Origin of the sequence: Pseudomonas sp. PA-1-6B, assembly GCF_021609545.1 — a bacterium.
In the GTDB taxonomy this organism is placed as follows: Bacteria; Pseudomonadota; Gammaproteobacteria; order Pseudomonadales; family Pseudomonadaceae; genus Aquipseudomonas; species Aquipseudomonas fluorescens_BV.
Genome location: NZ_WJZM01000002.1, coordinates 1 through 56,679, shown reverse-complemented (window position 1 = coordinate 56,679; position 56,679 = coordinate 1). Strand labels below are relative to the sequence as shown.

Here is a 56,679-nt window from a genome sequence, read left to right as displayed (position 1 = left end):
CGGATCGCTTACGAATACATGGATTTCCAATTGGCCAAGCAGGTGAGTTAGAGCCCTTATAAATGCTCAACCCCTGAACGTCCGCCGCTCAGTGTTGCCACACCCCCATGGCCCACTGTTCGGCGGGTAACGCCAACCACTTATGCACTTGCGAGGACTTTATGGCCCGTTTCGACCTGCAAAAACTCTACATTGACGGCGGCTACAGCGACGCTGGCAGCGATGCCACCTTCGAAGCCATCAACCCGGCTAACGGTGAAGTTCTCGCCCAAGTGCAACGCGCCACCAAAGACGACGTTGAACGTGCCGTGGTCAGCGCTGAAAAAGGCCAGAAAATCTGGGCCGCCATGACCGCCATGGAGCGTTCGCGCATCCTGCGCCGCGCCGTGGACATCCTGCGCGAGCGCAACGATGAACTGGCCGCCCTGGAAACCCTGGACACCGGTAAAGCCTTCTCCGAAACCAAGTACGTCGACATCGTCACCGGCGCTGACGTGCTGGAATACTACGCCGGCCTGGTACCTGCCATCGAAGGCGAGCAGATCCCACTGCGCGACACCTCGTTTGTCTACACCCGCCGCGAGCCGCTGGGCGTGGTTGCCGGTATCGGCGCGTGGAACTACCCGATCCAGATCGCCCTGTGGAAATCCGCACCGGCCCTGGCTGCCGGTAACGCGATGATCTTCAAGCCAAGCGAAGTCACCTCGCTGACCACCCTGAAACTGGCCGAAATCTACACCGAGGCTGGCGTTCCAGCGGGCGTGTTCAACGTACTGACCGGCAGCGGCCGTGAAGTCGGCACCTGGCTGACCGAGCACCCGCGCATTGAGAAAGTCTCGTTCACCGGCGGCACCGACACCGGCAAGAAAGTCATGGCCAGCGCATCGAGCTCCTCGCTCAAGGACGTGACCATGGAGCTGGGCGGCAAGTCCCCGCTGATCATTTTCGACGACGCCGACCTCGACCGCGCCGCCGACACCGCCATGATGGCCAACTTCTACAGCTCCGGTCAGGTCTGCACCAACGGCACCCGCGTGTTCGTGCCCAAGCACCTGCAAGCCGCGTTCGAAGCCAAGATCGTCGAGCGTGTGGCGCGTATTCGCATCGGCAACCCGGAAGACGAAAACACCAACTTCGGCCCGCTGGTCAGCTTCGCCCACATGGAAAGCGTGCTGGGCTACATCGCCAAAGGCAAAGAGCAAGGCGCCCGCCTGCTGTGCGGCGGCGACCGTCTGACCGACGGCGACTTCGCCAAAGGCGCCTTCGTGGCCCCGACCGTGTTCACCGACTGCACCGATGACATGGTGATCGTGCGTGAAGAAATCTTTGGCCCGGTGATGAGCATCCTCACCTACGAAACCGAAGAAGAAGTGATCCGCCGCGCCAACGACACCGACTTCGGCCTGGCCGCTGGCCTGGTGACCAAGGACCTGAACCGCGCCCACCGCGTGATTCACCAGTTGGAAGCCGGTATCTGCTGGATCAACGCCTGGGGCGAGTCCGACGCGAAGATGCCGGTTGGCGGCTACAAGCAGTCGGGTGTGGGCCGTGAGAACGGGATCAGCTCGCTGAACAACTTCACGCGCATCAAATCGGTACAGGTTGAGTTGGGCGATTACGCCTCGGTGTTCTAACACCTGCGAGTCTTGTATTGCCCGTGAGGCCATCGCGGGCAAGACCGGCTCCCACATTTGTTCTGTGTGAACCCGATCAAATGTGGGAGCTGGCTTGCCTGCGATCGAGTGCGAAGCACTCGCCAGACCTGACCACACTTCAAAGAGGGTACATTCATGTCCCAAGAATACGATTACATCATTGTGGGTGCCGGCTCTGCCGGTAACACCCTGGCGACCCGTCTGACCGAAGACGAAGGCGTCACTGTTTTGCTGCTGGAGGCCGGTGGCCCGGACTACCGCCTCGACTTCCGCACCCAGATGCCAGCCGCCCTGGCTTTCCCGCTGCAAGGCCGCCGCTACAACTGGGCCTACGAAACCGATCCAGAGCCACACATGGACGGCCGCCGGATGGAATGCGGGCGCGGCAAGGGCCTGGGTGGCTCTTCCCTGATCAACGGCATGTGCTACATCCGCGGCAACGCCATGGACTATGACAACTGGTCGAAGCTGCCGGGCCTGGAAGACTGGACCTACCTGGACTGCCTGCCGTATTTCCGCAAAGCCGAAACCCGCGACATCGGCCCCAACGATTGGCACGGTGGTGACGGCCCGGTCAGCGTGACCACGCCGAAAGCGGGCAACAACCCGCTGTTCCACGCCATGGTTGAAGCGGGCGTACAGGCCGGTTACCCACGTACCGAAGACTTGAACGGCTACCAGCAAGAAGGCTTCGGCCCGATGGACCGCACCGTCACGCCGAACGGCCGTCGCGCCAGCACCGCACGCGGTTACCTGGACACGGCTAAAAAGCGTTCGACCCTGACCATCGTCACCCATGCCCTCACCGACAAAGTGCTGTTCGAAGGCAAGCGTGCAGTGGGCGTGCGTTACCTGATCGGCGCCGCCGAAGAGCGCGTTGAAGCCCGTGCGCGCAAAGAAGTACTGGTGTGCAGCGGCGCAATCGCTTCGCCGCAACTGCTGCAACGCTCCGGTGTCGGCCCGGCCAAACTGCTGGAAAGCCTCGACATCCCGGTGGTCCACGACCTGCCGGGCGTGGGTGAAAACCTGCAGGACCACCTTGAGCTGTACCTGCAATACGCGTGCACCCAGCCGGTGTCGCTGTACCCTTCGCTGCTCTGGTACAACCAGCCGGCAATTGGTGCCGAATGGCTGTTCAACGGCACCGGCATCGGCGCCAGCAACCAGTTCGAAGCGGGCGGTTTTATCCGTACCCGTGAAGAGTTCGAGTGGCCAAACATCCAGTACCACTTCCTGCCGGTGGCGATTAACTACAACGGCAGCAACGGTGTGAAAGAGCACGGTTTCCAGGCGCACATGGGGTCCATGCGTTCGCCAAGCCGTGGCCGTATCCAGCTGAAGTCGAAGAACCCACGGGACTACCCGAGCATCCTCTTCAACTACATGGCCACCGAGCAGGACTGGCAGGAGTTCCGCGATGGCATCCGCCTGACCCGTGAAATCATGCAGCAGCCGGCACTGGACCCGTACCGTGGCCGCGAAATCAGCCCCGGCATTGAAGTGCAAACCGATGAACAGTTGGACAAGTTCATCCGCGAGCACGCCGAGACCGCGTTCCACCCGTCCTGCTCGTGCAAGATGGGCACCGACGAGATGGCCGTAGTCGATGGCGAAGGCCGCGTGCATGGCATGCAGGGCTTGCGTGTGGTCGATGCCTCGATCATGCCGATCATCACCACCGGCAACCTGAACGCGCCAACGATCATGATCGCCGAGAAAATCGCCGACAAGATCCGTGGCCGCAAGCCACTGCCGCGCAGTACCGCTGGCTACTACGTAGCAGGCGATGCGCCGGTGCGTGGCAAGCCGTTGCGTGAAGTGGGGCCATTGGCACAGTAACTCAAGCACCGCGGCGCCTGTATCGCAGGCAAGCCAGCTCCCACAGTTGACCGAGTTCGCCTGAACGACTCGATCAACTGTGGGAGCCGGGCTTGCCCGCGATGAGGCCCGACCAGACACCGCAAAACCACCCGCCGACACTTTCCTTGATCAGCTCCCCGCCCAGGCCTACTCTGTTCGCCTGCCCGCGCCGAGCCGCCCACAAGGAAGGCCCCATGTTCGAACACCACGCCACGCTCAAGAAACACTTCGGTGCCCTGCGCACCACCGCCGAATTTTTCTCCCTGCGCTACGTGCGCGAATCCGGTCAGTACCTGTCGGTACGCAAGAACGTCGCCGAGCCGCCTCACCTGGGCCATGACGAAGGCGCCATGCTTACCGTGCGTCTCAACGGCGTGGAAGCCTACGCCGCGACCAACGACATTTCCCTTGCCGGCCTGCAAGCCGCCCTTGAGCGCGCTGAACAGCAAGCCCGGTTGATCAAGCCCCACGCCCTGCTCGACCTGCACCAGCAGCCAGTGTCCAGCGACGTCGCCGACTACCTGTCACCCGACCTCGACCAGCCCTTCCCATCCCTGAGCGACTGCTACCAATTGCTCGGCGATGAGTCCGCCGCCGTGCCCAAGGATGAGCGCCTGGTGAGCTGGGAAGTCAGTTTGGGGACCACGCGGGTTGAACAGATCTATCTCAACAGCGCCGGTGCGCAATTGCGTCAGGCCCAGCGCTTCGTGTTCCCCGGCCTGAGTGTGACCGCCTTCGACGGCAACGACAGCCAGACCCGTACCCTGGGCGGTACCAACTTCGGCCAGCAAGGCAGTGCCGGGGTGATCCAGCGTTTTGGCCTGGTGGGCGCCGCCCGCAAGGTGGCCGACGAAGCCCTGCAATTGCTGCTCGCACCGAATACGCCCCACGGCCCGCGTGACCTGCTGCTGATGCCCGACCAGATGATCCTGCAGATCCACGAGTCGATCGGCCATCCGCTGGAGCTGGATCGCATCCTTGGTGACGAGCGCAATTACGCCGGCACCAGTTTTGTGAAAGCCAGCGACTTCGGCCACCTGCAATATGGCTCACCGCTGCTCAACGTCACCTTCGACCCGGACATCCCCGAACAGCTTGCCAGCTACGCTCATGACGATGACGGCACACCTGCCAGCAAGCAATTTCTGATTCGCGAGGGCCTGCTGCTCAGGCCCTTGGGCGGGGCCTTATCGCAATTTCGCGCCAACCTGCCAGGCGTCGCCAACAGCCGCGCTTGCGGCTGGAACCGTGCGCCCATCGACCGCATGGCCAACCTGAATATCGAGCCTGGGGATAAAAGCCTCGCGCAATTGGTGGGCGGCATTGAGAGCGGCATCCTGATGTCGACCAACCGTTCGTGGTCCATCGACGATGCGCGCAACAAGTTCCAGTTCGGCTGCGAGTGGGGCCAGTTGATCGAAAACGGCGAACTCAAGGGCGTGGTGAAGAACCCCAACTACCGCGCGATTTCCGCGCAGTTCTGGCGCAAGCTCAGCGCGGTGGGCGACGCCAGCACCTTCAAGGTCTTGGGCACGCCCAACTGCGGCAAGGGCGAACCCAACCAGGTGATCCGTGTCGGCCATGCGTCGCCGGCCTGTGTATTCAGCAATGTCGATGTGTTTGGGGGAGATGCCTGATGAACCACTTCAAGGCTCTGGTGGATTGGCTCAAGCAGGCGGTCACCGATCAAGAACACTTTCAACTCGGCTACGCGGATGAGGCGTCCGAGTTCGTGCGCTTCAACCACGCGCAGGTACGCCAGGCGGGCCAGGTACAGCAGGCCAGCCTGAACCTCAAGCTGATCAACGATGGGCGCCACGCCGACCTGGGTATCACCCTGTCCGGCGAGGCGCAGCTGGATCGCCAGCGCCTGGCCGACGGCCTGCAACAACTGCGTGAGACCTTGCCGCTGTTGCCGCCTGACCCGTACCTGCTGCTGAACCCCGACGCCTGGCACAGCCATAACGAACAGCTGCGCCCGCTGCCGGAACTGGCCCAGGTGCTGGACGATATCAGCCAGGCCGCCGATGGCGTGGACCTTGTTGGCTTCTACGCCGCCGGCCCGATCAGTCGTGGTTTCGCCAGCTCATCGGGGGCGTTCGGCTGGCACCGGGCTAACAGCTTCAATTTCGACTTCAGCCTGTTCCACGCCAATGGCGAAGCGGTAAAAGCCAGCTACGCCGGGCACACCTGGAACAGCGCCGAATTCGCCGCCCGTTTCCAACAGGCCCGTGAGCAACTGGCGTTTCTCGGTCGCCCGCTCCACACCCTGGCGCCCGGCCAGTACCGCGCCTACCTGGCGCCGGCAGCGCTGGAAGAAATCATCAGCATCATCACCTGGGGTGGTTTTTCAGCCCAGGCCATTGCGAGCAAAGGCAGTTCGTTGCAACGCCTTTACGCGGGTGATCAGTCATTGAGCCCGCTGGTGACGGTAGATGAGCAGATCAGCGGCTCCCTGAGCCAGGCGTTTTCCACTGAAGGCTACCCGCGTGAGGATGTCACCCTGATCAACGCAGGCAAGGCCGAGGGCCAGTTGGTCAACTCGCGCAGCGCCGCCGAATACGGCTTGAACACCAACGGCGCCAGCAGCGACGAGTCGCCCAGCGCCCTGCAAATGGCGGCCGGCAGCCTGGCCCAGGCCGATATTCTCAAGCAGTTGGGCACCGGTCTGTATATCAGCAACCTCTGGTACCTGAACTACTCCGACCTGCCGGCAGCGCGCCTGACCGGCATGACGCGCTTTGCGACCTTCTGGGTGGAAAACGGCGAGATCAAGGCGCCAGTCAGCACCATGCGCTTTGATGACAGTGTCTATCAGTTGCTCGGTTCGCAATTGGAAGCGCTGACCGCTGATCGGGAACTGCTGTTGTCGGCCAGTACCTATGACCAGCGCAACACCGCTTCCAACCTGTTGCCAGGCGCTTTGGTAAAACGCCTGACGCTGACCCTCTAAACATCCAAAACACCTGTGGGAAGGGCTGATTTCAGACGGCTCGGCTTCGGTCCTTCCTACCGTAAATTCTCTTCCTCCCCGTTTGCACGGGCAACCTGTTGTCGCCCGCAAAAAACCTCGCTATAACAGCTAGTGGCATACCGCCACACACTGGAAGTACTGCGATGAACCATGGAAGTTTCGTCATTGAGAAGTTGTACAAGCACTACAACGTTCACGTAGAGCAACTGGGTAACGACCCGCATAGAAAAACCGTACTGATGGTCAATGGCGCGTTGTCCACCACGCGCTCCTTTGCCCGCACCAGCAAATGCCTGGCCGAGCACTTCAATGTGCTGCTGTTCGACTTGCCCTTCTCTGGCTTGTCACGCGAGCACAACACCGAACTCGACCTGGTCACCAAGGACGACGAGGTGCAAATCCTGCGTGCCTTGGTAGCGCGCTTTGCGGTCAACCATCTGGTTTCGGCCTCCTGGGGCGGCATCTCCACGCTGTTGACCCTGGCGCACAACCCGCCCTCCATCGAAAGCTCGGTGGTGATGGCCCTGGCGCCCAACCTCAACCAGGCGATGCTGGAATATGTCGAGCGTGTGCGTGTGCTGATCGAGGCCGATGACAAGTCGGCGGTCGGCCATCTGCTCAACGAAACGGTTGGCAAATACCTGTCGCCGCGCCTCAAGCGCAATAACCATCGACACCTGTCGACCATGGCCACCACCGAATACCGCCAAGCGCGCTTTCATATCCATCAGGTGCTGGGCTTGGGCGATGGCAACTACTTGCCGGCACTGCGGCAGATTGAAACACCGGTGCACTTTCTCAACGGCGCGCTGGACGAATACACGCCGGCCGACGAAGCCCAACTGTTCAAACACTACGTAGGCCGCAGCAGCTTTGCGGTGGCCGAACACACCGGCCATCTGCTGGACCTGGAGTCCCGCGAAGCCGCGCTGGCAGTGCATCGGGCGTTGCTGGATTTCCTGGTGGGCGAGCATGTGACATTGTCAGATATAGACGAACCGCCAGTGGGAAAAGCGGCGACGGATGGCGCATAATCGCCAACACATAGCCTGCTAATTAAAAGGGATCCCATGCCAAATCGTGCCCCTCTCGATGCCAAGACCGCCCGCTGGCTCCCCTGGGTGGTAGCGATTGCCTTCTTCATGCAGTCGCTGGACGGGACGATTCTCAACACCGCGCTGCCAGCCATGGCGCAGGACCTCGCGGAAAACCCGCTGCGCATGCAAGGCGTGGTGATCGCCTACATGCTCACCGTCGCCTTGCTGATTCCGGCGTCGGGCTGGATCGCTGACCGCTTTGGCACCAAGAAGATTTTCTTTGGCGCGATCATGCTGTTCAGCATCGGGTCGCTGCTGTGTGCGCTGTCCAGTAGCTTGAGCATGCTGGTGGGTGCACGGGTGATCCAGGGCCTGGGCGGTGCGCTGATGCTGCCGGTCGGACGGCTGGTGGTACTGCGGGCTTATCCGCGCTCCGAGTTGGTGCGAATCATGGGCTTCATCACCATTCCCGGCCTGCTTGGCCCCTTGCTTGGCCCGACAATGGGCGGCTGGATGGTGCAATACCTGACCTGGCACTGGATCTTCCTGATCAACCTGCCGGTGGGCATGATCGGCTGCTACGCCGTGTGGAAATTCATCCCCGACCTGCGCGGCAGCGAGCGCACGCGCTTCGACGGCCTCGGCTTTCTGCTGTTCGGCGCGGCGATGGTGCTGATCACCATCGCCATGGAAGGCCTAGGCGAACTGCACCTGCCGCATCTGCGCGTGATATTGCTGCTGTTCGGCGGGTTCGCCTGCCTGGCGGCGTACTGGCTGCGCGCCGGGCATATCGATAACCCGCTGTTCTCGCCGGTGCTGTTCAAGACGCGCACCTTTGCCGTGGGGATTCTGGGCAATCTGTTTGCGCGCCTGGGCAGCGGCGCATTGCCGTTCCTGGTACCGCTGCTGCTGCAGGTGGCGCTGGGCTATTCGCCGTCGGAAGCCGGCATGAGCATGTTGCCGCTGGCGGCGGCGGCGATGTTCGCCAAGTCCATCGCACGCCCGCTTATCGAGCGCCTCGGCTACCGCATCGTCCTGACCGGCAACACCCTGGCCCTGGGCCTGATGCTGGCGAGCATGGGCCTGGTCAGCGAACAAACGCCCTACCCGCTGCTGTTGGCCATGCTGGCGGTACTGGGGGCCATCAACTCCCTGCAATTTACCGCCATGAACACCGTCACCCTGATCGACCTCGACGACGCCCAGGCCAGCAGCGGCAACAGCTTGCTGTCGGTAGTGGCGCAGTTGTCCCTGAGCCTGGGCGTGGCCTGTGCCGGTGCATTGCTCGGCGGCTTTACCGCCGAAGCCGGCAATGACGGGGTCAATACCGTGCTGGGCGCCTTCCAACTGACCTTCCTCACCGTGGGCCTCATGGCGATGCTGGCGGCGGCGATCTTCCTGCAACTGTCGCCCAAGGACGGCAAAAGGGTGGTCAGCCGCGAGCACGATATCGAGCACTAACGGGCGTCTCGTCGAGAACTTGCGGGGAAAATCCCACGAGACTGGTACACTGCGCGACATTTTGTTTTGCAGAGCCAGTCCCGTGACTACCATCGCCACCGCTTTTAATACTTTGCCCCTGTCCGCCGCCATGCTGGCTAACCTCGACTCGCTGGGTTACGTCGAGATGACGCAGATCCAGGCGCAAAGCTTGCCGGTGATCCTCAAAGGGCTGGACCTCATTGCCCAGGCCAAGACCGGCAGCGGCAAGACTGCCGCATTCGGCATCGGCCTGCTGAACCCGATCAACCCGCGCTACTTCGGGTGCCAGGCGCTGGTGATGTGCCCGACCCGCGAACTGGCCGACCAGGTCGCCAAGGAAATCCGTCGCCTGGCCCGTGCCGAAGACAACATCAAGGTACTGACCCTGTGCGGCGGCGTGTCCCTCGGCCCACAGATCGCCTCCCTGGAGCACGGCGCCCACGTCATCGTCGGCACCCCGGGCCGCATCCAGCAGCACCTGCGTAAAGGTTCGCTGGTGCTGGACGGCTTGAACACCCTGATCCTCGACGAAGCCGACCGCATGCTCGACATGGGCTTCTACGACGCCATCGAAGACATCATCAGCAAGACCCCACCGCGCCGCCAGACCCTGCTGTTCTCGGCCACTTACCCGGTGAGCATCAAGCAACTGGCCTCCAAGTTCATGCGTGCGCCTCAGCAAGTGAAAGCCGAAGCGTTCCACTCCGACGACCAGATCGAACAACGCTTCTACGAGATCTCCCCGGAAGAGCGCATGGACGCCGTGACCAAGGTGCTGGCGCACTTCCGCCCGGCCTCCTGCGTGGCGTTCTGCTTTACCAAGCAGCAAGTGCAGGAAACCGTCGACCACCTGACCTCCAAAGGCATTTGCGCCGTTGGCCTGCATGGTGACCTGGAACAGCGCGACCGTGACCAGGTACTGGCGATGTTTGCCAACCGCAGCACCTCGGTGCTGGTGGCCACCGACGTCGCCGCCCGTGGCCTGGACATCGACGCACTGGACATGGTGATCAACGTCGAACTGGCCCGCGACTCGGAAATTCACATCCACCGTGTAGGCCGTACCGGCCGTGCCGGTGAGACCGGCATCGCCATCAGCCTGGTAGCGCCGTCCGAAGCCCACCGCGCCCAGGCCATCGAGCAACTGCAGAAGTCGCCGCTGAACTGGGACCAACTGGACAACCTCAAGCCGCAAAGCGGTGGCCCGTTGCTGCCGCAGATGAGCACCCTGTGCATCGCCGCCGGGCGTAAAGACAAGGTGCGCCCAGGCGACATCCTCGGTGCATTGACCGGTGAAGCCGGCATTCCGGGTGCCCAGGTCGGCAAGATCGCTATCTTTGACTTCCAGGCCTTCGTGGCCGTGGAACGCGGCATCGCCAAGCAGGCGTTGCAGCGTTTGAATGACGGTAAGATCAAAGGCCGCTCGCTGCGCGTGCGGATCCTGTAACAACATAGTGACTGCAGGGACCGAATCACTGTGGGAGCTGGCTTGCCCGCGATAGCGACGGTGAATCCACTACCGCCATCGCAGGCAAGCCAGCTCCCACAGTGTTGATTGCATTTCAAATCAATAGTTTTGTGAGGACATGGCTGTGCGCTCGACCGAAGTTGTGATCATTGGCGCCGGCGCCGCAGGCTTGATGTGCGCGCTGACCGCCGCCGGGCGTGGGCGCAAGGTGATGTTGATCGACCACGCCAACAAGGCCGGCAAGAAAATCCTGATGTCCGGTGGCGGCCGCTGCAACTTCACCAACATGTACACCGAGCCGGCCAACTTCCTCTCGCACAACGCGCACTTCTGCAAATCCGCCCTGGCCCGCTATACCCAGTGGGATTTCATCGGGCTGGTGGCCAAACACGGCGTACCGTACCACGAGAAGAAACTCGGCCAACTGTTCTGCGACAACAAGTCCAGCGACATCCTCGGCATGCTGCTCGACGAGTGCATCCAGACCGGCGTGAGCCTGCACCTGGACACCTCCATCGAGGCAATCGCCAAGCTCGAAAGCGGCTATCAACTGCAAACCACCTTGGGTGAGCTGCGCTGTGAATCCCTGGTGATCGCCACTGGCGGCTTGTCGATCCCGACGCTGGGCGCCACCGGTTTCGGCTACCAAGTGGCCAGGCAATTCGGCCATGAACTGCTGCCGACCCGCGCCGGGCTGGTGCCGTTCACCATCACCGACCAGCTCAAGGAGTTGTGCGGCGAGTTGTCCGGCACCTCGGTCGACTGCCTGGTGAGCTGCAACGGCCAGAGCTTTCGCGAGAATATCCTGTTCACCCATCGCGGCCTGAGCGGGCCGGCGATTTTGCAGATTTCCTCGTATTGGCACTCCGGCGACACGGTAGAAATCAACCTGCTGCCCGACCACGACGCCCATGCCTGGCTGCAACAGCAACAGGCCGAACACCCCAACAGCGAATTGAAAACCCTGTTGGGTGAGATCTTCACCAAGAAGATGGCCAACCTGCTGGCCCAAAGCTGGTTCGAATCCAAGCCGATGAAGCAGTACGCCCACGCTGAAATTGCCGATATCGCGCAAAAGCTGGGGAGCTGGCAACTGGTACCGGCCGGCACCGAGGGTTATCGCACCGCCGAGGTAACATTGGGCGGGGTGGATACGCGGGAAGTGTCGTCCAAGACCATGGAATCGCTGAAAAGCCCCGGCCTGTACTTTATCGGCGAAGTGCTGGACGTGACCGGCCACCTGGGCGGGTTCAATTTCCAGTGGGCCTGGGCCTCGGGCTACGCGGCCGCGCAATACGCCTGATGTGCACCTTGAGATGCAATCCCCTGTGGGAGCTGGCTTGCCTGCGATAGCGGCGGTGAATCCCACATCGTTATCGCAGGCAAGCCAGCTCCCACATTGGTTTTGCAGTGATACTGAAAATTTTGCTGTCCGATGTGATCGCTACGCTTGCCGTGGCGTCATTACTGGCTCAATTTAGCGACAACGTCCCGGAAGACTCCAGACTTCATGTCATCGACCTCGTTCAAGCAGTCCATGCGGCGCCTGTGGGCGCTGGATAAATTCAGCTACAGCGTACGGGTGTTCATCGCCCTCACCGGCAGCATGGCGTTGTGTTGGTACCAGGATGAAATGACGCTGCTGATCCCGCTGTTCCTAGGGATTATCGCCAGCGCCCTGGCCGAGACCGATGACAGCTGGCAAGGCCGCCTCAACGCGCTGGCGGTGACACTGGTGTGTTTCAGCATTGCCGCGCTGTCGGTGGAGCTGCTGTTCCCTTACCCCTGGATATTTGCCATCGCCCTGGCCCTGGCCAGTTTCGGCCTGACCATGCTCGGCGCACTGGGCGAACGCTATGGCGCGATTGCTTCGGCCACCTTGATTCTGTCGGTCTACACCATGATCGGCGTGGACCAGCGCGGTGGCGCCGTCACGGATTTCTGGCATGAGCCGCTGCTGCTGGTGGCCGGTGCCGCCTGGTACGGCGCGTTGTCCGTGCTGTGGCAGGCGCTGTTTTCCAACCAGCCGGTGCAGCAGAGCCTGGCGCGATTGTTCCGCGAGCTGGGGCGTTACCTCAAGCTCAAGTCATCGTTGTTCGAACCGATCCGGCAGCTGGACGTGGAAGCGCGGCGCCTGGAGTTGGCCCAGCAAAATGGCCGGGTAGTGGCTGCGCTGAATGCCGCGAAGGAAATCATCCTGCACCGCGTCGGCAATGGGCGACCGGGCTCGAAGGTCAGCCGCTACCTGAAACTGTACTTCCTGGCCCAGGACATCCACGAGCGCGCCAGTTCATCCCACTACCCCTACAACGCCCTCACTGAAGCCTTCTTCCATAGCGATGTGCTGTTTCGCTGCCAGCGCTTGCTGCGCCAGCAAGGCAAGGCCTGCCAGACCCTGGCCGAGTCGATCCAACTGCGCCAACCGTTCATCTATGACGACAGCTTCGCCCAAGCCCTGGGCGACCTCAACGCGTCCCTGGAGCACCTGCGCATCCAGAGCAACCCGGCTTGGCGCGGCCTGCTGCGTTCATTGCGCGCCTTGGCGGCCAACCTGTCCACACTCGACCGCCTGCTGGGCGACGCCAGCAATCCCGATGCCCTGGCGGACGCCACCGACAGTAACCTGCTGGACCGCGCCCCGCGCAACCTCAAGGAAATGTGGACGCGCCTGCGCACCCAACTCACACCCACCTCGCTGCTGTTTCGCCATGCCCTGCGCCTGTCCCTGGCGTTGACCGTCGGCTACGCCACCCTGCACGCTATCCACGCGTCCCAGGGTTACTGGATCATCCTCACCACCCTGTTCGTCTGCCAACCGAGCTACGGCGCCACCCGGCGCAAGCTCGGCCAGCGGATTATCGGCACCGCCATCGGCCTCACCGTGGCCTGGGCGCTATTTGATCTGTTCCCCAACCCGGTGGTGCAGTCGATGTTCGCTATCGCCGCGGGCCTGGTGTTCTTTATCAACCGCACCACCCGCTACACCCTGGCGACGGCGGCGATCACCCTGATGGTGCTGTTCTGCTTCAACCAGGTGGGTGATGGCTACGGGCTGTTCCTGCCACGCCTGTTCGATACCTTGCTCGGCAGCCTGATCGCTGGCCTGGCGGTATTCCTGTTCCTGCCGGACTGGCAAGGCCGGCGCTTGAACAAAGTGCTGGCCAACACCCTGACCTGCAACAGCATCTACCTGCGCCAGATCATGCAGCAATACGCCGCCGGCAAGAGCGACGACCTGGCTTACCGCCTGGCCCGCCGCAACGCGCACAACGCCGACGCCGCGTTGTCCACCACCCTGGCCAATATGCTGATGGAGCCTGGGCACTTTCGTAAGGAAGCCGACGTGGGTTTTCGGTTCCTGGTGCTGTCTCACACCTTGCTCAGCTATTTGTCGGGGTTGGGTGCGCACCGCGATACTCAGTTACCGGCCGACGTGCGCGAGCACTTGATCGAAGGCGCGGGCAACAGCCTGGCGGCGAGCATCGATGAGATTGCCACGGGCCTGGCCAACAAACAGTCGATTGCGATCCAGAGTGATGCCGAGGAAGGGTTGGCGGCAGAGCTGGAGCAAATGCCCGATGAGATCGATGAGGCGCAGCGGTTGGTACAAACGCAGTTGGCGTTGATATGCCGGCAGTTGGGGCCGTTGCGTACGTTGGCGGCGCATCTGATCAAGGATACCGGTGCGGCTTAGACCGCTATCGCAGGCAAGCCAGCTCCCACATTTAACCGAGTTCCAACATAAGAATGCGGGCAAAATGTGGGAGCCCGGCTTGCCCGCGATGAGGCCCGCAAGCACGCTACATCCCATGCGCCTTCATCAAGCGCGCATAACTGCCATCAGCCTTCATCCTGGCAATCTCCCGATCAAAGCTAGCGACAATCTGCGCATGCTCGGGGTTCTTCAAACTGACCAGAATGTGCAGGCTGTTCTCGCTCAACGGCTTGTCCACAAACGCCACCGCATTGCGCACCCGCGGCGACTCCCGAGCCAGGTAATAACGCGCTACGTATTCGTCTTCCAGCGTCAACCGCACCCGCCGCGCAGCGAGCATGCGCACCGCCATGGCGAAGTTGTGCACGGGTACTTTCTGTAGCTGGGTGTCTTGATCGAATGCCGCCGAGTAAGCGTAACCGCGTACCACGGCGATGGTCTCGTCGTGCAGTCGGGCCAGGCTGTGATAAACAATGTCATCGTCGCTGCGCTTGAGAAAGCGCACACGGTTAAGCAGGTACTCAGCAGAAAACTGGCCAAACTGCGTGCGGGCCTCGTCGTACCAGGCGTTGATCAGCACATCGTAGCGCCCATCGCCCACGCCCTTGAGCGCACGGGCCCAGGGCACCTGTTCAAAATCACTGGCGTACCCCGCACGGGCCAGGGCCGTGCTGACGATATCCGTGGCCAAACCGCCATTGATCAAGGTGGCATCGGTGAAGGGCGGCCAGCCATCCGCCACCAGACGCAGACGCTGTGCCAGCACCGGCTGGGCCAGCAGCAGCACTGCGATCAAAGCAACGGCACGAGTCAATCTCGGCATGCTCAAAGTCCTTGGCGGGCAGGCGGTGGCCTGATAACAGTAGCTCATCAATGAGCCTGCATTGCAGATTACACAAAGCAGCCAGCAGCGCACGCACTCAATGATGGCAAATTGACGCCATTCACACATTTGCCAATTTTAGACAGCAGCGCCCGCCGCGCTTACTATCCAGGCACGTCTTTACAAGAGCACACATCATGACGGTTGATTGGATTTGCAAACATCACGACGACTTGGGCAAGGACCAGCTGTATGCCGTCCTGCGTTTGCGCAGCGAGGTATTCGTCGTCGAGCAGAAATGCGCGTATCAGGACATCGACGGGCAGGACCTGGCGGGTGACACCCATCACCTGATGGCCTGGCAAGATAATGAGCTATTGGCTTACCTGCGCCTGCTGGACCCGGAATCCCAGGGCGGCGATGTGGTGATTGGTCGCGTCATCGTTTCGCCAGCGGCACGGGGCACCGGGCTGGGGCATCAAATGATGGAGGAGGCGCTTGAGCGTATTGAGGATATCTGGCCGCAAACGCCGATTTTTCTCTCGGCCCAGGCGCATTTGCAGGGGTATTACGGACGATATGGGTTTGTGGTGGCGGGTGAGGAATACCTGGAAGATGATATTCCACATATTGGTATGCGGCGCATCTGAGGGCGCCATCGCAGGCAAGCCAGCTCCCACATTGGACGGTGGGAGCCGGGCTTGCCCGCGATAGCGTCAGTCCTGCCAAAGCCGACCTTCAGGGATAGCCCAACACCTGCTTGATCGACGCCAGATTAGCCTCGATCCACCCCCGATCAATCGCTCCCCAGTCCCGAATCCGATAGCGCCCGGCATGGTGACGCGCACCGTCCTCCTGCTCGAACTCACACACAATATCCAGGTCGGCCAACGCCGCAATGGTGTCCTGGGCGGTACGCCGAGGCATGCCGGTGGCCTCGGTCAGCGCCGGGACGCTGCTGGCCAGTTGGCTGTCGATCAAGTACGCCACGTACAGGCGGCGGTAGAAGCTGCTTTTGGTCTTGCTCACATCCATGGTCAGTCGCCTTGGGGTTAGGGCTTGCCCTGCAAATCGCGCCAGGTGAGGTACACACGCAGGTCGAATTCCACCTGATGGTAGCCCGGCATCATGTATTGGCAGAGTTTATAGAACGCCTTGTTGTGGTCCGATTCCTTGAAGTGCGCCAGCTCGTGCACCACGATCATGCGCAGAAACTCCGGGGCCACCTCCTTGAACAGCGAAGCGATGCGGATCTCTTTCTTGGATTTGAGATTACCGCCCTGCACCCGGGAAATCGTGGTGTGTAAACCCAAGGCACGATGGGTCAGGTCCAGGCGGTTGTCGAACAGCACTTTGTCGATAGACGGCGCGTTACGCAGGTGCTCCTGCTTCAAGGCCAGGGCATAGGCGTACAGGGCCTTGTCGCTCTGCACCGCATGGCGTTCGGGGTAACGCTGGTCCAGGTAAGCCCCCAACTGGTCCTTGGCGATCAGTTGGCGCACTTGCTCCTGGAGCGCGGCGGGGTATGCCTGGAGGTATTTCAACGCGGTCATGGGCTCTGCAACGCAATTGGGACGGGCGCCAGTGTAGCGAATTCAAAGCGCGCGAGGGTACGACCAGCCGGCAACGTCCTCGGCCATCAACGGCAGCGCCGCCCACGGCCCCTGGATATGGGCACAGCCATTGGCCTTGAGCCACTGGGTTTGCTCAAGGGTTTCCACGCCTTCGGCGATCACCAGCACACCAAAATGCTCACACAGTTGGATGATGCTGCGCGCCATCGCCGCATCCCGCACCGAGCCAGGCAGGCGCGCCACCAGTTGAGGGTCGAGCTTGAGGGTGTCGAACGCCAAGTCGCGCAAATGGGCCAGGGAGCACTGGCCGCAGCCAAAATCGTCCAGGGCAATCCGCACCCCGATCCGGCGCAGTAACTGGAGTTGCTTGGTGGACTCGGCGAGATTGCTCATCAAGCAGTCTTCGCCGATTTCCACCTCCAGTTGTCGCGCCTGTAACCCATGTCGCTCCAGCATCTGCTGCAGTTGGTTGGCCAGGTTGGGCATGTTGAACTGGCTGCTGCTCAGGCTCACGCTCAACACCAGTTCGGGGTCGAAGGTGGCTTGCCAGGCCTGGCGCTGGGCGGCGACTTGCTGGTAGATCCAGGCACTCAACTGGTTGATCAACCGCGCCTCTTCCAGCAGTGGCAAGAACAGGCCCGGCGGCACATCGCCGACGCTGGGATGCTGCCAGCGCAACAGCGCTTCGACGCCGCGCAAACGCCCGTCTTCCAGACAGACCTGAGGCTGGTACACCAAGGTGAAATCCTTGTTGGCGATGGCGGTACGTACACTGTCTTCCAGCATCAACCGCGAGCGGGCGCGGCCGTTCATTTCCTGGTCGTAGTAACGATACTGCTGACGGCCGGCGCGCTTGGCTTCGTACATGGCAATGTCCGCGGCCCGTAGCAGGCCGCTCAAGTCCGAGCCGCAATCCGGGAACGTCGCGATGCCAATACTGACCCCAAGCATCACCTCCAGACCATCGACCTGCTGGCACACCGATACCCGCTCGATGAGCTTTTCCGCGATCTTCGCGGCCTGCTCGGGAAACTCCAGCTCCAGCAACGCGGTGAATTCATCCCCGCCCATGCGCCCGAGAATGTCGTAGGAACGCAGGCATGCTTGCATCTGCTCCGAAACCCAACGCAGCACGCGATCCCCGGCGTCATGGCCCAGCGTATCGTTGACCCGCTTGAAACCATCCAGGTCCAGGTACAGCAATACCAGCGCCTGCTCGCTACGTTCGCTGCGCAGCAACGTATTCTCCATCGCCTGATGGAAACCGCGCCGGTTCAGCAGCCCGGTCAGCGGGTCGGTCACGGCCTGGAATTCCAGTTGCTGATGCAGGTGACGCACTTCAGACATGTCCAGCACCGTCACCACCATTGCCTTCTGCTCCGCAGGCAAAGGCGCGCAGGACAACGCTACCGGCACCTGCTGGCCCCGACCGGTGCGCAAAATGGCATCGTGTTGGCGCCACGTCTCGCCCCTGCGATACGCCTCGTACATGGGAAAGCCCAACCAGGCTGGCACATGGGGCTTTTGCAGGAAACTGAGGAAACTTTCGCCCTGCAACTCAGCCATCGTTGCATTCAACAGCCGGGAAATGGCCGGGTTGGCATACTCGATCACACTGTTTTCGCTCACCACCAGAATGCCCTCGGCGGCGTTATCCAGCACCGAGGCATTAAAAGCGCGGGCCAATTCCAGGTCATGGCTCAGGCGCTGCAAGGCACGGCGATTGCGCTGGTGTTCGAGCAACGCCTGCACCTTGGGCTTGAGGATGTGCGAGTCAAAGGGCTTGAACAGGTAGTCGATCGCCCCACTGGCGTAGCCTTCCAGCACCGCGTCGGGCGAATGGGCGGTGGCCGTCAGAAAGATAATCGGCGTCATGCGCGTACGCTGGCTGCCACGCATCAGGCGCGCCACCTCGAAACCGTCCATGCCCGGCATGCGCACGTCCAGCAGCACCAGGTCGACCTCGTGGGCCAGCAGTAACTCCAAGGCTTCCAGGCCAGACGCGGCGGTTATTACCCGCCAGTCGTCACGCTGCAACAGCGCACGCATGCTGACGAGGTTTTCCGGGTAGTCATCGACCACCAACAGAACCGAAATTGCATCGTCGTGTTGTGGAGCGCCATCCATGCTACGTCTCTTCCTTAGGGAGCTGCACCGGTCACTTTTGCTACCAAGGCCGGATAAACACTGAGGGCTCACTCTAGCCGCGCGGCCAAAAAAGCAGAAGTGACGTGGGTGCCCTCATTGTGCCAAAGGCCAGGAAGCCGACTAACGGTAAGGCCCTGTAGCCCGCGGTTCACGGGCAACATGGCTTTTTGACATTTAGCTGACGCCAATAAATTGCCAGCAATTGTTTAACAATCTCACCCGCACCGCCTATAAAGAACCTGGAAGGCCCTTTGGGCCAATGCCTACACCCTCTGTAAAAAGGCCAACACCATGATCGACCTTTCCACCTGGAACCTGAGCATTCCGGTCGGCTCCCCACCCACGACCATTGAAACGCCAAGGCTGCTGAGCGGCTTCAACGATCAATACTTCCAGGCCGAAGGCAGCGACGTGCAGTTCTGGACACCTGTGACGGGCTCGCGCACCGAAAACGCCATCTACCCACGCAGCGAACTGCGCGAAACCTACGCCGACGGCCGCCTGCGTAACTGGACCTACCCCGAGGCCGACAACTTCCTGCGCGCCACCCTCACCGTCAACCAGGTGCCCTCCTCCGGCAAGATCGTGATCGGCCAGATCCACGCCTACGACAGCCAGAAACCGTTGATCAAGCTGGAGTACCAATTCAAGGAGAAAACCCAGACCGGCAACATCGTCGCCAAAGTGCGCATGCGCCCGGACGAGGCCGAAAGCCAGGTGATCATCGTCGCCTCCAATGTGCCACTGCAGAAGAGCTTCACCTACGTGATCAACCTCAACAAAGCCGGGCTGCTGAGCGTGTATGCCGCTGACAGTGAGTGGAATGAACGGATTGGCGCGGCCTGGGGCGACAAGCCGTTGTACTTCAAGGCGGGGGTGTATGTGCAGGACAATACGGGCGACACCAATGAGGGTGCGCGGGTGACGTTTGCGAAATTGGATATTGATCACGAGTGAATCGCCCCGTGATGCACAGGATTTTTCCCAGATAAACCCAAAGTCTTAAACACACCGTTGCACCCTGTGGGAGCCGGGCTTGCCCGCGATGGCGGCGTATCAGCCAATATCCTCGGCGCCTGACACACTGCCATCGCGGGCAAGCCCGGCTCCCACATTGACCGTGCGTCGGCTCAAGGTCCGGGGTGGATGCTACAGCACCGTTGCGACAAGCCAAAGAACACCGTGGTTTCGGCGCTTCATCTGCAAGTTGATTAAATGGTGTCCATAAAAAAGCCCGCATCGCTGCGGGCTTTTATTAACACTTGAGGCTCAGTTCACCTTAGCGTTCAACTCACCTTTCAAATACCGCTGGTACATCGCTTCCAACGAGATCGGCTTGATCTTCGAAGCATTACCCGCAGTACCAAAGGCTTCATAACGCGCAATACACACATCACGCATCGCCGTCACAGTGGCGCCGAAGAATTTACGTGGGTCGAACTCGCTCGGGTTGGTCGCCATCAGGCGACGCATCGCACCGGTGGATGCCAGGCGCAGGTCGGTGTCGATGTTGACCTTGCGCACGCCGTACTTGATGCCTTCGACAATTTCTTCAACCGGTACGCCGTAGGTTTCTTTGATGTCGCCGCCGTACTGGTTGATGATCGCCAGCCACTCTTGCGGTACCGAGGAAGAACCGTGCATCACCAGGTGGGTGTTAGGGATGCGCTTATGGATTTCCTTGATGCGGTCGATGGCCAGCACGTCGCCAGTAGGTGGCTTGGTGAACTTGTAGGCGCCGTGGCTGGTGCCAATGGCGATAGCCAGGGCGTCGACCTGGGTCTTCTTGACGAAGTCGGCGGCTTCTTCCGGGTCGGTCAGCATCTGGCTATGGTCCAGCACGCCTTCGGCGCCGATGCCGTCTTCTTCGCCGGCCATGCCAGTTTCAAGCGAACCCAGGCAGCCCAGCTCGCCTTCAACCGAAACGCCGCAGGCGTGCGCCATGGCCACGGTTTGTTGGGTGACGCGTACGTTGTATTCGTAGTCGGTTGGGGTTTTGCCGTCTTCGCCGAGGGAACCGTCCATCATCACCGAGCTGAAGCCCAGTTGGATCGAGCGCTGGCACACGTCAGGGCTGGTGCCGTGGTCCTGGTGCATGCACACCGGGATGTGCGGGAATTCTTCGATGGCGGCGAGGATCAGGTGACGCAGGAACGGGGCGCCAGCGTATTTGCGCGCACCGGCCGAAGCCTGGACGATCACTGGAGAGTCGGTCTTGTCAGCGGCTTCCATGATGGCGCGCATCTGCTCAAGGTTGTTGACGTTAAAGGCTGGGACGCCGTAGCCGAACTCGGCTGCGTGGTCCAGCATTTGACGCATGCTGATAAGTGCCATTGTGTTGTCTCTCCCGGTCGAGGGTCGTTAATCGTGCAAGCCTGCCGTAGCGGCGGCTGCTATTCAAGTTATTGCAGATCAAGGGGTTGAGCTTGAGCTGCTGAATCGTTATTGCTGCTGGGTTCAGTTGGCTTTGCAGCCGCGCCCAATCAAATCATCCGTCGCTACCCAGTACACCAGGCCTTCCTCACCTTTGGTGTGAAACGCCAACTGGTCGTCGCTGTACAGCACGCCGGAGGCGGCTACCTCTTGCTTGAGACGGTAAACCTGGTCCGAACCGCCGAGGCGTACATCCACTTCGGAGCGGGCCTGGTTGGCAAAGCGCCAGTTGACCTCGGCTTTGCTGTCGCAGGTCCAGGTGGTCCATTTGTCGGCTGGCTCTGCCTTGTCGAACAGGTTCATGCTACTGCAGCCGGCCAACAGGGCCAGGGCTGCCAGGGCGAAAACGCCTTTCATTGCCAATCCTCGCAGGGCGACCTGGGGCCGCCGTTGCTATCGGTTAGTGGATCAGACCCGTCATGGGCAACCCTGTTCCTGACCGTTGGGCGCGGAGTCGTATTTCTCCAGCCGTTCGTTGCCGATGCGCTTGTTGATCACCGGCATGGTCTCGGCTTGCCAGTCAGCCTGGTAACAGCTTTTTCTCAACGGTGCCTTGGCGTTATCCGCCTCGGGCGCCGCGCTGGGTGTGCTGCCGCAGCCGGCCAACAGGCCCGCTGCGATCACCAGTGCCAACGACTTGATCATGGGAACGCTCCTTTTCCTGATCACGCGAGCCTTAACCTTTGGCTCGGGTTTCCAGCACTTCCACAGCGGGCAACACCTTGCCCTCGACGAACTCGAGGAAAGCGCCGCCACCGGTAGAAATGTAGGAGATCTGATCAGCCACACCATATTTATCGATAGCCGCCAGGGTATCGCCACCGCCAGCGATGGAGAACGCCGAGCTTTCAGCGATCGCGTTAGCCAGCACTTTGGTGCCGTTGCCAAATTGGTCGAACTCGAATACGCCCACCGGGCCATTCCACAGGATAGTCTGGGATGCCTTGAGCAGCTCGGCGAAGTTGGCCGCCGTTTGCGGGCCGATGTCCAGGATCATGTCGTCGTCGGCCACGTCAGCGATAAGCTTGACGGTCGCCGCGGCGCTTTCCGCGAATTCCTTGGCAACCACCACGTCCACCGGCAACGGCACGCTGACCTTTGCAGCGATGGCGCGGGCGGTGTCGAGCAGGTCTGGCTCGTACAGGGATTTGCCCACCGGGTGGCCGGCAGCGGCCAGGAAGGTATTGGCAATGCCGCCGCCGACGATCAGTTGGTTGCAGATCTGGCTCAGGCTGTTGAGCACGTCCAGCTTGGTGGAGACCTTGGAGCCGGCAACAATGGCCGCCATCGGTTGGGCCGGAGCGCCCAGGGCCTTGCCCAGCGCATCCAGCTCGGCAGCCAACAACGGGCCTGCCGCGGCGACCTTGGCGAACTTGGCCACGCCGTGGGTCGAACCTTCGGCGCGGTGGGCGGTGCCGAACGCGTCCATCACAAACACGTCGCACAGGGCGGCGTATTGCTGGGCCAGTTCGTCGCTGTTCTTTTTCTCGCCCTTGTTGAAGCGCACGTTTTCGAACAACACGATATCGCCGGCTTTCACGTCCACGCCGCCCAGGTAGTCTGCGACCAATGGCACGTCACGGCCCAGGGCCTTGCTCAGGTATTCGGCGACCGGCTTGAGGCTGTTTTCGGCGGAGAACTCACCTTCGGTCGGGCGACCCAGGTGGGAGCAGACCATCACGGCCGCGCCTTTTTCCAGGGCCAGCTTGATGGTCGGCAGCGAGGCCAGGATTCGCGCATCGCTGGTGACAACACCGTCCTTGACGGGGACGTTGAGGTCTTCGCGGATCAGTACGCGCTTACCTTGCAGATCGAGGTCGGTCATCTTCAACACGGTCATGGGTCGCAGTTCCTGAATTACTGTTGAGGTTGTTTAGAAGCGATGTGCAGATAGTGTTCGGCAACATCCAGCATGCGGTTGGCAAAGCCCCATTCGTTGTCGAACCAGGCCAGGATGTTCACCAGCCTGGGGCCGGAAACGCGGGTCTGGCTGGCATCGACAATCGCCGAATGCGGGTCATGGTTGAAATCGCAACTGGCGTGGGGCAACTCGGTGTAGGCCAGCAGACCTTTGAGCGGGCCGCTGGTGGCGGCGTCGCGCAGGATTCGGTTGACCTCGGCCGCGTCAGTGTCACTGACGGTTTGCATGGTGATATCCAGGCAAGACACATTCACCGTCGGCACGCGTACGGCTTTGGCCTGGATTCGCCCGGCAAGTTCCGGCAGCAGTCGCTCGATGCCGCGCGCCAGGCCGGTGGACACCGGAATCACTGACTGAAACGCCGAACGCGTGCGGCGCAGGTCTTCGTGGTGATAGGCGTCGATGACCGGCTGGTCGTTCATCGCCGAGTGAATCGTGGTGATCGACACGTAATCCAGGCCGATCGCCTGGTCCAGCAGGCGTAACAACGGCACGCTGCAGTTGGTGGTACATGACGCGTTGGACACCAGCAGCTCATCGCCGCTCAGGCAATCCTGGTTGATGCCGTAGACGATGGTCGCGTCGACATCCGCCTCGCTGGCCATCGGCTGGGAAAACAGCACACGCGGTGCGCCGGCGTCGAGAAAACGCTGGCCATCGGCACGGGTGTGATAAACACCGGAGCATTCCAGCACCAGGTCGACGCCCAGTGCTTTCCAGTCGATGCCTTCGGGGGTGGCACTGCGCAACACTTGCACGCAGTTGCCATTGATATGCAGACAATCGCCTTCAACCCGCACTTCGCCAGGGAAGCGGCCGTGGGTGGAGTCAAAGCGTGTCAGGTATTCGATGCTGGCCATGTCGGCCAAATCATTGATCGCGACAATTTCAAACCCGGCCGCCGCCCCTCGCTCGAACAGAGCACGCAAGACGCAACGACCAATGCGGCCGTAGCCGTTGAGTGCAACTTTGTAGGGACGCGGTTGGGGCATGGGGTTCTCGATCAAGGTTAGTTCAGTGATGAATGTACTGGCGCCATCGCGGGCAAGCCCGCTCCCACAGTGGACCGTGATCCAAATGTGGGAGCGGGCTTGCCCGCGATGGCGCCAGTACAGACAACGCAGACTGACTTAGTCTTCCAGCAACTCTTCAGCCTGACCCAGGATGTTTTCCAGGGTGAAACCGAACTCTTCGAACAACGCTGGCGCCGGTGCCGACTCACCGTAGGTGGTCATGCCGATCACACGGCCTTCCAGGCCCACGTACTTGTACCAGTAGTCGGCGTGAGCCGCTTCGATGGCGATACGCGCACTGACCTGCAACGGCAACACCGATTGCTTGTAGCCGGCGTCCTGGGCTTCGAACACGCTGGTGCACGGCATGGATACAACGCGAACGTTGCGGCCTTGCTCGGTCAGCTTGTCGTACGCCTGAACGGTCAGGCCCACTTCGGAACCGGTGGAGATCAGGATCAGCTCCGGCTCGCCGATGCAGTCCTTGAGCACATAACCGCCACGGCTGATGTCGGCGATCTGCGCGTCGGTACGCACCTGGTGCTGCAGGTTCTGACGCGAGAAGATCAGCGCCGAAGGGCCGTCCTTGCGCTCGATGGCGTGCTTCCAGGCCACGGCGGATTCCACGGCGTCGGCCGGGCGCCAGCAATCCAGGTTCGGCGTAGTGCGCAGGCTGGTCAGTTGCTCGACCGGCTGGTGCGTCGGGCCGTCTTCGCCCAGGCCGATGGAGTCGTGGGTGTAGACGTGGATCACGCGCTTCTTCATCAGCGCCGCCATACGTACGGCGTTACGTGCGTATTCCATGAACATCAGGAAGGTCGCGCCGTATGGCACCAGGCCGCCGTGCAGGGACACGCCGTTCATGATGGCGCTCATGCCGAACTCGCGCACGCCGTAGTACATGTAGTTGCCGCTGGCGTCTTCGGCCGAGACACCTTTGCAACCCTTCCACAGGGTCAGGTTGGAACCGGCCAGGTCAGCCGAACCGCCGAGGAACTCAGGCAGCAACGGGCCAAAGGCGTTCAGGGTGTTCTGGCTGGCTTTACGGCTGGCGATGGTCTCGCCCTTGGCCGCGACTTCAGCGATGTAGGCCGAGGCCTTTTCCGAGAAGTCGGCAGGCAGGTCACCGGCCAGGCGGCGTACCAGCTCGTTGGCCAATTCAGGGAATTCGGCGGAGTACGCAGCGAAACGCTGGTCCCACTCGGATTCAGCCGCCAGGCCTTTTTCCTTGGCATCCCATTCGGCGTAGATGTCGGCCGGGATTTCGAACGGGCCGTGGTTCCACTTCAGCGCTTCGCGGGTCAGGGCGATTTCCGCGTCACCCAGTGGGGCGCCGTGGCAGTCTTCTTTACCTTGCTTGTTCGGCGAGCCGAAACCGATGGTGGTCTTGCAGCAGATCAGGGTTGGTTGCGCGCTCTTGCGAGCGGTGTCGATGGCCGTCTTGATCTCTTCCGGATCGTGGCCGTCGACGTTGCGGATCACTTGCCAGTTGTAGGCTTCGAAACGCTTGGGCGTGTCGTCGGTGAACCAGCCTTCGACTTCGCCGTCGATGGAGATGCCGTTGTCATCGTAGAAGGCAATCAGCTTGCCCAGGCCCAGGGTACCGGCCAGGGAGGCGACTTCATGGGAAATGCCTTCCATCATGCAGCCATCACCCAGGAATACATAGGTGTGGTGGTCAACGATGTCGTGGCCAGGGCGGTTGAACTGCGCGCCCAGGACTTTTTCCGCCAGGGCGAAACCAACCGCATTGGCCAGGCCTTGGCCCAAGGGACCGGTGGTGGTCTCAACGCCCGGGGTGTAGCCGAATTCCGGGTGGCCCGGGGTGCGGCTGTGCAGCTGACGGAAGCTCTTGAGGTCGTCGATGGTGACATCGTAGCCGGTCAGGTGCAGCAGCGAATAAATCAGCATCGAGCCGTGGCCGTTGGACAGCACGAAGCGGTCACGGTCGGCGAACGACGGGTTGCTCGGGTTGTGTTTCAGGTAGTCACGCCAAAGTACCTCGGCGATATCCGCCATGCCCATCGGGGCACCGGGATGGCCGCTGTTGGCTTTTTGCACGGCATCCATGCTGAGGGCACGAATGGCGTTGGCACGCTCACGACGGCTGGGCATCGCTGATCTCCTGGAGTTTGCTGAAAAGAAACGGAAAAAAGGACCGGCATTTTCCCTCAGCCACCGCCTGCGGGCAATGACAGATAGTCACTTGAGGGCGTTTTTCCTGTGCTTTGGGCATCAATCCCTTGCAGAAACCTTTAACCGGTTCGTCTAAAGGTTATAGCGACGGCTTATAACCGCCACTTATCGTTCAATATCAAAACTTTTTGATATTGGCCTTGCGAGGATCTACACCCGTCACTAGACTGCTGGCCTTATGAACCTACCCGTGCCCTCCCTGCGTCCTGACGACGGCGATGAACTGGCTGCCTTGTGCAAGGCCGCTGGCGATCCGTTGCGCTTGAACGTACTGCGCGCACTGGCCAACGATTCTTTCGGGGTACTGGAGCTGGCGCAGATCTTTGCCATCGGCCAGTCCGGCATGAGCCACCATTTGAAGGTGCTGGCCCAGGCCGACCTGGTGGCCACCCGTCGCGAAGGTAATGCGATTTTCTACCGGCGTGCACTGCCCCATACCGAACTGCTTGGCGGCAAATTGCACGCTGCCCTGCTCGAAGAAGTGGATAACTTGTGCCTGCCCGGCGATGTGCAATCGCGTATCGGCCAGGTGCACGGGCAACGCGCCGCCGCCAGCCAGGATTTTTTCTCACGGGTGGCCGATAAGTTTCGCGCCCAGCAGGATCTGATCGCCGGCTTGGCCCAGTACCGCGAAAGCGTACTGGCGCTGCTGGACAAGCTGAGCTTCAGTGAAGAGGCCACGGCCTTGGAAGTCGGCCCTGGCGACGGCGGTTTCCTGCCCGAACTGGCGCGTCGCTTCGAGCAGGTCACCGCGCTGGATAACAGCCCGGCGATGCTTGAACTGGCGCGCCAACTCTGTGAGCGCGAAGCCTTGGGCAATGTGCGCCTACAGTTGGCCGACGCCCTGAGTGACACCGGCCTGCGAGCCGATTGCGTGGTGCTGAACATGGTCTTGCACCATTTCGCCGCACCGGCAGAAGCTCTCAAGCAAATGGCCGGGTTGCTGCACCCCGGCGGTAGCCTGCTGGTTACGGATTTATGCAGCCACAACCAGAATTGGGCCAAGGAGGCCTGCGGTGATCTCTGGCTGGGTTTTGAACAGGACGATCTGGCCCGTTGGGCCACCGCTGCGGGACTCGTTCCCGGGGAAAGCCTCTATGTAGGTTTACGTAATGGTTTCCAGATTCAGGTCCGCCATTTTCAGCGACCGGCTGGCGACACTCACCATCGGTAAATATCAGGAAAACATCGAGATGAGCGAATACTCCCTTTTCACCTCCGAGTCCGTGTCTGAAGGGCATCCGGACAAAATCGCCGACCAGATTTCTGACGCGGTGCTGGACGCTATCATCGCTGAAGACAAGTTCGCCCGTGTGGCGTGCGAGACGCTGGTGAAAACGGGCGTGGCGATCATCGCCGGCGAAGTTACCACCACTGCCTGGGTCGACCTGGAGCAGATCGTGCGTGACGTGATCACCGACATTGGCTACAACAGCTCCGACGTCGGCTTTGACGGCGCAACCTGCGGCGTGATGAACATCATCGGCAAGCAGTCCCCGGACATCAACCAGGGCGTTGACCGGGCCAAGCCTGAAGACCAGGGCGCCGGCGACCAGGGCCTGATGTTCGGCTACGCCAGCAACGAAACCGACGTACTGATGCCCGCGCCGATCACCTTTTCGCACCATCTGGTACAACGCCAGGCCGAGGCGCGTAAATCCGGCGTACTGCCATGGCTGCGCCCTGACGCCAAGTCCCAGGTGACCTGCCGCTACGAAGGCGGCAAAGTCGTGGGCATCGACGCCGTCGTACTGTCGACCCAGCACAACCCGGACGTGTCCTACGCCGACCTGCGTGAAGGCGTGATGGAACTGATCGTCAAGCATGTGTTGCCTGCCGAACTGCTGACCAAGGACACCCAGTTCCACATTAACCCGACCGGCCAGTTCATCATCGGTGGCCCCGTGGGCGACTGCGGCCTGACCGGCCGCAAGATCATCGTCGACAGCTACGGCGGCATGGCCCGTCACGGCGGTGGTGCATTCTCCGGCAAGGACCCTTCCAAGGTTGACCGCTCTGCGGCTTACGCCGGTCGTTATGTGGCCAAGAACATCGTGGCTGCCGGCCTGGCCGAGCGCTGCGAAATCCAGGTTTCCTACGCCATTGGCGTGGCCCAGCCTACGTCGATCTCGCTGAACACCTTCGGCACCGGCAAGATCAGCGATGACAAGATCGTCAAGCTGGTGCGTGAGATCTTCGACCTGCGCCCTTACGCAATCACCACCATGCTCGACCTGCTGCACCCGATGTACCAGGAAACCGCAGCCTACGGTCACTTCGGCCGCACCCCTGCGCAGAAGACTGTGGGTGATGACACCTTCAGCACCTTCACCTGGGAAAAAACCGACCGCGCCAACGACCTGCGTACCGCCGCCGGCCTGTAATCGTTCGCGGCAAATAGAGCCCCGCCAGGTCTGCCTGGCGGGGCTTTTTGTTGCCTGCAGGACCACTTCGGGCTTTTTTGGATCCAAGACTTGCAGGCCAAATGATGGCCCACTAGAATCCGCGCCCTCTCGGGCCCTTCACCTTATTTGGATATTGCACTGCGCCCGCCCGGGATGGATAAGCGCGCAGGCAATCGAACATTGAGGTTTTCATGCGCATTTCCACGCTCGCCCCTGCCGCCCTTCTGCTCAGCCTGTTCACCCTGTCGGCCCAGGCCGCTGACCTGAACGCTCTGAGCGGCGCCCTGAGTGCCCAGCTCGGTGGTGGCAATGCCGGCGACTGCCAGCAGCAACCCAAAGACCTGCAAGCCAAGATCGACGCGGCCAATGCCAAGAACGATCTGCTGAAAGTGCGGGCGTATGAGGCTGCGCTGGAGCAGGTCAACAAAGCTTGCAACAAACTCGCCGACAGCCAGGCAAAAGTAGACGCCAAGCAGCAAAAGCAGCAGGCCAAGGCGGAAAACAATGATGCTGTGAAGGCCTTGGGCGGCCTGTTCAAGTAAACAGAAATACCCGGTAAAAAGCCCCGCTCGGTCGGGGCTTTTTTGTGGGCGCGTGGATCACTTAGGCTGGGCCCCCTTTTCGAGCAAGGATGCTCACGATGCACGTATTACTGGCTGTTCTCATAAGCGCCGTACCCGCCTGGGCCTGGGCCGAAACCTGCCCCGATGACGTTCACTCACAGCTGGAAACTCTGTCCGGGCAAATCCAGCAGTGGGACGACAGCTACCATCGACAGGGCCAAGCCCTGATCAGCGATGAGCTCTACGACCAAGCCCGCAGACGCCTGGCGCATTGGCAGGAGTGCACCCGCGAGCAGACACCCAAGCCTGATAACCCGCTGGCCAGTGCGCGCGGTACCTTACCTCACCCGGTTGCGCACACGGGCCTGCAAAAGCTGCCGAGCGAGCCCGCCGTCAGTGACTGGCTCAGCACTCGACAGGATGTCTGGGTCCAACCCAAGGTCGATGGCGTTGCGGTGACACTGGTGTATCGCCAGGGCCGCTTGCATCAGCTCATCAGTCGGGGCGACGGCCTGCTGGGCCACGATTGGTCAGCCTCCGCCGCCAAGATCCCCGGCATCGTCCAACAGTTGCCCGACGCCGTTGATGTGGTGCTGCAAGGCGAACTCTATTGGCGCCTCAACCACCATGTGCAATCGCTCAAGGGCGGGCTCAATGCGCGCAGCAAAGTGGCTGGCCTGATGAACCGTCGTCAGTTGAGCGATGCCGAGGCTGCCGGGATCGGCCTGTTCATCTGGGCGTGGCCCGACGGCCCGACGGATTTCACCGAACACCTGGCCACTTTGGCGCGCTGGGGCTTCACCGATAGCCAACAGTACAGCCAACCCGTGGGCACCATCAGCGAAGCTGCGCATTGGCGCACGCACTGGTACAACGCACCACTACCCTTCGCCAGCGACGGCGTGGTGCTGCACCAGGGTGCGCGAGCGCCCGCCGAGCGCTGGCAAGCCAGTGCGCCCTACTGGTCGGTTGCCTGGAAGTACCCGGCTATCAAGGCACTGGCCCTGGTGCGCAAGGTCGAGTTCAGGGTCGGACGTACCGGGCGTATTACACCTATTCTCGAATTGGAGCCCGTACGGCTGGATGATCGGCAGATCAGCCGAGTGAGCGTCGGCTCCCTGAAACGCTGGCAAACCCTGGATATCCGCCCTGGCGATCATGTGTCGATCAGCCTGGCGGGCCAGGTCATACCGCGACTGGACAAGGTGATCCTGCGCAACGAGACACGCGTGGACATGCAGGTACCCGACCCTCAAGACTTTCATGCCTTGAGCTGCTGGCAACTGGACCCTGGCTGCGAAGACCAACTGCTCGCCCGCCTCACCTGGCTGAGCGGTAAACACGGCCTGGCCTTGCCCCACATGGGGCGCGAAACCTGGAACGTATTGATCCAGGCCGGTCTAATCGCAGGCTTTCTCGATTGGTTGACACTTGATGCGGCCGAGCTTGCTACCATTGAGGGCTTAGGCGAACGTACCCGTGCGCGGGTGCTCGACAGTATTCAAAGCGCCCGGCAACGCCCTTTTTCACTATGGCTCAAGGCCTTGGGCGTGCCGCCGGCGGCGCGCAACAACCTGGAAGGAGACTGGCAGACGCTGGTCGCCAAAGACACTCAAGCCTGGCTGGCCTCAGATGGCATCGGCCCGGGACGCGCGGCGCAACTCAGCGCTTTTTTTCGCGACCCGCAGGTACAAGCCTTGGCTGAAACATTACGCGGAGCCGGGATAGATGGGTTTTGATCCCCTCCGCCACCTGATTGCGAACCTGGAGCCTTATATGAAATTTCTCGCCCCCTTTGCCTTGCTGACCTTCGCGAGCTTCATGGCCACGCCGCTGTTGGCCGCCGAAGACGCACAACCCCTCACCGGCTGCGCCGCCAAGCGCCAGGCCATCAGCAGCCAGATCGAACAAGCCAAGGCCCACGGCAACAGCGCGCAACAGGCTGGCCTGGAAAAAGCCCTGGCCGAAGTTACCGCCCACTGCACCGATGCCGGCTTGAAGAAAGAACGTGAAAACAAGGTGCTCGACGCCAAGCACGAAGTCAGCCGCCGTCAGGCCGACCTCGACAAGGCCATGAAAAAAGGCGACCCGGACAAGATCAACAAGCGCAAGGAGAAGCTGGCCGACTCGCGTAAAGAGCTGCAGGACGCAGTGGAAGAACTCGACCAGTAAAACCGATCAATGATCGCGGAACTGTTTATGGCAGGCGCTACAGGCATCTTCAACTTTTTGCACCGCCGGTTGCAGGTTGCTGGCCTTGTAGGGCTGCACCTGGCTGGCGATCACCAATTCACCGGTGGCCGCCTCAAGTTCGCGGGCCAGTTGCTGGAACTGCGCCTGTTTTTGCCACACATCATCTTTGGCACTGGTGTGGTCTTCTTCGCGTACGCTCGGAAAATGTTTCCACGGTTCATGGGACAACGCATCCAGCTTGACCGCACCCTCGGCGAACTTGGCGCCATCAAATGGGATACGTCCGCGCAGCATGCCGCCCAGGTCTTCACCGGTCTTGAGCATCTGCTTGAAGATCGCCTTGCGCTGGCCCAGGGGGGAATTGGGATCAACACCGCCACAGGCAGACAAAGCCAGGCAGGCCAGCAATACAACGGTCAGTTTTTTTAACATCATCATGGCTTCAAGGTCACGGGAAACGGCGGCCAGTATCCTCGCACCGCCCACAAAGACCAATAGCCCTATTAATAATAAGGTTGCCCGGATGCAGTGAAGCGCGGGCAATCGTTTCAGGAATTGCTTGCATGAATACCACCTTCAAACCCTGGGGCCGCCGCCTGGCTTGGGCTCTGCCAATGTTCGCGCTACTGGCCGGCTGCGATGCTGGTAAAGACACCGACAAAGAAGTGGCCCAGGAGCCAACCAAACCTCACGCCGTTGCCACCTATGTGAGCGCACCGTGGGAAGCCCTGCCGAGCGTTTCCGACAGCGACTTGCTCGCCGGGTTTGAATCCTGGCGCAGCGCCTGCCAGCGCCTCAAGGCCGACCCGATCTGGGGCGCGACCTGCGCGACAGCGGCCAGCGTACCGGGCGATGCCGTAGCGGTTCGTAGCTTTCTCAAGGAACACCTGGATGTCTTCGGCCTGCGTTCGGCCAACAACACGCCAAACGGCTTGATCACGGGTTATTACGAGCCGGTCTACCCCGGCAGCCTGACCAAGACCGCCACCGCCCACGTGCCGGTATACGGCGTGCCGGACGACCTGATTGTCGTCAACCTCGACAGCATCTATCCGGAGCTCAAGGGCAAGCGCCTGCGCGGGCGCCTGGAAGGCCGTGTGCTCAAGCCGTATGACGACGCCAGCACCCTCAACAGCCAAGGCTCTACCGCCAAGCCGATCGCCTGGCTGACCGACCCGATGGACCTGCAGTTCCTGCAAATCCAGGGCTCGGGGCGTATTCAACTGGCCGGCGGGCGTCAACTGCGTGTGGGTTACGGCGACCAGAACGGCTACCCGTACCGCCCTATTGGCCGTTGGCTGGTGGAACAAGGCGAACTGAAAAAAGAAGACGTGACCATGGGCGCCATCAGCGCCTGGGCCAAGGCCCACCCGCAGCGCATTCCAGAACTGTTGGCGAGCAACCCCAGCTACGTATTCTTCAGCGCCCGCCCCGACAGCAACGAAGGCCCCCGCGGTTCGCTGAACGTGCCATTGACCGCCGGCTACAGTGTGGCAGTGGATCGCAAGGTGATTCCGCTGGGCAGCCTCTTGTGGTTGTCGACCACCAAACCAGACGGCACGCCACTGGCACGCCCTGTCGCCGCGCAGGATACCGGCGGCGCAATCACCGGAGAAGTGCGCGCAGATCTGTTCTGGGGCACAGGCAATGCCGCAGGCGAGTTGGCGGGGAATATGAAACAGCAAGGGCAGATCTGGATGCTGTGGCCCAAAGGCGCGGCGTTGCCCCAGTTGCCGGATGCGCCTGCCGGAACCTGACAAACGCTGATAATCAATGTGGGAGAGGCGTGCCCTGAACCCAGTCAGTTATCGCAAATCCCCTGTGGGAGCGGGCTTGCCCGCGAAGGCGGTGTGTCAGTCACTGCATCTGTTACTGCGCGACCGCTTTCGCAGGCAAGCCAGCTCCCACATTTAATTGATCGACATCAGGGCTTGCTCCCTCCCCCATAGCGACGGCGTCGTCCCTTACATGGAAACGAAGAAGAAACTCGCGATCAACGCCATACCCACGGCCCACACCAGCGAACGCAAGATCGCCCAGTCCGCCAGGTAGCAAATGATGTACAGCAGGCGGCTGGTGATAAACAGCACTGCCAGCACGTTGATCGTCACCAGTTCGGCGTTGCCGGCCAGGTGCGCAATGATGACTGCAGCGGCAAACGCCGGGGTCACTTCGAAACTGTTGAGTTGCGCGCTATGAGCACGCTTGGCGACGCCTTCCAGGCTATCGAGGAAGGCACGCGGGTCGTGGTTATGCCGTAACCCGAACTTGCCTGTGCTGAACTTGGCCACACCGGTGCAAATGTACGGCAGAAAGATTGCGATCAATACACACCATAAAGCGACTGTCATCACCGATTCCTTTTAGTTTTATCCGACGGTTAGAGTTTCATCACGAACATGCCGTCAAGTACTCACAAGCTAAGAGCCATGACCAGCCGAAAGGTTTTTTCAGCACCATGGCATCAGAGCGTAGCGCAATAAAACACCATCAGACATTCAAAGGGAGGATTCAAGCGGCCCACACCGAAACAGTACGCTCGCACTGGCACGCAAACGCTCTGCGCAGTTGAATGCCTGCAAGGGCCCGATGCCGTCTTTCAAGTCACGCTCTCGGCGGGCGACATAGAACACCGTGTCATTGGGCAGCAGGGCGAAGTCCTTCAGACGTCGAGCCCGGCCAGCAGTGTAGAACTCCCCCGAGTAAGACCTGCGCCCCCAGTAATAGAGATGCCCAGGCTCATTCTGTTGCAGTTGCTGCCAGGCTTGAGCCAGCCCGCGTTGATTGTTCGCACGTTCAAAGGCACGCCCATCCACTGCCGCCGCCCACAACCCAAAGGGCATGAATAGACAGAGCACAAGGCCCACCGCAACTTTTGGCAAACCGAGCGCGACAGGACGATTGAGCGCGCCGGCCAGTAACAAGCTCCAGGCTGGTAGCGCGGGCAAGACGTAGGTCCAGAGAATGTTGCCGGAAAGGGTAAAGAACAACGGCGTTATTAGCGCCCACACGACCACATAGCTGTAATAGGGCCACGCCTGACGCAGCGTGGATAAACGCCAGTACAGAACGGGCAGCAACAGCGTCCAAGGAAACATTGCCATCAACAGATCCAGCCAGATTGCACCGACTGGCCGGGCGTGAGCGCTGCCGTACAAATCACCCGCCCACTCGCTGATCACATAACGCTTCCAGTGCTCACCTATCAGGAAGTAGTCCAGGAATCCCGGCGTGCGCAACTCAGCAATCACATACCACGGCACCGCGATCAACAGCATCAGGGAAATGCCCACAACCCAGGGCAACCGCAGCAAGGCCCGCCAGCGTTTCTGGTAGACCGTCCACATCAGCACCACGCCACCCACCAGCACCCACACCAGCGGTCCTTTGGACAGGAGACCAAGCCCCAAGCCGGCAAATCCGATTAGTGCCCAACGCCGGTCATAACGCGCCATACCACGCCAAAAACCGTAGCTGGCCAGTGTGACTGAGAAGCTCAGCGCCGGGTCGGTCAACACCACCCCCGCCGACAGCAGGCCAAGCGCAGTGCTGGAAAAAATAATCGCGGCTAGCAACCCGGTACGCTCATCCGCTTCTTCGCGGGCAAATCGGATAATGAGCAGGCAACTGCCGACATGAAACAGCCACGCTGGAAAGCGAACCGCAAATTCATTAATGCCTAGCATTTTCATGCTCAGCGCCTGAGTCCAGAAGGACAACGGCGGTTTGCCCCAGAATGGTACGCCAACGTCGAATAGCGGCGTGACCCAATCACCCAGTACGAGCATCTTGCGCGCCATTTCGCCGTAGCGGGCTTCCGACGTGTCCATTAACGGATAAAGCCCCATGCTGGCCAGGCGCATGCCAAGAATGGCAAGCAACACAGTCCAGAGTGTGCGTTGAGTCATGATCATCAGGTGGTTTCTTGTTCGCGGGAGGGAGGGGTGTCAGGTGTCTCGGCCTGCCGGCGTATTTCGCCAAGCTGGTTGTTGAGCAAATAGATGGGCCGTTGCCGCACCTCACTCAAGGTCGCCCCCAGGTATTCACCAATCATCGCCGTGCCCAGCGCAATGAACGCAGCGATGCCCAAGAGAAAGTGGTGGGTCGTGAGGGTTTCGACGCTGAACTGCTGGATGATGAAAGCCAGGGTGGCGATGAACACCAACAGGCTGAGCAGGCTGAACCAGCGCAAGGGCTTGCGAGAAACTGCCAGCACCCCCTCAATACCCAGGTCCACCAGTGCAAAGGGACCCCATTTGGTCTGACCAGCGCTGCGTGGTTCACGGTCGTAAGGCACCTCGATGGTGTCGAACCCCAGCCAACCGATCAGCCCCTTCATAAAACGCGTACGCTCCGGCATAGCGCGCAAAGCAGCCAATGGCGCCGGCCCGATCAAACGGAAATCACTGACGTCTGGCGGAACATAGAAGCGGTCCACCAGACAACCCATGAGTTTGTAATACAGGTGAGCGCTGATGCGTTTACTGGACGCGTCTGATACTCGACTACGTCGCTGCATATTGACAATGTCACGGCCACCGAGCCAATGGTGCACCATCGAGGGAATAAGTTCTGGCGGGTCCTGCAGATCCGCATCAATAAATAAAACCGCATCGCCGCGCGCATAGTCGATCCCGGCAACCATGGCGGCCTCCTTGCCAAAGTTACGGCTCAAGTTCAAACAATGAACGCCGGTCACTTGGCAAAACTGGGTCAGCAACACCAGGCTTTCATCACGACTGCCATCATTCACATATAACAATTCAAATCGAATACTCAATGTCGTCAGTACGGCCATCAATCGACGATGAAAAGCAGGTAATACTTTGGCTTCGTTATAACAGCAGACAATCACACTCAGCAGCGGACGAGGTGCCCGCTCAAGTCTTGATCGGTTCATGACGGAAGGTCCATTGCTGGCTGATTCGGAAGTTGATCAGCGTCAGAGACAGGGTGGTGATCATTTGCATCAGCCACGGATATTGCGGCCAAAAACTCAACAGCACTAGCATCAGCGACAGATTACCGAGGTTGTAAGCCAGTGCAGTGACGGTGAAGCGCAACCATTGCTGGCTGTCGGGCGGGTCGGTGGCTCTCGCAAACGTCCACCGTTTATTGCCTTGGTAGCTCACCAGGGTCCCCAACAAAGCACCGACCAGCGTAGACACCAATATCGGCAATACCAAGGCCAATAATAAGAGTGCTATGTAATGGGTTCCGGTGGCTAACAACCCGACCAATAGATAACAAGGCAGACATGACAGCGAGCGGCCAATAAAAGGTAATTGCGGCATAGAGGTTGGCACGTTAGTTATTCAACGAATGCACCTATTGGGCATTGGCTGCGATACTATCGAGCCGCCAATTAGCCCATGTGAAAAAATCGTCAACCCTGCCAAACATTACTAAGGTGTAATAACACTGCAAGCGCCGCGTTAATGACGCTAGAGTTTCATCACCAACATGCCAATCAACACCACCCCACAGGCTATGAGCCGTGGACGGCCAAAAGGTTCTTTCAAGTAACGCATGCCGAACAGCACCACCAGAATCACACTGACTTCGCGCAGCGCGGCGGCTTCGGCAATCGAGCCCAACTGCATGGCCCAAAGTACCAAAGCGTAGCTCAACAATACGCAAAGCCCCACGCTCAAGCCCAACCGCCACTGGGTACGCCAGAACAGGCTGAAGGCCGCACGCTTGCGCACCAGCGCCAGCAACGGAAACGGCCAGGCGCTGATCAGCGTCAGCCACACCAGATAATCCAGCGGATGCGACCAGCGCCGCAGCGCCTGCCCGTCCAGAAAGGTGTAGCAGCCGATGCACAGACCAATCAACACCACCACCGGTAGCATCGACCAGGGCAACCGGTCACCGCCGCCGCCCTGCCACAGCAGGCACACCATGCCGAACGGAATCAGCAGAATCCCCAGAATCTGCTGGGTATTCAATACTTCGCCGGCAAACACCAGGGTCAGCACCAGCACCACCAGCGGCGACAAACCGCGCATCAACGGATACACCAGGCCCAGGTCACCCACCCGATAGGCCTGGATCAATAAATAGCGATAGAGCAATTCAAACAGCGCAGAGGCCATGATCCACGGCCAGATGTCCAGCGGCGGCAAGGACACGAAGCCCACCGCGAATACCACGAACAGCAGCGCCACACTGTCCATGCAGGCAATGACTAAAAGGCGCTCGCCACTGAACTTGATCAAGGTGTTCCACGTCGCATGCAACAGCGCCGCTACCAGCACCAGGGCTGTCGCTACCACCAGAACCTCCTTAATTGATACGTCATGTAACAGCACCTGTTTATACTAACCACCGATTCGACGCACCCCGTGCGCCTATATTTCCCTGCTCCAAGGACCCCGGATGCTTGAACTTGTCGCCGCCTTCATCTGCCTCACCACCCTACTCACCTATGTGAACTTCCGTTTTATCGGACTGCCGCCGACCATCGGCGTGATGGTCACCGCGCTGATCTTCTCGCTGATCCTGCAAGGCTTGAGCGTGCTCGGCTACCCGGGCCTGGAGGAACGCGTCCAGCAACTGATCGGCCAGATCGACTTCGGCGATTTGCTGATGAACTGGATGCTCTCATTCCTGCTGTTCGCCGGTGCCTTGCACGTCAACTTGAACGACTTGCGCAGCTACCGCTGGCCCATCGGCCTGCTGGCAACCTTTGGCGTATTGATTGCCACCGTGGTGATCGGCAGCCTGGCGTACTACATCTTCGCCCTATTTGGCTGGCACGTGAGTTTCCTTTACTGCCTGCTGTTCGGTGCGCTGATATCCCCTACCGATCCCATTGCGGTGCTCGGCGTGCTACGGACCGCCAATGCCTCCAAACCGCTGAAAACCACCATCGTCGGCGAGTCGCTGTTCAATGACGGCACCGCCGTGGTGGTGTTTACCGTGCTGCTGGGTATCGCGCAGTTGGGTGAGACGCCCACCGTGAGCGCCACGGCCATGCTGTTTGCCCACGAAGCCATTGGCGGCGTGCTGTTTGGCGGGCTGATCGGCTATCTCGTGTACCTGATGATCAAGAGCATCGAACAGCATCAGATCGAAGTCATGCTGACCCTCGCCCTGGTGATCGGCGGCTCGGCCATGGCCTCGGAGCTGCATGTGTCCGCACCGATTGCGATGGTGGTCGCAGGGCTGATCATCGGCAACCTGGGGCGCAAACTGGCGATGAACGACATGACGCGTCGCTACCTGGATGGTTTCTGGGAACTGCTCGATGACATGCTCAATGCCTTGCTGTTTGCGCTGATCGGCATGGAGCTGCTGCTATTGCCCTTCAACTGGCTGCACGTGTTCGCGGCCAGCCTGCTGGCAGTGGCGATCCTGCTCTCGCGCCTGCTGACCGTGGCCCCGGCGATCCTGTTGCTGCGCCGTTGGCGCACGGTACCGCGCGGCACCATCCGTATCCTGACCTGGGGCGGCTTGCGCGGCGGGGTTTCAGTGGCACTGGCGCTGGCCCTGCCACTGGGCCCAGAGCGCGATCTGTTGCTGAGCATCACCTACATCGTGGTGCTGTCGTCGATCCTGTTGCAGGGTTTGAGCATCGGCAAGTTGGTCAAGCGCGTGACCCAAGACGAATCCCAGGCCACACCTGACGCTCACTGATCCTTGTTGATCCGCTGCGGATGTCTCGGGTCCGCAGCGCTCTTGCCCGGCAAGCTACCCTCGCTGCGAATCTGCGCATGGCTGATCAGCGCAAAAATGAAGCTGCCACCGATGATGTTGCCGGCCAGTGTAGGGCCGGCAAACACCAGCCAGAAATCCTTCCACGGCAACTCGCCGGCAAACACCAGGTATGACACTTCCGCCGAACCCACCACGATATGGGTGAAATCCCCCAGGGCCATCAGGTAGGTGATCAGAATGATGATCCACATCTTGGCGCTTTCCATCGACGGGATCATCCACACCATGGTGGCGATCATCCAGCCGGAGACGATGCCCTTGGCGAACATCTGGCCGGCGTCGTTTTCCATGATCTTGCGCCCGATTTCCAGGAAGGCCAGGTCGGTCTTGGTGTCGAAAATCGGCAGGTGCAGCATCACATACGCCACCAACAGTGTGCCGCAGAGGTTACCCACCAGCACCACTGACCACAGCCGCAACAGACGCCCGGCATTCGCCAGGGTTGGCTTGCTCATCACCGGTAGCACGGCGGTCAGGGTGTTTTCGGTAAACAGTTGCTGGCGTGCCAGGATCACCGCGAGGAAGCCCGCGCAGTAGCCGAAGCTGGCAATTACCTTGAAGGCTTCGCCCTCAGGCAGGCGTGAATTGAGCAGCCCCATGGCCATCAGTGACAAGCCCATGGTCAGCCCGGCTGCCAAGGCCGACCACCACAACGCGGCGACACTGCGCTCCAGCTCCTGGTCGCCCTGGGTACGAATGATTTCGTGCAATACCGCTGCGCGGGGCGGCTGGTTCTTGTCGACGTCCTGCTGCTCTTCCTGGGACAGGTTGGGGGTCTTGCCGTCTTCTTGCGTAGCCATGGTGATACCTGAACGGGGGGCGATGTTCAGGTACGACCTATGGTTGATGAAGAGCGTTCACTGGCCCTGCGCGGGATTACTCGCTGAGGCCGTCTTCCTGGAACTGATCCTTGACGTACTTGATCTCTGTACGGCCGTGAGGCGCTGGCAAACCGTCTTCGCCGAGGTTGACGAAGACCATTTTTTCTACCGTCAGGATGCTTTTGCGCGTGATCTTGTTACGCACTTCACAGGTCAGGGTAATAGAGGTACGACCAAACTCGGTGGCCGTGATCCCCAGCTCGATGATGTCGCCCTGGCGCGAGGCGCTGACAAAGTTGATTTCCGAGATGTACTTGGTGACCACGCGCTGGTTGCCGAGTTGGACAATGGCGTAGATGGCCGCTTCTTCGTCGATCCAGCGCAACAGGCTGCCGCCGAACAGTGTGCCGTTGGGGTTGAGGTCTTCGGGTTTTACCCATTTGCGGGTGTGGAAGTTCATGGTCACTCCAAAGCGTCTTGCCAAATGATAGGCAACATCATGGCAGAGCAAGGGCCCAAGCTCTATGAGCCATTAGCTATCAAGCCCATGAGCGATCTTCATGCCGCCGACAGAAAGGCTTGGGAAGTGCCGCTTACACGGCTATAATCGCCTCCGCTTCAAAACGGTCATCTTCGATTGATACCGTTCTCCCGCCACCTGTCCGAGGGGCGCTGCAGCAGGTTCAACCTGTCAGGCTCGGATGGGGCGTTGTCCGGCCTGGTTGCCCTGGCCTGATACTAAACGCACAACGGCGCCCATTCGCACACTACGAATGGAGGCTCTCTATGAGCGCTGTAATGACGCCTGCAGATTTCAACGACTACAAAGTCGCCGACATGTCCCTTGCTGCCTGGGGCCGTCGCGAAACCTTTATCGCCGAATCCGAAATGCCAGCCCTGATGGGCCTGCGTCGCAAGTACGCCGCTGAGCAGCCGCTCAAGGGCGCCAAGATTCTCGGCTGCATCCACATGACCATCCAGACTGCCGTGCTGATCGAAACCCTGGTTGCCCTGGGTGCCGAAGTGCGTTGGTCGTCCTGCAACATCTTCTCGACTCAAGACCAGGCCGCTGCCGCTATCGCTGCTGCCGGTATCCCGGTATTCGCCTGGAAAGGCGAGACCGAAGAAGAGTACGAGTGGTGCCTGGAGCAAACCATCCTCAAAGATGGCGCGCCATGGGATGCCAACATGATCCTCGACGACGGCGGCGACCTCACCGAGCTGCTGCACAAGAAATACCCGCAGATCCTCGACCGCGTCCACGGCGTGACCGAAGAGACCACCACCGGCGTACACCGCCTGCTGGACATGCTGGCCAAGGGCGAGCTGAAAATCCCGGCCATCAACGTCAACGACTCGGTGACCAAGAGCAAGAACGACAACAAGTACGGCTGCCGTCACAGCCTGAACGATGCGATCAAGCGCGGCACCGACCACCTGCTGTCGGGCAAGCAAGCCCTGGTGATCGGCTACGGTGACGTGGGCAAGGGTTCGTCCCAGTCCCTGCGTCAGGAAGGCATGATCGTCAAGGTCTCCGAAGTCGACCCGATCTGCGCCATGCAAGCCTGCATGGACGGTTTCGAAGTGGTTTCGCCGTTCATCAACGGCCAGAACGACGGCACCGAAGCCAGCATCGACAAAGCCCTGCTGGGCAAGATCGACCTGATCGTCACCACCACCGGTAACGTGAATGTGTGCGATGCGAACATGCTCAAGGCCCTGAAGAAGCGCGCCGTTGTCTGCAACATCGGTCACTTCGACAACGAGATCGACACCGCTTTCATGCGCAAGAACTGGGCATGGGAAGAAGTGAAGCCGCAGGTACACAAGGTTCACCGTACCGGCGCTGGTGATTTCGACCCACAGAACGATGACTACCTGATCCTGCTGGCCGAAGGCCGCCTGGTGAACCTGGGCAACGCCACTGGTCACCCAAGCCGCATCATGGATGGCTCGTTCGCCAACCAGGTGCTGGCGCAGATCTTCCTGTTCGAACAAAAGTACGCCGACCTGTCGCCAGCCCAGAAAGCCGAGCGCCTGACCGTGGAAGTACTGCCCAAGAAACTCGACGAAGAAGTGGCCCTGGAAATGGTCCGCGGCTTCGGCGGCGTGGTGACTCAACTGACCAAGACCCAGGCCGACTACATCGGCGTGACGGTTGAAGGCCCGTTCAAGCCGCACGCTTACCGCTACTGATCGGCCTTGCTGGCGCCGGCTCTTCTGTGGGAGCCGGGCTTGCCCGCGATAGCAGACGCCTCGGTGTTCCAGTAACACCGAGTGGATGCTATCGCAGGCAAGCCAGCTCCCACAGAAAGCCAGGCACCCGCATCGATTGCGTATGCCTTCCAGGCTTTCGAGTTTCCAAGGGTATTACCATGTCCCAAGACCGTCGCTACAGCTTCGAGTTCTTCCCGACCAAGACCGATGCTGGGCATGAAAAACTGATGGCAACTGCCAAGCAGTTGGCCAGCTTCAGCCCTGACTTCTTCTCCTGCACCTACGGCGCTGGCGGTTCGACCCGTGATCGCACGATCAACACCGTGTTGCAGCTTGAAAGTGAAGTCAAAGTTCCCGCCGCTCCGCATTTGTCCTGCGTGGGCGACAGCAAGGCCGACCTGCGTAGCCTGCTGACCCAATACAAAGCCGCCGGCATCAAGCGCATCGTTGCCCTGCGTGGCGACCTGCCATCAGGCATGGGCATGGCCAGCGGTGAGCTGCGCTACGCCAACGATCTGGTGAGCTTCATCCGCGAAGAAAGTGGCGATCACTTCCATGTCGAAGTAGCCGCTTACCCGGAGATGCACCCCCAGGCGCGCAATTTCGAAGACGATTTGCAGAACTTCGTGCGCAAGGCCAATGCCGGCGCCGACAGTGCGATCACCCAGTATTTCTTCAACGCCGACAGCTACTTCTACTTCGTCGAGCGTGTACGGGCGATGGGCGTGAACATCCCGATCGTGCCGGGCATCATGCCGATTACCAATTACAGCAAGCTGGCGCGCTTCTCCGACGCCTGCGGCGCCGAGATCCCGCGCTGGGTGCGCAAGCAACTGGAAGCCTATGGCGATGACGTCAAAAGCATCCAGGCGTTCGGCGAGCAGGTCATCACCGAGATGTGTGAGCAATTGTTGCAAGGTGGTGCACCAGGGTTGCATTTCTATACCCTGAACCAAGCTGAACCCAGCCTTGCCATCTGGAACAACCTCAAGCTGCCACGTTAACGCTTGACCGGTTGTACCAAGGCCCTCGTTCTGACGAGGGCCTTTGTCGTTTTACGTTACCCACGGAACCCCGCAGTCCATGAATACAGTGCCCTCGACGTCCCGCCCGCAACTGGTCTACCTGGTCTTCGGCGCCGACACCTACCATCAGGAAGCCGTATTCAGCATCGCCAGCGCACTGGCATTCCTGCAGGACACGCCGGACGCGAACATCGACATTCAGGTATTCAGCGACAACCCCGAGCCCTATCGCTTGCTGCCAGTGCGCGTCCGCCCGCTGGATGAGGCCACCCGCAAACGCTGGAGCGAGCCCCACGGCTATCACTTTCGTACCAAACACGTGGTGCTGCGCCAGGTGCTGCAAGAATCCCCGGTGGCACTGCTGATCGACACCGACACCTTCTTCCATCATTCGCCCATGGCCCTGTTCGAACGCGTACAGCCCGGCACCCTGCTGTGCAACGCTTTCTACACCAAGTACGGCGACAATCACGAAAGCATCCTTTACACCGCCCTGCGCCAGCGCCTGCTGGACATGGGCGTGGCCGACGATGACATGATGACCCTCAACTCCGGCGTCATGGGCCTGACCCAACAGGATGCGCACATCCTCGACCACTCCATCGAGTTGATGGATGAACTGTTCCCCCACGCCCAGGGCGCCTACACCCTGGAAGAGTTCTGCCTGTCCATCGCCGCCTACCGTACCGTCAAGGTGCGCGAGTGCCCGGACCTGATCCATCATTACTGGAGCCGCAAACAGCTGTTCCGGGCCAAGGTCAAGGCGTGGATCGCCAAGCACGCCAGCGCACCCACCAGCGCACAAGCCCTGGCCGATACGCGGCAGGTCTCCTCGCACCTGCCGCGCCCGCCGCGTTTGCAGCGTTTGATGTACAAGCTGATCACCCTGCTGCTGCCCAAGCATCAGCAACAGTTCATCCGCGAGATTCTCTACGGCTGCTACGAACACGAAAACGAGTTCGACCAGGCGTGCGGCCCGGTCTGGTGGGACAAGGCCCGACAAAACCAGGAAGAACGCCAGAAGCGCCCGATTGATGCCCACCAGTTGGAACACTGGTTCGCCAACCCCGTGGTGCGTTTGATTCTGGGTGAGCGCCGGACCGCGATCCACGAACACCTGCTGAACGCTCCTGCGAAGTAGGACCGCCCGCCAATGCGCGTGCCAGAGCTTCTCTTTCTTCGGGGAGCGTCGTAACCTCAGGGTATGCCCGTCCTCTTCAAGCTGTTGACCGCTGTGCTGTTTTCTTGCCTGAGCCTGACCGCTCATGGCGAGAAACTGCGCATTGTCACCGAACCCTGGGCGCCCTATGTCTACGAAGACAACGGCACCATGGCCGGCCTGGATTATGAAACCACAGTGATCGTGTTCCAGCGCCTGGGGGTGGACGTGCAATGGCAGTTCCTTCCTTGGAAGCGCTGCCTGGCGATGCTCGAGCAGGGCCACGCCGACGGCGCACTGGATATCTTTCATAGCCAGGAGCGCGACGCGTTGCTGCTCTATCCCAGCGAGCCGTTGTCGGAAGTCGAATTTGTCTTGTTCTATGCCAACGAACGCCCTCACCCCGCCGCCACGCTCGACGACCTGCGTGGCCTGACCGTTGGCGTTTCGCCTGGCTACCTTTATGGCGACGCGTTCAGTAAGTCCAACGCCTTCCAGCGCGAACCCGCACCCAGCCATGAAGCCAACTTTGGCAAACTCATGCTGGGTCGCGTCGATATGGTGGTGACTGACCGGCGCGTGGGGCACCACGTGCTCAAGGCGCTGGGCCTGGAAGGTAAAGTCAGCCAGGCGTCGGTGGTGGTCAGCCGCCAGCAGCAATTTCTTGCGGTACGCCGTGGCGCAGGCATGGACCTGCTGGTGCAACGCTTTGCCGCCGAGCTCAAGCGCTTCAAGCAAGAGCCCGCCTATGCCACATTGAGCGCCAAATATGGGCGGATGCACGAGCAAACAGCCCCCATACCAGCCCCCGAACACGCCGTTGAGCAGCAGGAAAGCAGCGCGCAGTGATTGCTCTGTTATACTGCGGCCTTTCCGCCAGGCTTACGCCCGGCCGCTCGGGTCTTGAAAACGGCACCCAACCCAGCTACTGCGCAGCTTTGCAGCCCGCGCGAGCCGGTGGAGTGCCCGCCAGACGCAGCAGGACCGGACGGGGTTGCGCTCCCCTAAGCGCCATTCACGCCCGGCAAGATTATCCCTTTGGGCCAAGCCCTAACTAAAACAGGATTACTCATGTCCTTTGCTTCCCTCGGTCTCTCCGAGGCTTTAGTCCGCGCCATCGAGGCAGCGGGCTATACCGAGCCTACTCCGGTGCAACAGCGGGCCATTCCCGCCGTGTTGCAAGGTCGCGACCTGATGGTCGCGGCTCAGACAGGTACTGGTAAAACCGGCGGTTTCGCCCTCCCGATCCTGGAGCGGTTGTTTCCCAACGGTCACCCGGACAAATCCCAACGTCACGGCCCGCGCCAACCGCGTGTACTGGTCCTGACCCCAACCCGCGAACTCGCCGCTCAGGTGCACGACAGCTTCAAGCTGTATGCCCGCGACTTGAAGTTCGTCAGCGCCTGCATCTTCGGCGGCGTCGGCATGAACCCTCAGGTTCAGGCCATGTCCCGTGGCGTCGATGTACTGGTGGCCTGCCCGGGTCGTTTGCTCGACCTGTGCGGCCAAGGCAGCGTCGATTTGTCCCACGTGGAAATCCTCGTGCTGGACGAAGCCGACCGCATGCTCGACATGGGCTTTGTCCATGACGTGAAAAAGGTCCTCGCCCGCCTGCCGGCCAAACGTCAGAACCTGCTGTTCTCGGCAACGTTCTCCAACGACATCACCGCCCTGGCCGGCAAGCTGCTGCACAACCCCGAGCGCATCGAAGTCACGCCGCCCAACACCACGGTCGAGCGTATCGAGCAACGCGTGTTCCGCCTGGCCGCCAGCCACAAGCGCTCGCTGCTGGCGCACCTGATCACCCAGGGTGCCTGGGAACAGGTGCTGGTATTCACCCGCACCAAGCACGGCGCCAACCGCCTGGCCGAGTACCTGGACAAGCACGGCCTCACCGCCGTCGCCATTCACGGCAACAAGAGCCAGAACGCGCGCACCAAAGCCCTGGCCGACTTCAAGGCCGGCAGCGTGCGTATCCTGGTGGCCACCGATATCGCCGCACGCGGCCTGGATATCGACCAGTTGCCACACGTGGTCAACTTCGAGCTGCCAAACGTCGATGAAGACTATGTGCACCGTATCGGCCGTACGGGCCGTGCCGGTCGCTCGGGCGAGGCCATTTCGCTGGTCGCGCCGGACGAAGAAAAACTGCTGAAAAGCATCGAGCGCATGACCAAGCAGAAAATCGCCGATGGCGACCTGATGGGCTTCGATGCCAGCGCCGTGGAGGCCGAGAAGCCAGAAGCGCGCGAGCGTCCGGATGTGCGCAACCCTCGCAACCCACGTGGTCCGAAGGGCGATGGCCCGAACGGCGGCGGTGGTGGTGGCGGTCGTCGCGACAAAGGCAAGGACAAGGGCAAGGAAAAATCCGCGACCAGCAGCCGTGGCGAACGCCCGGCCCGTGAGCAGAAGCCCCGTGAAGGCACTCCGGCCCGCGAACAGCGCCAGCCGAGCCAGCCACCACGCGCCGCGGCCGACCGCGCCCCGGACGAGTTCCTTGACGACGATATCGATAACTTCGGTAACCGCGTCGACTACGTGCCCCAGGCCAAACCGGCCCAGGGCCGTGGCCGTCGTCCAGGGGCTCCGGCTCAGGGCGCAGGCGCTCCACGTAGCGGCCAGCCACAGGGCGGTCGCCAGAACGCCCCGCGCAACAGCAGCGGCGGTACCACCGGTACCCCACCTGCCAAGCGCAGCGGCCCGCGTAATGGCGCACCGCGTGACGGCCAGGCCCGTCGCGAAGATTCACGCAGCAACAACCGCCGCCCGGCCCGTGACGATCAGCCTCGCTCGTCCGAGCCTGCAGTACAAAACCCACGGGGTGGCCCGGCGCCGAAGATCATCCACAAGGAGTCGAAAGCGGATCGCTTCCCGACACCTGAGCAGTTGGATCAACTGCCAGGCCGTCCTCGTGGTGAGAAACCAGCGCTGCTGACTCGCAACCGCGAAGCATAAAAAAAACCCGTATCGCGAGATACGGGTTTTTTTTGCCTGTAGGAGCGAGCTAGCTCGCACCTACATACAAAGCATTACTTCGCTTTCACACCTTCAAAGGTGATGTACAGCTGAACAGCGTCGGACTGTGGGCCTACGTCCATGCCAGCCGGGAAGAATTCTTTGCGGCTGATCGAGGTGGTGCCTTCAAAGCCGGCACGGTAGCCGCCCCATGGATCCTTGCCTTCGCCCAGGAACGTGGCCTTGACCACGACAGGCTTGGTCACGCCGTGGAAGGTCAGGTCGCCAGTTACGTCCGCAGTCTGCTTACCATCAGCGTTCTTGCCGGTTGGCTTGACGCTGGTGGAGACGAACTTGGCATCAGGGAATTTGCCCGAATCCAGGAAGTCTTTGCTGGTGACGTGCTTGTCGCGCTCGGCGTGGTTGGAGAACACGCTGGCGGTGCGAACATTCACTTCCACCTTGGCGTCTTCAGGCTTGGCAGCGTCAAAGCTGAACTTACCGTCCAGGTCCTTGAAGGTACCGGTGATGAAACTGTAGCCCAGGTGACTGATCTTGAAATCGACGAAGGCGTGCTGGCCTTCCTTGTCGATCACGTAGTCAGCGGCCATCGCCGAACCTGCGGACAGCAGGGCAGAACCGATTGCCAGCGCAGCGAGTGTTTTTTTCAACATGCTTTCTATTCCTTGTGAGTCGAGGTTGAACATCAGGCTTTGCGTCCCAGCATTCGCGTAAGGGTCGCATCACGATCGATAAAATGGTGTTTCAGTGCTGCCACACCGTGCAAGCCGGCGAAAACCACCAGCACCCAGGCCAGGTACAGATGCACCCAACCGGCGGTATCTGCCTGGTCCGGTAGACCGGAAACCACGGCAGGAATTTCAAACAGGCCAAACACCGGGATACCGACACCGTCTGCGGTGGAAATCAGGTAACCGGCAATCATCACGGCAAAAAGCCCGAGATAAAGAAAAGCGTGCCCAAATGCAGCACCCAGGCGCGTCATGCGGCTATAGCTGGCCAGCGGTGGTGGCGGCGGGCTGACCAGGCGCCAGACGATCCGCACCAGCATGATGGCGAACAGCGTGATGCCAATGCTCTTGTGCAAGTCGGGCGCATCTTTGCGCCAGGCGCTGTAGTAATCGAGACCGACCATCCACAAGCCCAGGGCAAATAAACCGAACACCACCAGGGCTACGCCCCAGTGCAGAACCATGCTGACCCAACCATAGCGGGCCGGCGAATTACGTAGCTGCATGTACTTAATCCCGTAAGAACTGTGCCCAAGACTAGCGCTTTACCTATCGAATTAAAGCGGAAAATTTTGCTTTGAAATATCGAGAAATACGATAAAGAGGCTAGGCATCATAAATTAACGAGGGATTAAGACTATCCCTGGGAAACGTGACAGACCGTCCTGCATTTACCGCGAATTTCCCCACAATGGCTTGTGACCCAAGCCACCATTGCATAGGCTTGCGCGATTGTTTCGCCTGCGCCCGCCGCAGGACCGCTTCGAGGAGATCACCGATGGGCTTGAACAACCAGTGGATGCAACGCGACCTCGCGGTGCTGTGGCATCCCTGCACCCAGATGAAAGACCACCAGCAATTGCCCCTGGTGCCCATCAAGCGCGGTGAAGGCGTATGGCTGGAAGACTTCGAAGGCAAGCGCTACCTCGATGCCGTCAGTTCCTGGTGGGTCAACGTATTCGGCCACGCCAACCCACGTATCAACCAGCGCATCAAGGATCAGGTCGATCAGCTGGAGCACGTGATCCTCGCTGGTTTCAGCCATCAACCGGTGATCGAGCTGTCCGAGCGCCTGGTCGCGATGACACCCGAAGGGCTGACCCGCTGCTTCTATGCCGATAACGGTTCGTCCTGCATCGAAGTGGCGCTGAAGATGAGCTTCCACTACTGGCTCAACCGCGGCCAGCCGAACAAAAAGCGCTTCGTCACCCTCACCAACAGCTACCACGGCGAAACCATCGCCGCGATGTCGGTGGGCGACGTGCCGCTGTTTACCGAGACCTACAAGGCGTTGCTGCTCGACACTATCAAGGTGCCGAGCCCGGACTGCTACCTGCGCCCCGAAGGCATGAGCTGGGAAGAACACTCGCGCAACATGTTCATGGCGATGGAACAGGCCCTGGCCGAGCATCACGACACCGTCGCTGCCGTGATCGTCGAGCCGCTGATCCAGGGTGCCGGTGGCATGCGCATGTACCACCCCGTGTACCTCAAGCTGCTGCGCGAAGCCTGCGACCGCTATGGCGTGCACTTGATCCACGACGAGATCGCCGTGGGCTTTGGCCGCACCGGCAGCATGTTCGCCTGTGAACAGGCCGGCATCCGCCCGGACTTCCTGTGCCTGTCCAAGGCGCTCACCGGCGGTTACCTGCCGCTGGCCGCCGTGGTCACCACCGAAGAGGTCTACAGCGCCTTCTACGACGACTACCCGACCCTGCGTGCCTTCCTGCACTCCCACAGCTACACCGGCAACCCGCTGGCCTGTGCGGCGGCGTTGGCGACGCTGGATATCTTTGAAGAAGACAACGTCATCGAAAACAACAAGGCCCTGGCCCAGCGCATGGCGACGGCCACCGCGCACTTGGTCGACCATCCTCACGTGTCGGAAGTGCGCCAGACCGGCATGGTGCTGGCGATCGAGATGGTGCAGGACAAAGCCACCAAGGCCGCCTACCCATGGCAGGAACGCCGTGGCCTGAAGGTCTTCGAGCACGCGCTGGAGCGTGGGGCGCTGTTGCGGCCACTGGGCAGCGTGGTGTATTTCCTGCCGCCCTATGTGATTACACCCGAGCAGATCGACTTCCTGGCTGAGGTCGCCAGCGAGGGGATCGATATCGCCACCAACAGCAAGGTCAGTGTGGCGGTGCCCAAAGATTTTCACCCAGGCTTCCGAGACCCAGGCTGACCGCTCCATCGCCACAAAAAACAGCCCTATCGATGTTGAATTTTCCAGAGAACAGACATGAGACTGTCCCGCTTTTTCACCGACACCCCGCTGAGTCTCGGTGACCACGAACTGCCCGAAGCCCAGGCGCATTACATCAGCCGTGTGTTGCGCATGGGTGAAGGCGATGCCGTGCAATTGTTCGACGGCTCCGGCCAGGAGTTTGGTGGCACCTTGCTGGAAGTCGGTAAAAAACGCGTCACCGTGCAACTCACGGATAGCTTTGCCGGCCAGGCCGAATCGCCCCTGCATATTCACCTCGGCCAGGGCCTGTCCCGGGGGGAGCGCATGGATTGGGCGATCCAGAAGGCCACTGAACTGGGGGTCAACGCCATCACACCGATCTTCAGCGACCGCTGCGAAGTGCGCCTCAAGGACGAACGCGCCGACAAGCGCTTGCTGCACTGGCGCCAGGTGGCAATCAGTGCGTGCGAGCAATGTGGGCGTTCGACGGTGCCGGTGATTCACCCCCCGCTCTTGCTGGCAGACTGGCTCAAGCAAACCGAGGCGGATTTGAAGCTGGTGCTGCACCCGGTGGCAGAACCGATGATCAGCCACGCCAAGCCATCGAGCCTGGCGTTCTTGATCGGCCCCGAGGGTGGGCTCACCGACAATGAAGTCGAGACCGCCCAGGGCGCCGGCTACCACGCCGCTCGCCTCGGCCCGCGGGTGTTGCGTACCGAGACCGCGCCCGTCGTCGCACTATCCGTCGCCCAACAACTCTGGGGCGACTTCTAGCCTCACCTTGTAAACCCAGGAGCTGGCTTGCCTTCACACACCGTTTTATCGGGTTACCCCAGGCTTACTCCACTGGCTCACTCACCGGCTTGGCGATGATCGCTTTCAACTCGCTGGTCATCGGGAACTCCAGGTTCAAGCCCTTGGGCGGAATCGGCTGCTCGAACCAGCGCTGGTAAATCCCGTTGATCTCTCCCGAGCGGTACAGATCGCCCAGGGTTTCGTTGACCACAGCCAGAAACTGCGGGTCATCCTTGCGCACCATGCAGCTGTAGATCTCCCGCGACTGCTCCTCGCCGACGACCACCCAGTGATGCGGGTCCTTGGCCTTGGCGCGCTCGCCGTAGAGCAACGCGTCGTCCATATAGAACGCTACCGCCCGGCCAGTCTCGAGCATCTTGAACGCTTCGCCATGGTCCTTGGCGCTGATCACGAACATATTGGCTTTGTGTTCAGCGTTATAACTTTTGAGAAAGCGCTCATTGGTGGTGCCGGCAGTGGTCACCACATTCTTGCCCGCAAGGTCGGCAAAGCCTTTGATCCCGCTGTCCTTGGCCGTGAGCAACTGGCCCTTTACGTAGATAAACCCGTAGGAGAATGCCACCTGCTTCTGGCGCTCAGCCGTCACGCCGGTGGAGCCGCACTCCAGGTCGACAGTGCCGTTCTGCACCAGCGGGATGCGGGTTTGGGACGTCACCAGGTTGTACTTCACCTTGAGGTCGCCCACTGCGGTTTTCTGCTGAATACGCTCGACAATCTTGTTTGCCAGGTCCACCGAGTAGCCCATCGGTTTACCACTGTTATCCCCCACGTAGGAAAACGGCACCGACGCATCACGGTAGCCCAGGGTGATGGACTTGGCGCTGGCGATCTTGCTCAAAGTGCCCTCCAGCGGCGCTTCGGTTGCATGGGCCTGTGCGCTTAACAAAAGCCCCAGCGCGCAGCCGGTCAACAGGATTGTTTTCATTGTTATTCTCCGTGGGTATTTGAGGTTATTTACGGACTGCGATCACGCTGATTTCCACCAGCACACTCGGCCGCGCCAGCTCTGCCTGCAAGGTAGTGCGCGTGGGCGCCATGCCTGGCGAGAGCCATGCGGACCAGACTTCATTCATCGGCGTAAAACCGGCAGCGATGTCCTTCAGGTAAATCGTCGCGTTGAGTAAGTGGTCCTTATCGCTGCCCGCCTCGGCCAACAGCGTGTCGATTCTGGCAAGCACTTCCCGGGTCTGGGTAGCCACATCCAGGCCGTCGCCCGGCACCTGGCCCGACAGGAACACCAGTTCCTTGAACGTCACGGCACCGCTGAGTCGTTCGTTGCTGTTGATTCGGGTAATGGTCACGGCTGCATCCTCAAGCGGCGCGGGGCGTCAGGCCCTGCATATCAATGGAAGGGGTGCGCTGGTCGATCAATTCGGCCAGCAGTTGGCCGCTGCCGCAGGCCAGGGTAAAGCCAAGCGCGCCGTGGCCCAGGTTCAGCCACAGGTTGCGATAGCTACTGGCACCAATCAGCGGCACGCCCGTTGGCGTGGCCGGGCGCATGCCAGCCCATTCGAGCGCGTGCGCGTAGTCAGCTGCATGGGGAAATGTCTCTACTGCCTGGCGCTTTATCAACGCCAGGCGCGAAGGTTCGAGGCCGGCATCGAATCCCACAATATCCACCATGGCCGCGACCCGCAGTTGCTCGCCAAGGCGCGCGTAGACGATCTTGCGGTCGTAGTCGGTGATGCTCACATTCGGCGCCTTGTGTTGCGGGCCAATCGGCACGCTCAGGCTGTAGCCCTTGAGCGGATATAAGGGCAGTGACAGCCCCGGCAGTGCCAACTCAGCGCTGCGATAACCGGCCGCCAGGACCAACTGTTCGACCGGCATCACCTCGTCACCCAGTTCGATGGCCTGCACCGCACCGCCAGCATGGCGCAGCCCGGTGACCTTGCGCCCGAGCAAGAACCTGCAACGCCCCGACGCCTCAAGCCGGGCCGCCAATTGCCGGCAAAAAGCGTGGCAATCCCCCACTTCCTCGTTCGGCGTGTAGATGCCGCCGACAAAGCCACCGGCCGCCAGTGCGGGCTCCAGGCGAGCGCACTCAACAGACGACAACACTTGTTGCTGCAGGAAATTTGTGACCTTGGCGCGGGCATGTTCAAAGGTGCTGGCGCTGCGAAACATCACCAGCTTGCCGTTGCGTCTCCAGTCGAAGTCGCCCAGGCGATCATCCTCGCGCCACTGCTGTAACGTGCTCTGGCTCAGGGTAGCCAGGCGCAGAAGATGGGCACCGTTACGCGTGTTGACCGAACCCCGGCAAGCGCCGATAAAGGCCGCCATCCAGCGCCATTGCTGTGGGTCGAGGCGGGGTCGCAACTTCAAGGGCGAGTCGCCCCGCAGCAACCACCCGATTGCCTGCAAGGGCACGCCCGCGTCAGCCAGTGGCGCAACATAGCGATAGGACAGTTGCCCACCGTTGGCGAAACTGGTTTCGCTGCCCAGGGAGTCACGGGCGTCTATCACCGTGACCTCGTGGCCGGCCCGCACCAGTGCGTAAGCACTGGCCAGGCCGATGACCCCACCACCGATGATGCAAACCTGCCTCGCCATCCCTGCCCCCGACCGTTGATTAACTGAAGGCCAAGCGTAGGCGCAGGTGACAGGCCACCGACAATGAATAAAGATGGGTCACCTATAAACAAAGGTTATGGACCTGCCATGCGCTTGCGTCATATCGAAATCTTCCAGGCCATTCGCCAGACTGGCTCGATCAGTGCCGCCGCGCAGTTGCTGCACGTCTCGCAACCGGCGGTGACCAAAGTGTTGCAGCACGCCGAAATGCAGCTGGGCTTTGCGCTATTTCTGCGCGTACGCGGCAAATTGCAACCCACCCCGGAAGCCCTGGCGCTGGAACGCGAAGTCGAGAAAGTCAGCGCAAGCCTGCAAGGCGTGCGGCGCCTGGCGAAAAGTTTGCGCCGCGAACCGGGACAAAGCATCCGCATCGGCGCAATCCCGGCGCTGGCGCTGGCGCTGCTACCGCCGGCGGTCCTGGAATGGAAGCGCGATTACCCGGACATTGCCTGTGAACTGTCCAGTGACCATAGCCACGAGCTGGTGCAAAAGCTGCTGATGCGCGAGATCGACCTGGCGCTGACGCTCAACTTTTCCGGGCATCCGGGGCTTACCACTCAAGTACTGGCCAACGGCGTGCTGGTGGCATTGGCGTCCAAAGGCTATTGGCCCGATGCCGAACGGCATCAGCCCCTGCCGTTGGCCGAACTGGCCGGTGCGCCCTTGATCGGCCTCTCCAGCGCTGACCCGCTGGCCGCCAAGCTGGAGAGTTATCTGGAAAGCGTCGACCCGCCACCACGCGTGACGATCTCGGTGCAGACCTACTCACTGGCCCGCGCGATGGTCGAATCCGGCGCGGGCCTGACCGTGATCGATCCGTTCACGGCGTTGGGTGCCTCAACCGCCACCACCCATATCCGAACGCTCACCCCGCCGCTGCCGATCACCCTCTACGCGCTGACCCGTGCCAACGAACCTCCACCGCATATGCTGGCCAAGTTGCTAGAGATTTTTGGTAGCCGCGCCCAGGCGTTACTGGAACGCCTTTAAGTGTGGGAGCCGGGCTTGCCCCCTCCCACAATCAGAGCACGTAATGCATGATCGCCACGAAATGCAGCAGGCTGCCGCCAATCACAAACAAATGCCAGATGCCGTGGGAATGGCGCAAGCGATCCTCCAGGGCAAAAAAGATAATGCCTACGGTGTACAGCACCCCACCGGACGCCAACCAGATAAACCCTGCCGTGCCCAATGCCGCCATCAGCGGCTTGACCGCTACCAGCACGATCCAGCCCATTACCGCGTAGATCACGATGGACAAAATCCGCGCCTCCGAACGCGGCTTGATCTCCTGCAGGATGCCGATCACCGCCAGCCCCCACACAATCCCGAACAACGTCCAGCCCCACGGCCCGCGCAGGGTCACCAGGCAGAATGGCGTATAACTGCCGGCTATCAACAGGTAAATGGAAAAGTGATCGACCTTCTGCATGATCGCTTTTCGCCGCCCCCGCACGCTGTGGTAAACCGTCGACGCGCTGTACAGCACCATCAGGGTAAAGCCATAAATCGCCACGCTGACGATCTTCCAGGGGCTGCCGTCAAGGCTCGCCACTACCAACATCCACACGGCGCCAATACAGGCCGCGACTGCACCGAGCAAATGGCTCCAGGCGTTGAATCGTTCCCCGTGGTACATCTGCCATTGACCTCCCGTAACCCTCAAGAACAGGCGGACAAGCGTCCAGCCTTGCGCATCAGAGTGCAAGCGGCACGTGACGTTCCGGCGACGACAGTCGCGTTTACGGGCACAATCGAGTGCAATCGAACAAGAGCCCAAGGCCATGCTGATCGACGAAGAATTCACCCTCAAGAAGCTGGAGATCTTCCTGGCGTTCATGCGCACCGGCAACCTGGCCCGCGCCGCCGCCGAGTTGCAAACCAGCAATGTCAGCGTGCACCGCGCCATTCACTCCCTGGAAAGTGCCCTGCGCTGCCCGCTGTTCAAACACGAAGGGCGCAACCTCACCCCGCTGGAAAGCGCCTACGTGCTCGAAGAGCGTGCGCAGAAACTGGTGGCTGATGTGGTCGACAGCGTGCGCCTGACCCGCGAAGCCGCCGGGTTCTCGGCCGAACGTTTCAAGCTCGGCTCGCTGTATTCGCTGACGGTCAAGACCGTGCCGCAATTGATCATGGGCCTGAAAATCCGGCGCAGCGAACTGAATATCGACCTGATCCTGGGCTCCAACTTCGACCTGCTCTATAAGCTCAAGAACATGGAAGTGGACGCGATCCTCATCTCCCTCGACGAACACGCCCACGACCCCGACTGCGAGCAGATCGCGCTGTTCAGCGATGACATCTTCCTCGCCACCCCGGCCGATTCGCCCCTGGACCGCGATCAGGAAATCGACCTGGCCGACGTGCGCGATGCCACCTTCATCACCCTCACCCAGGGCTTCGCCACGCATCAGGACGGCAACCGGGTGTTCCATCAGGCCGGGTTCGAGCCGAAGGTGGCGATGCAGGTGAACGATATCTTCACCTTGCTGAGCATGGTCAGTTCAGGGGTGGGTTATGCGCTGCTACCAGGACGTATCGCAGCGGTGTATGAGAACCGCGTGAAGCTGATACCGCTGCAGCCCAGGTATCGCTTGCAACAGCAGATCGGTGTGGTGTTCCTGAAAGCCAAGGAGCGCGATCCGAACTTGCTGGCGTTGTTGGCGGAGTGTCGGATGTATGCCAATCGCCAGGCTTGAGGCCGCCATCGCAGGCAAGCCAGCTCCCACAAGGGACCGAGATCGCCTGTAGAGCTGGCTTGCCTGCGATGAGCATAGGTATCTACATAACTCTGTTAGCTCAACGGTAACCACGATGCGAAGCGAGCCGCTCTTGATCTTGATCTGCTTTTGATCTTAGGCGACCCGTTAAACCACGCTGGCCGGAATTCGACAGGGATTTGGGGGGTAAACCGGCAGGGATGCCGGTTTAGCCGCCCCGCGCCATGGATGGCGCGTGGCGGCGGCCCCCCAAATCACTGGCGGATTACG

General features: G+C 60.8%; 52 protein-coding genes and 1 riboswitch (1 of these 53 only partly in view). Of the genes, 28 read left to right on the top strand and 24 right to left on the bottom strand.

What is annotated here, in order from left to right; translation table 11 throughout:
• From betI to yccS, 10 genes are all read left to right on the top strand, one after another.
• Positions 1-51 carry the final stretch of a transcriptional regulator BetI gene (gene betI / locus GIV35_RS01830; RefSeq protein ID WP_105228803.1) on the top strand. It extends 543 nt beyond the left edge of the window, so only the last 51 of its 594 coding nucleotides appear in the window; its start codon lies beyond the left edge, outside the window; its stop codon occupies positions 49-51.
• A 110-nt stretch (positions 52-161) separates the two neighbouring features.
• Positions 162-1,634, top strand: coding sequence for a betaine-aldehyde dehydrogenase (betB, locus tag GIV35_RS01825; protein ID WP_120247525.1), 1,473 nt, complete (start codon positions 162-164; stop codon positions 1,632-1,634).
• 156 nt (positions 1,635-1,790) lie between these two features.
• A complete protein-coding gene (gene betA, locus GIV35_RS01820) occupies positions 1,791-3,494 on the top strand; it encodes a choline dehydrogenase (protein WP_236264083.1) in 1,704 nt (567 codons plus the stop codon).
• A 215-nt stretch (positions 3,495-3,709) separates the two neighbouring features.
• On the top strand, positions 3,710-5,152 hold the full coding sequence (locus GIV35_RS01815) for a TldD/PmbA family protein (RefSeq protein ID WP_200647912.1): 1,443 nt from the start codon (positions 3,710-3,712) through the stop codon (positions 5,150-5,152).
• A complete protein-coding gene (locus tag GIV35_RS01810; protein WP_200647913.1) occupies positions 5,152-6,468 on the top strand; it encodes a TldD/PmbA family protein in 1,317 nt (438 codons plus the stop codon). The genes GIV35_RS01815 and GIV35_RS01810 overlap by 1 nt, the downstream gene beginning before the upstream one ends.
• Positions 6,469-6,632: 164 nt before the next feature.
• Entirely contained in the window at positions 6,633-7,523 is an 891-nt protein-coding gene (locus GIV35_RS01805; RefSeq protein WP_034128899.1) for an alpha/beta fold hydrolase, read from the top strand.
• Positions 7,524-7,559: 36 nt separating this feature from the next.
• Positions 7,560-8,987, top strand: coding sequence for a multidrug transporter subunit MdtD (mdtD, locus tag GIV35_RS01800; protein WP_034128900.1), 1,428 nt, complete (start codon positions 7,560-7,562; stop codon positions 8,985-8,987).
• A 130-nt stretch (positions 8,988-9,117) separates the two neighbouring features.
• A complete protein-coding gene (dbpA, locus tag GIV35_RS01795) occupies positions 9,118-10,455 on the top strand; it encodes an ATP-dependent RNA helicase DbpA (RefSeq protein ID WP_233475092.1) in 1,338 nt (445 codons plus the stop codon).
• Between the two features lie 145 nt (positions 10,456-10,600).
• Entirely contained in the window at positions 10,601-11,779 is a 1,179-nt protein-coding gene (locus GIV35_RS01790) for an NAD(P)/FAD-dependent oxidoreductase (protein ID WP_202692568.1), read from the top strand.
• A gap of 207 nt (positions 11,780-11,986) precedes the next feature.
• Positions 11,987-14,170, top strand: coding sequence for a YccS family putative transporter (yccS, locus tag GIV35_RS01785; protein WP_223023261.1), 2,184 nt, complete (start codon positions 11,987-11,989; stop codon positions 14,168-14,170).
• Between the two features lie 106 nt (positions 14,171-14,276).
• Here the strand turns inward: yccS and GIV35_RS01780 are convergent, their stop codons facing one another.
• A complete protein-coding gene (locus GIV35_RS01780) occupies positions 14,277-15,014 on the bottom strand; it encodes a substrate-binding periplasmic protein (RefSeq protein WP_198714437.1) in 738 nt (245 codons plus the stop codon).
• 197 nt (positions 15,015-15,211) lie between these two features.
• On the opposite strand from GIV35_RS01780, the gene GIV35_RS01775 reads away from it, so the two are divergent.
• Positions 15,212-15,664: a GNAT family N-acetyltransferase gene (locus GIV35_RS01775; protein WP_105228809.1), complete on the top strand. Its 453-nt coding sequence runs from the start codon at positions 15,212-15,214 to the stop codon at positions 15,662-15,664.
• Positions 15,665-15,752: 88 nt separating this feature from the next.
• Here GIV35_RS01775 and GIV35_RS01770 read toward each other — a convergent pair whose 3' ends face one another.
• Genes GIV35_RS01770 through GIV35_RS01760 form a run of 3 tightly spaced genes read right to left on the bottom strand, consistent with a single transcriptional unit; the run spans position 15,753 to position 18,715 of the window.
• Entirely contained in the window at positions 15,753-16,049 is a 297-nt protein-coding gene (locus tag GIV35_RS01770; protein WP_014720272.1) for a winged helix-turn-helix domain-containing protein, read from the bottom strand.
• Between the two features lie 17 nt (positions 16,050-16,066).
• The gene (locus GIV35_RS01765; RefSeq protein ID WP_236264084.1) at positions 16,067-16,567 is read right to left on the bottom strand and encodes a M48 metallopeptidase family protein; all 501 of its coding nucleotides are present in this window, start codon (positions 16,565-16,567) and stop codon (positions 16,067-16,069) included.
• A gap of 42 nt (positions 16,568-16,609) precedes the next feature.
• On the bottom strand, positions 16,610-18,715 hold the full coding sequence (locus GIV35_RS01760) for a putative bifunctional diguanylate cyclase/phosphodiesterase (protein ID WP_198714438.1): 2,106 nt from the start codon (positions 18,713-18,715) through the stop codon (positions 16,610-16,612).
• Positions 18,716-19,027: 312 nt separating this feature from the next.
• Between GIV35_RS01760 and GIV35_RS01755 the strand changes: the two genes are divergently transcribed.
• Positions 19,028-19,693 (top strand): polysaccharide lyase family 7 protein, encoded by a 666-nt coding sequence (locus GIV35_RS01755; RefSeq protein ID WP_003194947.1) that lies wholly within the window; start codon positions 19,028-19,030, stop codon positions 19,691-19,693.
• A 312-nt stretch (positions 19,694-20,005) separates the two neighbouring features.
• Here the strand turns inward: GIV35_RS01755 and fba are convergent, their stop codons facing one another.
• The 6 genes from fba to tkt form a co-directional block, all read right to left on the bottom strand.
• Positions 20,006-21,070 carry a class II fructose-bisphosphate aldolase gene (gene fba, locus GIV35_RS01750; protein ID WP_003177554.1) on the bottom strand — a complete coding sequence of 355 codons (1,065 nt, stop codon included), beginning with the start codon at positions 21,068-21,070 and terminating at the stop codon, positions 20,006-20,008.
• Positions 21,071-21,193: 123 nt separating this feature from the next.
• A complete protein-coding gene (locus GIV35_RS01745) occupies positions 21,194-21,526 on the bottom strand; it encodes an MliC family protein (RefSeq protein WP_105228813.1) in 333 nt (110 codons plus the stop codon).
• A gap of 60 nt (positions 21,527-21,586) precedes the next feature.
• Complete coding sequence (locus tag GIV35_RS01740; RefSeq protein WP_003194953.1) at positions 21,587-21,814, bottom strand: hypothetical protein; 228 nt, start codon at positions 21,812-21,814, stop codon at positions 21,587-21,589.
• A 31-nt stretch (positions 21,815-21,845) separates the two neighbouring features.
• Positions 21,846-23,009, bottom strand: coding sequence for a phosphoglycerate kinase (locus GIV35_RS01735; RefSeq protein ID WP_096143752.1), 1,164 nt, complete (start codon positions 23,007-23,009; stop codon positions 21,846-21,848).
• A 17-nt stretch (positions 23,010-23,026) separates the two neighbouring features.
• Complete coding sequence (gene epd, locus GIV35_RS01730) at positions 23,027-24,082, bottom strand: erythrose-4-phosphate dehydrogenase (RefSeq protein WP_096143751.1); 1,056 nt, start codon at positions 24,080-24,082, stop codon at positions 23,027-23,029.
• Between the two features lie 138 nt (positions 24,083-24,220).
• Positions 24,221-26,218: a transketolase gene (gene tkt, locus GIV35_RS01725; protein WP_019817446.1), complete on the bottom strand. Its 1,998-nt coding sequence runs from the start codon at positions 26,216-26,218 to the stop codon at positions 24,221-24,223.
• Positions 26,219-26,477: 259 nt separating this feature from the next.
• Here tkt and GIV35_RS01720 point away from each other — a divergent pair, with 259 nt between their 5' ends.
• The 5 genes from GIV35_RS01720 to GIV35_RS01700 all read left to right on the top strand — a co-directional run bounded on the left by GIV35_RS01720 (position 26,478) and on the right by GIV35_RS01700 (position 31,439).
• Positions 26,478-27,473, top strand: coding sequence for an ArsR/SmtB family transcription factor (locus tag GIV35_RS01720; protein ID WP_054899040.1), 996 nt, complete (start codon positions 26,478-26,480; stop codon positions 27,471-27,473).
• 19 nt (positions 27,474-27,492) lie between these two features.
• Entirely contained in the window at positions 27,493-28,683 is a 1,191-nt protein-coding gene (gene metK / locus GIV35_RS01715; RefSeq protein ID WP_236264085.1) for a methionine adenosyltransferase, read from the top strand.
• A 212-nt stretch (positions 28,684-28,895) separates the two neighbouring features.
• Positions 28,896-29,246 (top strand): DUF1090 family protein, encoded by a 351-nt coding sequence (locus GIV35_RS01710; RefSeq protein ID WP_014720281.1) that lies wholly within the window; start codon positions 28,896-28,898, stop codon positions 29,244-29,246.
• 98 nt (positions 29,247-29,344) lie between these two features.
• Positions 29,345-31,006 carry an NAD-dependent DNA ligase LigB gene (gene ligB, locus GIV35_RS01705; protein WP_105228814.1) on the top strand — a complete coding sequence of 554 codons (1,662 nt, stop codon included), beginning with the start codon at positions 29,345-29,347 and terminating at the stop codon, positions 31,004-31,006.
• Between the two features lie 37 nt (positions 31,007-31,043).
• On the top strand, positions 31,044-31,439 hold the full coding sequence (locus tag GIV35_RS01700) for a DUF1090 domain-containing protein (protein ID WP_034129072.1): 396 nt from the start codon (positions 31,044-31,046) through the stop codon (positions 31,437-31,439).
• Positions 31,440-31,445: 6 nt separating this feature from the next.
• On the opposite strand, the gene GIV35_RS01695 is transcribed toward GIV35_RS01700, so the two are convergent.
• On the bottom strand, positions 31,446-31,895 hold the full coding sequence (locus GIV35_RS01695; RefSeq protein ID WP_105228815.1) for a c-type cytochrome: 450 nt from the start codon (positions 31,893-31,895) through the stop codon (positions 31,446-31,448).
• Between the two features lie 128 nt (positions 31,896-32,023).
• On the opposite strand from GIV35_RS01695, the gene mltA reads away from it, so the two are divergent.
• Entirely contained in the window at positions 32,024-33,217 is a 1,194-nt protein-coding gene (mltA, locus tag GIV35_RS01690; RefSeq protein ID WP_213153540.1) for a murein transglycosylase A, read from the top strand.
• Between the two features lie 207 nt (positions 33,218-33,424).
• Here mltA and GIV35_RS01685 read toward each other — a convergent pair whose 3' ends face one another.
• The 5 genes from GIV35_RS01685 to GIV35_RS01665 all read right to left on the bottom strand — a co-directional run bounded on the left by GIV35_RS01685 (position 33,425) and on the right by GIV35_RS01665 (position 37,738).
• Positions 33,425-33,811 (bottom strand): MAPEG family protein, encoded by a 387-nt coding sequence (locus tag GIV35_RS01685; protein ID WP_202692573.1) that lies wholly within the window; start codon positions 33,809-33,811, stop codon positions 33,425-33,427.
• A 147-nt stretch (positions 33,812-33,958) separates the two neighbouring features.
• The gene (locus GIV35_RS01680; protein WP_236264086.1) at positions 33,959-35,374 is read right to left on the bottom strand and encodes an ArnT family glycosyltransferase; all 1,416 of its coding nucleotides are present in this window, start codon (positions 35,372-35,374) and stop codon (positions 33,959-33,961) included.
• The gene (locus GIV35_RS01675; RefSeq protein ID WP_236264087.1) at positions 35,374-36,360 is read right to left on the bottom strand and encodes a glycosyltransferase family 2 protein; all 987 of its coding nucleotides are present in this window, start codon (positions 36,358-36,360) and stop codon (positions 35,374-35,376) included. Before GIV35_RS01675 ends, GIV35_RS01680 begins: the two co-directional genes overlap by 1 nt.
• Complete coding sequence (locus GIV35_RS01670; RefSeq protein ID WP_236264088.1) at positions 36,341-36,754, bottom strand: GtrA family protein; 414 nt, start codon at positions 36,752-36,754, stop codon at positions 36,341-36,343. The genes GIV35_RS01675 and GIV35_RS01670 overlap by 20 nt, the downstream gene beginning before the upstream one ends.
• Before the next feature lie 150 nt (positions 36,755-36,904).
• On the bottom strand, positions 36,905-37,738 hold the full coding sequence (locus tag GIV35_RS01665) for an EamA family transporter (RefSeq protein WP_200647923.1): 834 nt from the start codon (positions 37,736-37,738) through the stop codon (positions 36,905-36,907).
• Between the two features lie 103 nt (positions 37,739-37,841).
• Here GIV35_RS01665 and GIV35_RS01660 point away from each other — a divergent pair, with 103 nt between their 5' ends.
• Complete coding sequence (locus GIV35_RS01660) at positions 37,842-39,101, top strand: cation:proton antiporter (protein WP_198714444.1); 1,260 nt, start codon at positions 37,842-37,844, stop codon at positions 39,099-39,101.
• Here GIV35_RS01660 and GIV35_RS01655 read toward each other — a convergent pair.
• The gene (locus tag GIV35_RS01655; protein WP_198714445.1) at positions 39,095-39,982 is read right to left on the bottom strand and encodes a formate/nitrite transporter family protein; all 888 of its coding nucleotides are present in this window, start codon (positions 39,980-39,982) and stop codon (positions 39,095-39,097) included. The two genes, GIV35_RS01660 and GIV35_RS01655, sit on opposite strands and share 7 nt — an antisense overlap.
• Before the next feature lie 76 nt (positions 39,983-40,058).
• Positions 40,059-40,463 (bottom strand): acyl-CoA thioesterase, encoded by a 405-nt coding sequence (locus GIV35_RS01650; RefSeq protein WP_034128915.1) that lies wholly within the window; start codon positions 40,461-40,463, stop codon positions 40,059-40,061.
• Between the two features lie 198 nt (positions 40,464-40,661).
• A riboswitch (S-adenosyl-L-homocysteine riboswitch) is annotated at positions 40,662-40,768 on the top strand.
• A 21-nt stretch (positions 40,769-40,789) separates the two neighbouring features.
• Here GIV35_RS01650 and ahcY point away from each other — a divergent pair.
• The 5 genes from ahcY to GIV35_RS01625 all read left to right on the top strand — a co-directional run bounded on the left by ahcY (position 40,790) and on the right by GIV35_RS01625 (position 47,359).
• A complete protein-coding gene (gene ahcY, locus GIV35_RS01645; protein WP_034128916.1) occupies positions 40,790-42,199 on the top strand; it encodes an adenosylhomocysteinase in 1,410 nt (469 codons plus the stop codon).
• 179 nt (positions 42,200-42,378) lie between these two features.
• Positions 42,379-43,224 (top strand): methylenetetrahydrofolate reductase [NAD(P)H], encoded by an 846-nt coding sequence (gene metF, locus GIV35_RS01640; RefSeq protein ID WP_034129073.1) that lies wholly within the window; start codon positions 42,379-42,381, stop codon positions 43,222-43,224.
• A 79-nt stretch (positions 43,225-43,303) separates the two neighbouring features.
• A complete protein-coding gene (locus GIV35_RS01635; protein ID WP_213153538.1) occupies positions 43,304-44,386 on the top strand; it encodes a hypothetical protein in 1,083 nt (360 codons plus the stop codon).
• Between the two features lie 63 nt (positions 44,387-44,449).
• Positions 44,450-45,253, top strand: a complete 804-nt coding sequence (locus GIV35_RS01630) for a substrate-binding periplasmic protein (protein ID WP_200647925.1) — start codon at positions 44,450-44,452, stop codon at positions 45,251-45,253.
• A 222-nt stretch (positions 45,254-45,475) separates the two neighbouring features.
• On the top strand, positions 45,476-47,359 hold the full coding sequence (locus GIV35_RS01625) for a DEAD/DEAH box helicase (protein ID WP_054897559.1): 1,884 nt from the start codon (positions 45,476-45,478) through the stop codon (positions 47,357-47,359).
• Between the two features lie 74 nt (positions 47,360-47,433).
• Here the strand turns inward: GIV35_RS01625 and GIV35_RS01620 are convergent, their stop codons facing one another.
• Positions 47,434-48,033 carry a YceI family protein gene (locus tag GIV35_RS01620; RefSeq protein ID WP_105228825.1) on the bottom strand — a complete coding sequence of 200 codons (600 nt, stop codon included), beginning with the start codon at positions 48,031-48,033 and terminating at the stop codon, positions 47,434-47,436.
• A gap of 32 nt (positions 48,034-48,065) precedes the next feature.
• Positions 48,066-48,617 carry a cytochrome b gene (locus tag GIV35_RS01615; RefSeq protein ID WP_105228826.1) on the bottom strand — a complete coding sequence of 184 codons (552 nt, stop codon included), beginning with the start codon at positions 48,615-48,617 and terminating at the stop codon, positions 48,066-48,068.
• 272 nt (positions 48,618-48,889) lie between these two features.
• Here GIV35_RS01615 and GIV35_RS01610 point away from each other — a divergent pair, with 272 nt between their 5' ends.
• Both GIV35_RS01610 and GIV35_RS01605 read left to right on the top strand, forming a co-directional pair.
• On the top strand, positions 48,890-50,296 hold the full coding sequence (locus tag GIV35_RS01610; protein ID WP_198714448.1) for an adenosylmethionine--8-amino-7-oxononanoate transaminase: 1,407 nt from the start codon (positions 48,890-48,892) through the stop codon (positions 50,294-50,296).
• 57 nt (positions 50,297-50,353) lie between these two features.
• Positions 50,354-51,073, top strand: a complete 720-nt coding sequence (locus tag GIV35_RS01605; protein WP_236265690.1) for a 16S rRNA (uracil(1498)-N(3))-methyltransferase — start codon at positions 50,354-50,356, stop codon at positions 51,071-51,073.
• A gap of 64 nt (positions 51,074-51,137) precedes the next feature.
• Here GIV35_RS01605 and GIV35_RS01600 read toward each other — a convergent pair whose 3' ends face one another.
• The 3 genes from GIV35_RS01600 to GIV35_RS01590 are packed head-to-tail and all read right to left on the bottom strand — an operon-like array spanning position 51,138 to position 53,668.
• Positions 51,138-52,040, bottom strand: coding sequence for a transporter substrate-binding domain-containing protein (locus GIV35_RS01600; RefSeq protein WP_236265689.1), 903 nt, complete (start codon positions 52,038-52,040; stop codon positions 51,138-51,140).
• 25 nt (positions 52,041-52,065) lie between these two features.
• Positions 52,066-52,416 (bottom strand): RidA family protein, encoded by a 351-nt coding sequence (locus GIV35_RS01595; RefSeq protein WP_034128923.1) that lies wholly within the window; start codon positions 52,414-52,416, stop codon positions 52,066-52,068.
• Between the two features lie 10 nt (positions 52,417-52,426).
• The gene (locus tag GIV35_RS01590) at positions 52,427-53,668 is read right to left on the bottom strand and encodes a D-amino acid dehydrogenase (protein WP_236265687.1); all 1,242 of its coding nucleotides are present in this window, start codon (positions 53,666-53,668) and stop codon (positions 52,427-52,429) included.
• Positions 53,669-53,776: 108 nt separating this feature from the next.
• Here GIV35_RS01590 and GIV35_RS01585 point away from each other — a divergent pair, with 108 nt between their 5' ends.
• Positions 53,777-54,679, top strand: coding sequence for a LysR family transcriptional regulator (locus GIV35_RS01585; protein WP_223024648.1), 903 nt, complete (start codon positions 53,777-53,779; stop codon positions 54,677-54,679).
• A 31-nt stretch (positions 54,680-54,710) separates the two neighbouring features.
• Here GIV35_RS01585 and trhA read toward each other — a convergent pair whose 3' ends face one another.
• A complete protein-coding gene (gene trhA / locus GIV35_RS01580) occupies positions 54,711-55,328 on the bottom strand; it encodes a PAQR family membrane homeostasis protein TrhA (protein ID WP_003195019.1) in 618 nt (205 codons plus the stop codon).
• Between the two features lie 145 nt (positions 55,329-55,473).
• On the opposite strand from trhA, the gene GIV35_RS01575 reads away from it, so the two are divergent.
• Positions 55,474-56,388 carry a LysR family transcriptional regulator gene (locus GIV35_RS01575; RefSeq protein WP_105228837.1) on the top strand — a complete coding sequence of 305 codons (915 nt, stop codon included), beginning with the start codon at positions 55,474-55,476 and terminating at the stop codon, positions 56,386-56,388.
• Positions 56,389-56,679 lie beyond the last annotated feature (291 nt).

Excerpts from the sequence above, each read along its gene's own strand:
- betB (WP_120247525.1), top strand. The coding sequence starts at position 162 with ATGGCCCGTTTCGACCTGCAAAAACTCTACATTGACGGCGGCTACAGC.
- betA (WP_236264083.1), top strand. The coding sequence starts at position 1,791 with ATGTCCCAAGAATACGATTACATCATTGTGGGTGCCGGCTCTGCCGGT.
- GIV35_RS01815 (WP_200647912.1), top strand. The coding sequence starts at position 3,710 with ATGTTCGAACACCACGCCACGCTCAAGAAACACTTCGGTGCCCTGCGC.
- GIV35_RS01810 (WP_200647913.1), top strand. The coding sequence starts at position 5,152 with ATGAACCACTTCAAGGCTCTGGTGGATTGGCTCAAGCAGGCGGTCACC.
- GIV35_RS01805 (WP_034128899.1), top strand. The coding sequence starts at position 6,633 with ATGAACCATGGAAGTTTCGTCATTGAGAAGTTGTACAAGCACTACAAC.
- mdtD (WP_034128900.1), top strand. The coding sequence starts at position 7,560 with ATGCCAAATCGTGCCCCTCTCGATGCCAAGACCGCCCGCTGGCTCCCC.
- dbpA (WP_233475092.1), top strand. The coding sequence starts at position 9,118 with ATGCTGGCTAACCTCGACTCGCTGGGTTACGTCGAGATGACGCAGATC.
- yccS (WP_223023261.1), top strand. The coding sequence starts at position 11,987 with ATGTCATCGACCTCGTTCAAGCAGTCCATGCGGCGCCTGTGGGCGCTG.
- GIV35_RS01780 (WP_198714437.1), bottom strand. The coding sequence starts at position 15,014 with ATGCCGAGATTGACTCGTGCCGTTGCTTTGATCGCAGTGCTGCTGCTG.
- GIV35_RS01775 (WP_105228809.1), top strand. The coding sequence starts at position 15,212 with ATGACGGTTGATTGGATTTGCAAACATCACGACGACTTGGGCAAGGAC.
- GIV35_RS01770 (WP_014720272.1), bottom strand. The coding sequence starts at position 16,049 with ATGGATGTGAGCAAGACCAAAAGCAGCTTCTACCGCCGCCTGTACGTG.
- GIV35_RS01765 (WP_236264084.1), bottom strand. The coding sequence starts at position 16,567 with ATGACCGCGTTGAAATACCTCCAGGCATACCCCGCCGCGCTCCAGGAG.
- GIV35_RS01760 (WP_198714438.1), bottom strand. The coding sequence starts at position 18,715 with ATGGATGGCGCTCCACAACACGACGATGCAATTTCGGTTCTGTTGGTG.
- GIV35_RS01755 (WP_003194947.1), top strand. The coding sequence starts at position 19,028 with ATGATCGACCTTTCCACCTGGAACCTGAGCATTCCGGTCGGCTCCCCA.
- fba (WP_003177554.1), bottom strand. The coding sequence starts at position 21,070 with ATGGCACTTATCAGCATGCGTCAAATGCTGGACCACGCAGCCGAGTTC.
- GIV35_RS01745 (WP_105228813.1), bottom strand. The coding sequence starts at position 21,526 with ATGAAAGGCGTTTTCGCCCTGGCAGCCCTGGCCCTGTTGGCCGGCTGC.
- GIV35_RS01740 (WP_003194953.1), bottom strand. The coding sequence starts at position 21,814 with ATGATCAAGTCGTTGGCACTGGTGATCGCAGCGGGCCTGTTGGCCGGC.
- GIV35_RS01735 (WP_096143752.1), bottom strand. The coding sequence starts at position 23,009 with ATGACCGTGTTGAAGATGACCGACCTCGATCTGCAAGGTAAGCGCGTA.
- epd (WP_096143751.1), bottom strand. The coding sequence starts at position 24,082 with ATGCCCCAACCGCGTCCCTACAAAGTTGCACTCAACGGCTACGGCCGC.
- tkt (WP_019817446.1), bottom strand. The coding sequence starts at position 26,218 with ATGCCCAGCCGTCGTGAGCGTGCCAACGCCATTCGTGCCCTCAGCATG.
- GIV35_RS01720 (WP_054899040.1), top strand. The coding sequence starts at position 26,478 with ATGAACCTACCCGTGCCCTCCCTGCGTCCTGACGACGGCGATGAACTG.
- metK (WP_236264085.1), top strand. The coding sequence starts at position 27,493 with ATGAGCGAATACTCCCTTTTCACCTCCGAGTCCGTGTCTGAAGGGCAT.
- GIV35_RS01710 (WP_014720281.1), top strand. The coding sequence starts at position 28,896 with ATGCGCATTTCCACGCTCGCCCCTGCCGCCCTTCTGCTCAGCCTGTTC.
- ligB (WP_105228814.1), top strand. The coding sequence starts at position 29,345 with ATGCACGTATTACTGGCTGTTCTCATAAGCGCCGTACCCGCCTGGGCC.
- GIV35_RS01700 (WP_034129072.1), top strand. The coding sequence starts at position 31,044 with ATGAAATTTCTCGCCCCCTTTGCCTTGCTGACCTTCGCGAGCTTCATG.
- GIV35_RS01695 (WP_105228815.1), bottom strand. The coding sequence starts at position 31,895 with ATGATGTTAAAAAAACTGACCGTTGTATTGCTGGCCTGCCTGGCTTTG.
- mltA (WP_213153540.1), top strand. The coding sequence starts at position 32,024 with ATGAATACCACCTTCAAACCCTGGGGCCGCCGCCTGGCTTGGGCTCTG.
- GIV35_RS01685 (WP_202692573.1), bottom strand. The coding sequence starts at position 33,811 with ATGACAGTCGCTTTATGGTGTGTATTGATCGCAATCTTTCTGCCGTAC.
- GIV35_RS01680 (WP_236264086.1), bottom strand. The coding sequence starts at position 35,374 with ATGATCATGACTCAACGCACACTCTGGACTGTGTTGCTTGCCATTCTT.
- GIV35_RS01675 (WP_236264087.1), bottom strand. The coding sequence starts at position 36,360 with ATGAACCGATCAAGACTTGAGCGGGCACCTCGTCCGCTGCTGAGTGTG.
- GIV35_RS01670 (WP_236264088.1), bottom strand. The coding sequence starts at position 36,754 with ATGCCGCAATTACCTTTTATTGGCCGCTCGCTGTCATGTCTGCCTTGT.
- GIV35_RS01660 (WP_198714444.1), top strand. The coding sequence starts at position 37,842 with ATGCTTGAACTTGTCGCCGCCTTCATCTGCCTCACCACCCTACTCACC.
- GIV35_RS01655 (WP_198714445.1), bottom strand. The coding sequence starts at position 39,982 with ATGGCTACGCAAGAAGACGGCAAGACCCCCAACCTGTCCCAGGAAGAG.
- GIV35_RS01650 (WP_034128915.1), bottom strand. The coding sequence starts at position 40,463 with ATGAACTTCCACACCCGCAAATGGGTAAAACCCGAAGACCTCAACCCC.
- ahcY (WP_034128916.1), top strand. The coding sequence starts at position 40,790 with ATGAGCGCTGTAATGACGCCTGCAGATTTCAACGACTACAAAGTCGCC.
- metF (WP_034129073.1), top strand. The coding sequence starts at position 42,379 with ATGTCCCAAGACCGTCGCTACAGCTTCGAGTTCTTCCCGACCAAGACC.
- GIV35_RS01635 (WP_213153538.1), top strand. The coding sequence starts at position 43,304 with ATGAATACAGTGCCCTCGACGTCCCGCCCGCAACTGGTCTACCTGGTC.
- GIV35_RS01630 (WP_200647925.1), top strand. The coding sequence starts at position 44,450 with ATGCCCGTCCTCTTCAAGCTGTTGACCGCTGTGCTGTTTTCTTGCCTG.
- GIV35_RS01625 (WP_054897559.1), top strand. The coding sequence starts at position 45,476 with ATGTCCTTTGCTTCCCTCGGTCTCTCCGAGGCTTTAGTCCGCGCCATC.
- GIV35_RS01620 (WP_105228825.1), bottom strand. The coding sequence starts at position 48,033 with ATGTTGAAAAAAACACTCGCTGCGCTGGCAATCGGTTCTGCCCTGCTG.
- GIV35_RS01615 (WP_105228826.1), bottom strand. The coding sequence starts at position 48,617 with ATGCAGCTACGTAATTCGCCGGCCCGCTATGGTTGGGTCAGCATGGTT.
- GIV35_RS01610 (WP_198714448.1), top strand. The coding sequence starts at position 48,890 with ATGGGCTTGAACAACCAGTGGATGCAACGCGACCTCGCGGTGCTGTGG.
- GIV35_RS01605 (WP_236265690.1), top strand. The coding sequence starts at position 50,354 with ATGAGACTGTCCCGCTTTTTCACCGACACCCCGCTGAGTCTCGGTGAC.
- GIV35_RS01600 (WP_236265689.1), bottom strand. The coding sequence starts at position 52,040 with ATGAAAACAATCCTGTTGACCGGCTGCGCGCTGGGGCTTTTGTTAAGC.
- GIV35_RS01590 (WP_236265687.1), bottom strand. The coding sequence starts at position 53,668 with ATGGCGAGGCAGGTTTGCATCATCGGTGGTGGGGTCATCGGCCTGGCC.
- GIV35_RS01585 (WP_223024648.1), top strand. The coding sequence starts at position 53,777 with ATGCGCTTGCGTCATATCGAAATCTTCCAGGCCATTCGCCAGACTGGC.
- trhA (WP_003195019.1), bottom strand. The coding sequence starts at position 55,328 with ATGTACCACGGGGAACGATTCAACGCCTGGAGCCATTTGCTCGGTGCA.
- GIV35_RS01575 (WP_105228837.1), top strand. The coding sequence starts at position 55,474 with ATGCTGATCGACGAAGAATTCACCCTCAAGAAGCTGGAGATCTTCCTG.